The sequence below is a fragment of the Pseudomonas sp. GW821-FHT03E01 genome, from assembly GCF_059420765.1.
Map to the genome: position 1 here is coordinate 55449 of NZ_JBWKUI010000008.1, position 56871 is coordinate 112319.

The window sequence follows — 56871 nt, forward strand, 5'->3', positions numbered from 1 at the left end:
TCAGCGGCTGGCAGCCAGGGTAATCGACACCGACTCGGCGAAGCGCAGGGCGTGGGGCTTGTCGACTTCGACTTCGGCATACAGCACCGACTCGTTGGTCATGATCAGGTCCAGCAGCTCCTGGGTCAGGCGCTCGAGCAGGGCAAAGCGATTGCCTTCCACGTGGGCAATGATCGCCTTGGTGATGGTGCGGTAGTTCAGCGCGTGATCGATGTCGTTGTCACGCACGGCGTCCTGGGCGGCATACAGGATGGTCAGGTTGATCAGCACATCCTGCTTGTTGAGGATTTCGTCCTCGTTGATCCCGATGAAAGTTCGCAAACACAGGTCCTTGACCCGGATGCGTGCCATTCCTGGTTGAAGTTGTGGCATTGCTACTTGCTCCGTCCAATCAATTGCAGGAACTCCTGGCGGGTGTTGCTCGACTCGCGGAAGGCACCGAGCATCACCGAGGTGTTCATGGTCGAATTCTGTTTCTCGACGCCGCGCATCATCATGCACATGTGCTGGGCTTCGATGACCACCGCGACACCGGCGGCATCGGTCACTTGCTGCACGGCCTCGGCGATTTGCCGGGTGAGGTTCTCCTGTATTTGCAGGCGGCGGGCGAACATATCCACAAGCCGTGCAATCTTCGACAGGCCCAGCACCTTGCCCGTTGGAATATAAGCCACATGCGCCTTGCCGATGAAGGGCAACATGTGATGTTCACACAGCGAGTACAACTCGATGTTGTCGACAATGATCATTTCATCGTTGTCGGAGGCGAACAGTGCGCCGTTGACGATCTCTTCGACGCTCTGTTCGTAACCGTGACACAGGTATTGCATGGCCTTGGCGGCGCGCAACGGGGTGTCTTGCAGCCCTTCGCGGTCGGGGTTTTCACCCAGGCCGATAAGGATCTCGCGATAGCTCTGGGACAGGGCGCTGTGGGGCAGGGATAACGTCATGGGGACATCCTCGCGGGGGCGGCTTATTTGACGTGCCGTCCGCCATTGACGGTCAGGGTCGTGCCGGTGACATAAGGGTTGTCGAGCAAATAGCGCAGGCTCTGGTAGATCACTTCGCTGCCGGGCTCGATGCCCAGTGCGGATTTGGCCAGGACCCTGGCGCGGTACGCCGCGTCGTCGTCGGGATTGAACAGTAGCAGGGCTGGCGCGATACCGTTGACCTTGATGTCTGGCGCGTACTTGGCGGCAAAGGACAGGGTCAGGCTGTCGAGCCCGGCTTTGCTGGCGCAGTAGCCGATGTGCTTGCTGCTGCCCTTGCGGGTCACGTCATCGCTGATGTGCACGATGTCGGCGGGGCTTGAGCGTCTGAGTAAATCGGCACAGTGCAGGTTGATCAGGTAGGGCGCCAGCATGTGCACGCTGAACATGCGGGTGAAGGCATTGGCTTCGGCGCCCGGGGTTTCGGCCAGCCATTCGGAGGCGTTGTGGACTATCGCCCGCAGGCTGTCGGTGTGGTTCTTCAATTCACCGATGAACGCGAGAATCCCGGCCTCGCTGGAAAAGTCCGCGAACACCGCTGTTGCTCCCAGATCGCGCAGGGTCTTTACGCCGGGGCGTTCGCTGCGGTAGCTGAAAATGACCGGATGGCCGTCTTCGAGCAAACGCTGCGCACAGTGCAGGCCGACACGCTGGCCGGCACCGGTGATGAGGATGGGGGCTGCGGAAGAGGTCATGAACGGCTCGCGTCGCGGTTAGAGCAAAACTATACCAGCGACGGGAGTCGTGCACCTACGCTCCTGCAAGAGTTACTGATTTTGGGTAGTAGGCGTTGCGGGCAACGGTTGTTGCGGTGCGGTGTTCAGCCAGCCGGCCAACAGATGGGTCGACAATGGAATGAAGAAATAAACCATCAGTGGTGTCAGGCACAGGGTGCTGACGAACACCCGGGCCAGCAATCCCGTTTCAGCCAATAACGGTCCCAGCACAAAGTTGAACAGCAGGGACACCGGAAAGAACGCCAGCCAGATCGCCACGGCCTGCTTCCAGCGTGGCGGGCGTTGCCCTACCGCACCGAACCAGCCATCGATGCCACTGACCCGATGCTCCGAAGGATGGGCAAACAGATTGCTGCCGCGTCCCAGCCAAGCGGTACGCGACGCGGAATGCTCCCAGGCGTGCAGGGTCTGCTCGTCGGCGAAGCGGAAAATAATCTGGAATTCGTCATCCTCGGGCGGCGGAGCGAGCACGCCAGAACCGAGATAGCCGGGGAAGTCGGTGGCCAGTTGCTCGCCTTCGCGCAACCAGGCCATCAGGTCCTGATAACGCCCATCGGCGACACGACGCGCAACCATCAGCGTGACGGGTGAAGTAGACATTGTGTATCTCCGTAAGGCAAACGCGTCGCTCCGGATAGGAGTTTCGCCAGGCACAGCGCCGGGGTAGTGGGCTGCGTCTTGGGACAAGCAAGGATTATTCCTGATTGTGTCTGGAACTTTCGTTCCAATTAGTTCAGCGACGTGTTGAATATCACTGGGGTATGAGAGTAAAAATGTATCAAAATATTAATATGGATCCAAAATCCCTGTGCTGACCGACATTGCGCCTGGCTTGCCCCCCATTACCTCCCTGATTCGAGAAGAGCTGTTCCCGATTCGTGAGGTCGCGCGGATGACAGGGGTCAACCCGGTCACGCTCCGAGCCTGGGAGCGACGCTACGGGTTGATACAGCCCACCCGCACCGAAAGCGGGCACCGCTTGTATTCGATGACCGATATCGAGCGTGTCCGCAGCATCCTCGGCTGGATCGAGCGCGGTGTCGCGGTAAGCAAGGTTGGCAAGATACTGGCCAAGACCGAACCGCTCCAGGTGCTGGAGCGGATCATTCCCGACGAGCTCGTTCAAGCCGACTACAGCCAATGGCAGCAGCAGGTCAAGGCGGCAGTGAGTGTTTTTGACGAAGTTCAGCTGGAACACGTCTACGGTCAGATCTTTTCCAGTTATCCGCTGACAGTTGTGTTTCAGGACATCCTGATTCCGATCTGGAAGCTATTGCTACAACGCCAAGATGCGTTCGGTCAGACCAGCGAGTGGCTTTTTCTGGATGGCTTTCTGCGGTCTCGAGTATTGCAACGCCTGCTGCTGGTGCGTGTCATGCAGCCGCGACGAGTGATTGTCTGCGCCTTGGCCGACCAATGTCGTGAGCTCGAAGTATTGGTCACGGCGCTCTATCTGAGCAGCATCGATTCGGCTATTCAGTTGTTGGCGATCGGGCAGCCCTTTGATGAGTTGATCCTGGTCTGTGAGAAGATCAAGCCCAGGGCGCTGGTGCTGATTTCCAATCACGCGCCGGCTGCCGAACTGCCTCGACGTTTGAACCGTCTGGCCATGGGCCTGGATTGTCAGCTGTTTCTGGCCGGGGATGCGTCCGACCTGGCGCAAGAAAGTCTGGCCGGGTCGTCGGTGGGTTGCCTTGGAAACGAGGGAGGGTTGATGCGCCAGCGTCTGAAACAGTTCCTGGCGGGAAACCTGGATACCTGAGATTCAAATATGCAAAGCAGGATGGGTCAGGCGATGTTGCTGAAGGATGTACTGACGCAGACGCTCGGTTTCGTCCTTGTCACTCTGGCTCAACTCGTAGGCGTAGAAACCTTGCTCGGTCTCACGCTCCAGGGTGCCGCGCAACGCAATCCGCTCATAGCCTGACGGGCTGAACCACAGCGCGAAGTGCTTTGGCGCTTTGGTCTTGTTGCGAACTTCCAGCAAAACCCCTTTGAACGATATTTCGTGCACCCACATCGTGCCGGGTTGCCCCTTGGCATTTTCCAGCGCCACTGGCTCTTCGAGCGGCAGGCGCCATGGCCGAATCATTGGCCCGTCTTCATAAATGCTGGGGACACCGAGGCGTAGATGCATTGCGTGAAACTCATCTTCCACCAGGTGCAGCGGGAAGGTCATTTGCTGATTTTCGAAAGTGGCCTGGATGGTGACTTGCTCATGAGCGGCCAGGCGTGTGAGCAAATCACGGATCTGCGAGCCGCCATTGACCAGCAAACTCGACGTCGCATCCCGCACATTGAGTTGCGGGTTGTGTTGCATGGTCTGGATAAAGTCCAGCTCATCCTGGGTCAGGAGTGCGTCGCGCTGCATGATTTGCTCGAAAGAAATAATTACAAAGTCATCGGTGATTGTAGTAAATGACCACTAATTCGCAGATTGGTTTGATCCGTTCGTCGACTTGAGATCAGCAAGTTCTGCCTGTACCTCGGCCAATTGCGCTTCCAGCTGTGCAACTCGCTGCTGTGCCCTGACCTGAACCGTGACGTCTTTCTGCACACCGACAAAATAGGTTTGTCCGTCGTGCGGGTTTTTTACCGTGGAAAGCGACAGTTCGTTCCAGAACGGGGTGCCGTCCTTGCGGTAATTCCTGAGAATTTCCCGGCAGGAACCGCCATTGCCCAACGCCTGGCGAATCAATGCGAGGGCGGGCTGATCCCGGTCTCCTGCCTGCAAAAAACGGCAATCCTGATAGAGGATTTCTTCACTGGTATAGCCCGTCAGGCGTTCGAACGCCGGGTTTACGTAAATCAGGATGTTGTCCTGTTCGCCTTCCTTTTCGGCAATCACGATGCCGTCGTTGGACGCGTCGATCACCATTTGCAGCAGTGAGGCATTGATCATCGCAGAGTCCTTTGCGTATTGATGGGTACGCTGCATTCTAAAAGATCAATGAGGGCTGTGCTGTTAATATCTTGGCCTTTTACTCAGCTTCAGGATCAGATTGATGAAAGTCGCCATCCTTTCCGGCTCGGTGTACGGCACGGCTGAAGAAGTCGCCCGCCACGCCGCAAGTCTATTGAACGCCGCCGGTTTCGAAACCTGGCACAACCCGCGCGCGACACTTGCCGATGTTCAGGCCTTTGGCCCAGAAGCATTTCTGGCGGTGACTTCGACCACCGGCATGGGTGAGTTGCCGGACAACCTGCAACCATTGTATTCGATGATCCGCGATCAATTGCCCGCCGCCTGGCGTGGCTTGCCGGGTGCCGTTATCGGGTTGGGCGACTCGAGTTACGGCGATACGTTCTGCGGTGGCGGTGAGCAAATGCGTGAGTTGTTCGGCGAACTGGGCGTGCATGAAGTGCTGCCGATGTTGCGTCTGGACGCCAGTGAAACGGTAACGCCGGAAACCGACGCCGAGCCTTGGCTGGCGGACCTGGTCAGCGCTCTGCGGGGCTGACCGGCTTTTATTGGCGGCAGTGTTCTGACATGGATCCAGGCTCCCCCGCGCACTGACTCGCTCGGCCACCAAGCTGGCTGCCAATGCAACTAGCCGATCTCCGGGGGCTGACTAGACTGCTGTAACGTCAGTGAACATTAAGAACCCAGAACAATAAAAAGAGATCCTTGCCGTGAGCGTAACCCCCATCCAGTCGCCACACAGTCTCCAGGATAAAGTCAGTGCCGCCGAGTGGCAGACCCGCGTCGACCTGGCGGCCTGTTATCGTCTGGTCGCCCTCCACGGCTGGGACGATCTGATCTTCACGCACATTTCAGCCAAGGTGCCAGGCACTGAAGACTTCCTGATCAACCCGTTCGGGATGATGTTCCATGAAATCACCGCGTCGAGCCTGGTCAAGGTCGATCAGGCCGGCAACAAATTGATGGACAGCCCCTACGAGATCAACCCGGCGGGTTACACCATCCACAGCGCGGTGCATGAAGTCCGGCATGACGTCGTGTGTGTGCTGCATACCCACACGGCGGCGGGGGTGGCGGTATCGGCGCAGAAACAGGGCATTTTGCCGATCAGTCAGCAGTCATTGTTCGTGCTGTCCAGCCTGGCTTATCACGCCTACGAAGGCGTGGCACTGAACCATGAAGAGAAGGCGCGGCTGCAAGCCGACCTGGGTGAAAACAACTTTCTGATGCTGCACAACCACGGTCTGCTGACCTGTGGTGGCACCATCGCCGACACGTTCCTGATGATGTTTACCTTTCAGCGCGCCTGCGAGATTCAGGTGCTGGCGCAGAACGGTGGCGCAGAGCTGATCGCCATCGAACCGCAGATTCTGGCGGGCGCCAAGGCGATGATCGCCGGCGTCACCAAAAGTGCTCAAGGGATGGGTGGCGCGCTGGCCTGGCCGGCGCTGCTGCGCAAACTCGATAAACAAGACCCGGGTTATAAACTCTAAATGGCACTCGCCGAAATTCCTCTGTGTGTCTGGCGTAAGCGCGGCCAGACGTTCGTCTTCCGCGGTCAGACCATCCGCTATTGGGCTGCGGGGCAGGGCGAGCCGCTGTTGTTGATCCATGGCTTCCCGACCGCCAGTTGGGACTGGCATTACCTGTGGCAGCCGCTGGCGCAGCGCTATCGGGTGATTGCCTGCGACATGCTTGGCTTCGGCGATTCGGCCAAACCGGTGAACCACAACTACAGCCTGCTGGAGCAGGCCGATCTGCAACAAGCGTTATTGGCGCACTTGAACGTCGAGCAACCCGTTCACGTGTTGGCACACGATTATGGCGACAGCGTGGCCCAGGAGCTCTTGGCCCGGCACTACGAAGCACGCGCTCATATCGCCAGTTGCGTGTTCCTCAATGGCGGGTTGTTTCCCGAAACCCATCGCCCGGTGTTGATGCAAAAACTCCTGCTAAGCCCCTTGGGCTGGATGATCGGGCTAGCTTTTACCCGTGACGCTCTGGTGAAGAGTTTCAAGCAGATTTTCGGTCCGCAGACCCGGCCCACCGAAAGTGAGCTGGATGATTTCTGGAGCCTGGTCGATAGCAATCACGGGCAGCGGATCATGCATAAATTGATCGGTTATATCCCGCAGCGGCGGGTCCAGCGTGAGCGTTGGGTCAGCGCCATGCAGCGCGGCGAGGTGCCGCTGCGCGTTATCGATGGTGAGGTCGATCCGGTTTCCGGTGCGCACATGGTGGCGCGCTATCGGCAACTGATTCCCACCCCGGACACTGTCCTGCTGTCCGAGATCGGCCATTACCCACAGATCGAAGCGCCGGCGCAGGTGCTCAAGCACTATCTGGAATTTCGCGATCAGTTGATTTCACCGCCGCTCAAGTTGGCGTGTTCCTGACTATCCCGCTGCCTTATCGCGCACCATTCAGCCGCCCCCGTGTTCATTGTGACCGGCAGCCCCGTGCCCGACACTCGCACTAATAGTCCCTGGCCTGCTGGAGTTCCCCATGAATGAGTCTGTGCGCTTCGAAGATAAAGTCGTGATTGTCACCGGTGCAGGCGGCGGCTTGGGGCGAGCGCATGCATTGCTGTTCGCCAAACAGGGTGCCAGAGTGCTGGTCAATGATCTCGGCGGCTCGGCTCAGGGTGAAGGCGCCAATGCATCGGCGGCTGATCGGGTGGTGGCGGAAATTCGTGAAGCGGGTGGCATCGCCGAGGCTAATCATGACTCTGTCACCGACGGAGACAAAATCGTCCAGCACGCCCTCGATACGTTCGGTCGTATCGATGTCGTGGTGAACAACGCCGGCATCCTGCGCGACAAGACCTTTCACAAAATGGACGACAGCGATTGGGACCTGGTTTACCGCGTTCACGTCGAAGGCGCCTACAAGGTCACTCGCGCCGCCTGGCCACACATGCGTGAGCAAAACTATGGCCGCGTGATCTTCACCGCGTCGACCTCGGGCATCTATGGCAACTTCGGGCAGTCAAACTATGGCATGGCCAAACTCGGCCTCTACGGCCTGACCCGCACACTGGCTATCGAGGGCCGCAAGAACAATATCCTGGTCAATGCCATCGCCCCCACGGGTGGCACCCGCATGACCGAAGGCCTGATCCCGCCGCAAGTATTCGAGCAACTCAAACCGGAACTGGTCAGCCCATTGGTGGTGTACCTGGGCAGCGAGCAATGCCAGGAAACGTCGGGGCTGTTCGAGGTCGGTGGCGGCTGGATGGGCAAGGTGCGCTGGGAGCGCAGCCTGGGCGCCGGGTTCGATCCGCGGGTCGGTTTCTCGCCGGAGGATGTGGCGGCGCATTGGCAGCAGATCTGCGATTTCGAAGGCGCGGCGCATCCGAAGGACAACATTGAGGCGCTGAAGGAAATGATGGGGAACTTGCAGAAGTATTCCCTCTGACGCTGATTGCGCGACATCTGGCGGGGCTTGCCTGAGCCCCGTCATCTCCTCCCGACTACTCCCTGCCTGAAAACCTTTCGCCCATAAAAAAGGCCGCTGCAAACGCAGCGGCCAAAGTAAGACGTGGATCCAGGAGCTACAAATCAACGTCAGTGAACACAGGGCGATGAGTCGAAAAAATACGCTTCAAATCATCTGGATTCTGTCGCCAACGGGGTGGTCTATCATCCCCGTTCTTTGTGCTTTCGGGCCGTTTTCCGTGAAAGCCAGGCAAGAATAAGGTATTGATCACAAAGGAAAAATAGCGATTTCTGACATGCACTGTTACAGTCTTGGCAACAGTCTTCGGCTGACCTTTTGTAACAGCTGCCGCTAGCTGCGCCAGCTGTTACACATCCAACTTCAACCATGTCCCATGCACTGCACTGATAACCCTCCATCCAGCCCATCCATACCCCGCGCAAAACCCCGCCCCATGCGGGCCTTCATCCTTTGGAGGTACATCGCGAATACCTCCTTGGTGCGCTTATCGCTCCCGGCGAGCGGCAGTAGGGTGGGGTCTTCTGTCACTCACCGGGGAAGACGCATGACAAAAACAACAATGCGCGCCATCTTCAAACCGCAAGCGCTGGCCGCTGCGGTGGCCTTGGGCTGCTGTGCCCAGGCGCAGGCTGTTTCATTCAACATCGGCGAAATCGAGGGGCAGTTCGATTCCTCGTTGTCCGTCGGCGCGAGCTGGGGCATGCGCGATGCCGACAAGTCGCTGGTGGGTACCGTCAATGGCGGGACAGGCCAGTCTTCGACCGGTGATGACGGACGCCTGAACTTCAAGAAAGGCGAAACCTTCTCCAAGATCTTCAAGGGCATCCACGACCTCGAATTGAAGTACGGCGACACCGGCGTGTTCGTCCGTGGCAAGTACTGGTACGACTTCGAGCTCAAAGACGAAGACCGCGAGTTCAAGCAGATCAGCGACAGCGGTCGCAAGGAAGGCGCCAAGTCTTCCGGGACGGAGCTTCTCGATGCCTTCGTTTATCACAACTATTCCATCGCCGATCTGCCGGGCACCGTGCGTGCCGGTAAACAGGTGGTCAGCTGGGGTGAAAGCACCTTCATCGGTAACTCGATCAACAGCATCAACCCGGTCGACGTTTCGGCGTTCCGGCGTCCCGGCGCTGAGATCAAGGAAGGCCTGATTCCGGTCAACATGTTGTTCGCTTCCCAGGGCTTGACCGATCAACTCACGGTGGAAGGTTTCTACCAACTGGAGTGGGACCAGACCGTCGTAGACAACTGCGGCACCTTCTTCGGTAACGACGTGGTGGCGGACGGTTGCAACAACAACTACACCGTCGGCAGCCCGGCGATTGCACCGCTTGCACCACTGGCGGCAGCCTTTGGCCAACCTATCCAGGTCACCCGTGAGGGCGTGATCGTGCCCCGTGGCGGTGACCGCGATGCACGGGATTCGGGGCAGTGGGGCGCGGCTTTGCGCTGGCTCGGTGACGACACCGAATACGGCCTCTACTTCATGAACTACCACAGTCGCACACCGACCGTCGGCACCACCACCGCCGGGCTGTCCACATTGGCCAGCCTGCCGGGCATGGTCAGCACTGCCAACCGTCTGGCCCCGGGCAGCGGTTCGGGCCTGGCGCAAAGCGTAATGCTCGGGCGCGGCCAGTACTACCTCGAATACCCGGAAGACATTCGCCTGTACGGTGCGAGTTTTTCCACCACGTTGCCCACCGGTACTGCCTGGACCGGCGAAATCAGCTACCGGCCTAACGCTCCGGTGCAGGTCAACACCAACGACCTGACCCTGGCGTTGCTCAACCCGATCGCCGGCGGCGCGGCATCGCCTGTTGCGACCCGGCCTGGCGCCGACAATACCGGTTACCGCCGCAAGGAAGTGACCCAGGTGCAAAGCACCCTGACGCACTTCTTCGATCAAGTGCTGGGCGCCCAGCGGCTGACCCTGGTCGGTGAAGCGGCGATGGTCCATGTCGGTGGTCTGGAGCCGCGGAGCAAGCTGCGTTACGGCCGTGATTCGGTCTACGGCCAGTACGGTTTCGGTGGCGATACCGACGGCTTCGTCACCTCGACCTCCTGGGGCTATCGCGCCCGGGCGATCCTCGATTACGCCAACGTGATTGGCGGGATCAACCTCAAACCCAACCTGTCCTGGTCCCATGACGTCGCTGGCTACGGCCCCAACGGGCTGTTCAACGAAGGCGCCAAGGCGATCAGCGTCGGTGTCGATGCCGACTACCGCAACACCTATACCGCAAGCTTGAGTTACACCGACTTTTTCGGCGGGAATTACAACACCCTGACCGACCGCGACTTCCTGGCGCTGAGCTTCGGCGTGAACTTCTGATCTGGCTGAGAAGGATGATGTTAATGCGCAAGATGATTCTGCAATGCGGCGCTCTGGCACTAAGTCTGTTGGCCGCCAACGTGATGGCTGCGGTCTCGCCGGAAGAGGCCAATAAGCTCGGCACCACCCTCACGCCGCTGGGCGCCGAGAAGGCCGGCAACGCCGATGGCTCGATCCCGGCCTGGACCGGTGGCATCCCGAAAAACGCTGGCGCGGTCGACAGCAAAGGCTTCCTGGCTGACCCGTTCGCCAGTGAAAAGCCGCTGTTCACCATCACCGCTGCAACGGTCGACAAGTACAAGGACAAGCTTTCGGACGGTCAGGTGGCGATGTTCAAGCGCTACCCGGAAACCTACAAGATTCCGGTCTACCCAACCCACCGTACTGTGGCCGTGCCGCCGGAAATCTACGAGTCGGCCAAGCGCAGCGCGCTGAACGTAACCAGCATCAACGACGGTAACGGCCTGGCCAATTTCACCGGCAATCGCTATTACGCGTTCCCGATTCCGAAGAATGGCGTCGAAGTGCTGTGGAACCACATCACCCGTTACCACGGCGGTAATCTGCGACGGATCATCACCCAGGTGACCCCGCAGACCAACGGCAGCTACACGCCGATTCGCTTCGAGGAAGAGATCGCCGTACCGCAACTGATGAAGGACCTGGACCCGGACAAAGCCGCCAATGTGCTGACCTTCTTCAAACAGTCGGTAACCGCGCCGGCGCGGCTGGCGGGTAACGTATTGCTGGTGCATGAAACCCTCGACCAGGTGAAAGAGCCGCGACTGGCGTGGATCTACAACGCCGGTCAACGTCGAGTGCGCCGTGCACCGCAAGTGGCCTACGACGGACCAGGCACCGCCGCTGACGGCCTGCGGACTTCGGATAACTTCGATATGTTCTCCGGTGCGCCAGATCGCTACGACTGGAAACTGATCGGCAAAAAGGAAATGTACATTCCCTATAACAGCTACAAACTCGATTCGCCGAGCCTCAAGTACGATGACGTGGTGAAAGCCGGGCACATCAACCAGGACCTGACCCGCTACGAGTTGCACCGGGTCTGGGAAGTGGTCGGCACGGTCAAGCCGAGTGAGCGGCACATCTACGCCAAACGCCACATGTACCTCGACGAAGACAGCTGGCAAGTGGCGCTGGTGGACCACTACGACGGTCGCGGCCAACTGTGGCGAGTGGCCGAAGGTCACGCCCAGTACTACTACGATCACCAGACTCCGGCCTACACCCTCGAGGCGCTCTACGACATCATCGCTGGCCGATACATTGCCCTGGGAATGAAGAACGAAGAGAAGCACAGTTTCATATTTGGCTTTGACGCCAAGGCTGCCGACTACACACCGTCGGCTCTGCGCGCCGAGGGCGTTCGGTAAGGGTTTTGATACATTGGCATCACAAAAGGCGACCGGTGGGTCGCCTTTTTTATGGGCGCCAATCAGCGCGCTGAATACCTCTCAACAAGCGGGTTGGAGAGGGTTAGGGTTGTCGGACAATTATAAAAAGGCACGCTGCAATGACCGCCATGACCCCGTGTCTGGACCGTTCTGGATTCCTGCCCCGCCTGTCCTCTCATCACTTGTCGCGGGCTCGCTTGACCGAGCCGCTACTGACCTCCACGGCCCGGGTGAAATTACTTTGCGCCCCCGCCGGCAGCGGCAAGAGTGCGCTGCTCGCCGAGTGCCTGTTGCGGGCGCCATCCCGGTGCCGGGTGCATTGGCTGCCCTTGTCTGGCGTGGTGTCGAGCGCGGCCGATTTTCGTCATCGTCTGGCTGAGGCGCTGGGGTTGGCCTCGTCGGGTGAAACCGAATTGCTGAGCAATCTGGCGCGATTGCAGACGCCGACCTGGCTGTTCCTCGATGACTACTGCCGTCTGCCGAACCCGGAGCTGGACTCGTTGCTGGATCGCATGTTGGCGATCGGCAGCCCGATGCTGACCTGGTGGCTCGGCACTCGCCGCCGGCCGCAATGCAACTGGCCACGGCTGTTGCTTGATGATGAATTGTACGAGTGCGAGAGCGCTTCGCTGGCTTTTACTTCAGGTGAAGTGGAGCAGCTGTTGCGTCCCTGGGTGCCGGATCAGGCCAACAAGGTGGCCAGTCGGGTCATCCAGCGCACCGGCGGCTGGTGTGCCGGTGTGCGGATCGCACTGTTGCAGAAGTGCGACTGGTCGCGTCAGGACACTCCCCAGGGACGGGCGGACACTTTGCTCGATTATCTGGAGCACGAGTTGTTCAGCTCGCTGACGCCTGAGTTGAGCGAGGCCTGGCGCGTGCTGGCCCACTTGCCACGCTTCAATGCCCGACTGTGCGATCACCTGTTTGGGGCCGGGGAGGGCGCGCAGTACCTGAGGACCTTGCAAGCACTGGGTTGTTTTATCGAACCCTGGCGCGACTCCACCGACTGGTTGCAGGTTTTCACCCCGTTCACCCAATTGCTGCGCGATGAGCAATGGCCGGCCGGACGCTCCTGGCATCGACGGGCCTGCCAGTGGTTCTGCGCCGAGCAGGACTGGAAATCAGCCTTCGAACAGGCATTGCTCGCCGAGGAATACGAAGTGGCGGTCAGCCTGTTGCAGCACTTCAGTTTCGAGCATCTGTTCGAGGAGCAGACAGTGGTGCTGTTGTTGCGTCTGCATGAGCAACAAGGCGAGGAGCTGATGCTCGGCTCGCCGCAACTGATCGGGCTGATCACGGCGGCATCGCTGTTTGCGGGGCGGTTTGAGCAAGCCGGAGCCTGTATCGAGCAGCTGTCGCGATTCGTCCCGCAGCCGTCGGCGATTCTGCAACGGCAGCTGATCGCACGGTGGCAGGCCCAGCAGGGTTGGCTGTTGCATTTGCAGGGGCGGATGGAGGGCTCGCGTGCGCATTTTCTCGATGCGCTGAAGGACCTTGGTCCCGAACTCTGGACTGTACGTGTGATGTGCTTGTCGGGGCTGACCCAGCAAGCATTGCTGCGTGGGGAGCTGGAAGTCGCCCAGGCAATGAATCGTGAAGCGTTGTGCCTGGCACGTGCGCAAGGTTCACTGGTTTTCGAAGGACTGCTGGAACTGGACCATGCGCAATTGCTGGAGCAGCGTGGTGCTCTCCAACGTGCCGAGGACTTGCTTGCCAATGTTCACGCCATGTTCACCAGGCAGCAACGCGATGCCGAACCTTTGCTCGGACGACTGGCGTTGCAGCGTGGCCGTTTGAATCTGTCCCTGGGACGCGATGCACAGGCGAGCGAGTTGTTTGAAAGTGGCTTGCGGATCTGCCTGCGCAATCACGACAAGCGGGTGCTGTACGGTTTTCTGGGGCTTGCGCAATTGGCGGCCAATCAACGTGACTATGACTTGGCATTTGCTCATCTGCGCGATGCTGAACGGTTGATGCAGCAGCGGCAGAGTCCTGACACCGTTTATCGTGGCGTACTGCTGCAAGTCAGCAGCCATTTCTGGCTGCAGCAGGGCCGGCCAGAACTCGCCTGTGAGGCGCTGAGTCGCGTCTTGCGCCACTATCTGGGCCAGGCGCGGCAAGCACCTCCGGCAACTTTGCTGCTGATTGCCCGGATTGAGTACCTGCTGGTGTTGGCCCAAGTCTATTTGCACCGGAGCGAGGCCCCATTGAACATCCTCGCTCGCCTGCTTGATCAGTCGAAGCGCTCCGCTCAGTTGACGCTGGAGGTGGAACTGTTGTTCGCCAGGGCCGAAGTCGCCTGGTTGAATAGTGACCTGGTCAGTGCCAACGAGTTTTTACGCAGTGGATTAAATCTGGTGGAGCGATGTGGTTTGCGGCAGGCGCTGCGCGAACTTCAATTACGCCAGCCTGACCTGCTGTCGGCACTGGGAATGACGGAGCCGAACATTGAAGGCGTGGCATATACAGGAGGTAATAATCCGCTTAGTCAGCGCGAGGTCGAAGTACTAAAGTTGATTGCGTTGGGTAATTCGAATCAACAGATTGCCGAGCAATTATTCATCTCGTTACATACGGTCAAAACGCATGCTCGACGCATTCACGGTAAGTTGGGCGTTGAGCGCAGAACTCACGCAGTTGCCCAAGCACGATTGCTTGGGTTGTTGGCGTGATGTAACAATTGATTGGCTGTTTGTGGCACGACATTGTTGTCGCTGCAACATAAGTCGAAAAGAAATTCGACTGTGATGTTGGTTTTTTTTGATTTAGTTTCGCTGAAAGTTGGTGTGTGCAAAGTGCGCCGCTTTCAATTGACTAAATCAGGATTATGTATTTATGGAAGGTAATAAACTCGAATCGGTTTCAAATAAATTTATCGGCGTAAACGAGGCCGTTGAACAATTGTCCGAGCAATTGAGCCTCATCCCGTCATTTGCGTCTTTGCTACAAGATTGTCTGGCGGAGGACATGTGGCGGTTGGTGCCGGAACTCTATGTTTCCAGGGTGTTTATCAATTATCGCGGTGCTGCGACTGCCCAAGAGCCGACAGGCTCACTGAATAATGTATTGATGGAGTGTCTGCTGCGCGGAAGTGCACCGGATTATAATCCAGACCAATATGGTGTGTACGATTGGCTGAACGATACGGACGAAAGCGCCCGACACGCTGATCTGGATATTGGGACAGTGAGTCAATTTATCGCCGAATTGCTCCGGACGTTGCCTGCAAAGTTTGTCGTGGCGCTGGATCAGTACTGGGCACGTAATATGGGCAACAACGTGATGCGTAAAGGCCTTCTGCGAAGTTATGCAGTCAAACTCTTCTGGCAGGAATTGAATAGCGTAACGCAAGAGGGCGGTGTCACACCGGAAGACAAAAAAAAGATTTTCGCGTTGACCGGTCCTCTGGTTCCCAGCGCATTTTATGGCGTTGCTGTCCAACTGCACGATGGCGTCTTCAAAACATTGGCTTCGGCTTTTGTCATGCGTCTGGATGGTCAGTCGTCAGGGGCAATTGTTCCTGCGGCGGACAGTGCCATGATTTTATATACGGCGAACGCAGGGGTGGAAAAGTTCGCTACGTCGGCAGCGCTGCATCAAGAAGTCCGGAAACGCCTGAGTACGCCAGCGAGTCGTGGCGAATTGCTGAAGGACTTGGCAGTTGAAGACGCGCAGAAGGTCGAGGCTGATCCAGAGATTCGTTATCCACGAATTGATACGGATGTATTCGGTGTTGGCACAGACGCGCTGTTGGCAAAGCAACGTGCTGACATCAGTCGTCAACTCAAGGGGTTGAGTGGCTCGCGCACGGACAAGGAGAATGTGATCCGAGAAGTTAACGCCCTCCTGCCCTTGAAGGAGCTGCTTGAAAATGCGAAACATCGCACCGCCGCGCTGATCAAGTTGATCAGTAAAAATGCGTGGCCTGAATGGTTGAAGCGCAGTAGCGAAAGGGACCAGAAGATTTATGTCGATCTGGAGCGCACCCTGCTTCAAAGTGAAGTAGATCTGCATCAACGAGTGGGTCATGTCGCGTCGCTGAAAGCCTATACACGAAACAGTGTTCAAGACTTTATTTTTCGGCGTGCTGCACTGCATGTCGATCCTGATTTTGTCCTCGTGACCTTGAACTACAATTTCCGTATGGGCGTGAAGGAAATCAGGCATCAAGAAACGAAAACGTTAACCGAACTTTTTATGTACGGTTTGCATGATAAAGCCGCCCGCTATCAGCTCAAGATCAACGGCGAACATGCGCGGGATTTGACCCCTTCATTCATCGAGTCGGCCATCGAAACGCTCGATGTGCGGATGAAGTACGCAGCGCTGCGGAACGCTGCCTATAAAGAGCCAGAAGTACAAGACGCTATCCATGAAAACCTGGCAAGAGTGACGGCCTTGTCGGTATTCGCCGCCGGGCTGCAAGGTCATTTGAAGGCGCAAAGTCTGGATATGGTGAAACGTTGCAATCTCGGCGATACATCATTGACCACTCATGGTCTTTCTTTTCGTGATGATTATCAGGCATTCAAGGAACTCACCGTTTATACGTCTAAAAGCAATGGTGCGCTTGTTCCTTGTGTGCTATATGCGCCAGGCGCTCCGGAAGGTAAAGACTGGTTTGAATTCGATAATGTTTGGTTGCTCAAGGAGCACGTTGCGAAATGGGTGCTTGTTCCAGGCGGTAAGGATTACTTGATCGATCAATGCCACTTGAAGGATCGCAGCAAGCTGGATGACGAAATAAATAAATCTGGAGCAGCGGCCATAGCTGGTCAAGGGTCAAGAATCAATACCGTTACATGGCTGTCTCTTCCCCAAAGACGCTTCGAAGACAGTGTCAGGCAGTTACTGGCATGGGCGCAGTACGAGGTCGAATTTGTTACGCCTGGTTGGTTCAGGCAAGCGAAGCTGTCTGAACGGCAATGCCTGGCTCGACTGACTACTGAACAAAGCGCCATTTATGAACTGGCGAAAGATAAGGTGAATGTACAGCCGTTTCAGGTGTTTGCTCGGGAATTGGTGAAAAAGCGAGTCAATGACTATTTACGTCGCTCGGGGCCACACCCGGAAATCGATCCGGACCAGGTTGAGATCACAATTGCAGGTCATCAGCCAATGACCCTGACTCAACTGTTTATTAATTGGGAAATCTGGCGCAGCGACACCAGTTCTTTTGTAAAGGCTCTTGCGTGGTTTGACACGGTGGTCAAAAGTCTGGTCAATGTTCGTGATCAATTGAGAACGGCTACGTTCAGGTCAAGAGACGGCACCTCGGTGGGAAGGCTGAGTGCAACAGTGATCAACGACTTGATTGGAGTGTTGCCAGGGGATCAATACATCGATTATTTGAAGCGCACTTTCCTCAATCCCGGGGTCGGAGATCTCTCAACAAGACCTGAGGTGTATGGCAAGCTCAAGCAAAACAAACTCCAGTTCGATGCTCTGACTCAGAGAATGCAAGGCAATTTGAGCGTGGAGCAATATACCTGGCTGAATGCGGTGCTCGAAGAGTTGCACATTACTGCAAATACTGCCAATGGCGAAGTCTACAGGTTTGTCGTCAACGGCAAGCGCGTTGAAGGTGGGTACGTCTTTGCTCGCAAAGGCACAACTGAAAAGATTATTTATCTGCCAGCGGCTTACGATGGCAAGAACTTTGTTTCACTGGAATCTTATGCCGCGGAACTGAAGATGCACGCGCGATGGGATATTGTTAAAAGTGTCCGAAGTAGAGATCAAGAGGTTGTGCGCGCTTATTTGTTCGAGGTTCTGAAGGGATACCATGATTTCACGCTAACACCCGGACGGCCTATCCGCTTATCGGATGACTACGCGCCGATGATCGAGCTTTTCATCGCCGAGACGGATGACCAGACGACCAGTCTTTCCGAAGCATTCTGGCGCGACACGCTAATTGTTGCCGAATTTGCGGTGGACATTGTTTCGCTCTTCATTCCACCGGTCGGGGTCGCAGCCACGTTATTGAAGGCAACGCGATCAATTGTGCTAGGGGTAATCGCTCACCACAACGGGTATGAAAAACAGGAAAACGGGCATTTTTCAGCTGCATGGGTCGGGTTGATTTCTCTCTATGTGGGTACCGTTGCGGGCATTGGCGGTGCAAATGCCGGCCTGAGTCTCCTTTCCAGAATCAACGATTTTGCCGGAATCGTTTCAACCGTTACCGGTGTTGAGGTCGGCGTAAATTATCTGACCTATGTGGCGGGTCGGTCTCTCGCGAATACAACCGGTTCGGTAACAACCTCTATTCGCTGAGCAGGGAAAAGAGTGGATTAATAGCGGGCGGTGATATTTCCGCTTTATTACGTCATGGTTCAACCTGGTAACCCATCCGCCAACTCACGGCCCGCGTCGCTGCCAGCAATCGCTGCGCCGCCGGGCCGTTTTCGTCAGCGTGAAACAGTGAGGTCGGACCGACGATGGTCATGACCGCCGCTACATTCCCTGCTGCGTTGAATACCGGTGCCGACAACGCATCCACTCCCGGCATCAGCAACCCATGCACATGATGCAGGCCGCGTTCGCGGATCTGTTCGCATAAGGCTGCATAGGTCTGATCGTCCGCCAAGATGTGGTCAGTGGTGTTGTGAAGTTCCTGATCGCGCAAGTCCACGGTTTCCCGCTTTGGTAGGTAAGCGCCAAATACCAGGCCAGTGGATGAACTGAGTAACGGCAATACCGAGCCCAATTGCGTGACCACCGTCACCGCTCGCACCGCCGGCTCGATGTGCACCACCGTCGCGCCCTGATTGCCCCACACTGCTAAAAAACAGGTTTCATTCAAGTCATCACGCAACTCGGCCAGAGGCAGAGCGGCGACTTTCAGCACGTCCATACTGTTCAGGGCAGCCAGGCCGACTCGCAGCGCTTCACGGCCCAGGCCGTAATGGTTGGTGGCGGGGTTCTGTTCGGCAAAACCGCTGGCGATCAGCGCTTGTAGATAACGGTGAACCTTGCTCGCCGGCATCTGCACGTGTTCGGCCAGACGCGACAGCGAGGTCGAGGGCGACAGCTCGGCGAGGGCCTTGAGGATGTCGGTGCCGACTTCGGCCGAGCGGACTTTCTGTTTACCGTTGCTTTCGCTGGTCATGGAGGCGGTGTGATCCCGGGACGAATGGGCGTCTTTATAGCTTGACGGTCAATACCAATCAAATTACGTTATGCGTAATTGAATTACGATAAAAATAACTTCCCGTTCAGGAGGCTCCATGAACCTCGATTCAACGGCGCCAGCGCTGGCTTATCAGTCAGGCTTTGGCAACGAATTCAGCAGCGAAGCGTTGCCCGGCGCACTGCCAATCGGCCAGAACTCCCCGCAAAAAGCCCCTTACGGCCTGTACACCGAGCTGTTCTCCGGCACTGCGTTCACCATGGCCCGCAGCGAAGCACGCCGGACCTGGATGTACCGCATTCAGCCGTCGGCCAATCACCCGGCATTCGTCAAACTGGATCGGCAACTGGCCGGTGGTCCGTTGGGTGAAGTGACCCCCAATCGCCTGCGCTGGAACCCCTTGGACATTCCGACCGAGCCCACCGATTTCATCGACGGGCTGGTGAGCATGGCCGCCAATTCGGGCGCGGATAAACCGGCCGGGATCAGCATCTATAACTACCGCGCCAACCGGTCCATGGAGCGGGTGTTCTTCAACGCCGACGGCGAACTGCTGTTGGTACCGGAACTGGGCCGCCTGCGCATCGCCACTGAACTGGGCGTGCTGGAGCTGGAACCGCTGGAAATCGCCGTGCTGCCTCGCGGGCTGAAATTCCGCATCGAACTGCTCGATCCGCAAGCGCGGGGCTATGTGGCCGAAAACCACGGCGCGCCACTGCGCCTGCCGGACCTGGGGCCGATCGGCAGCAACGGTCTGGCCAACCCTCGCGACTTCCTGACCCCGGTGGCGCATTACGAAAACCTCAAGCAACCGACCACCCTGGTGCAGAAATTCCTCGGCCAATTGTGGGGCTGCGAGCTCGATCATTCGCCGCTGAACGTGGTCGCCTGGCACGGCAATAACGTGCCGTACAAATATGACCTGCGTCGCTTCAACACCATTGGCACGGTGAGTTTCGATCACCCGGATCCGTCGATTTTCACCGTCCTGACCTCGCCGACCAGCGTGCACGGTCTGGCCAACCTCGACTTCGTGATCTTCCCGCCACGCTGGATGGTGGCCGAGAAAACCTTCCGTCCGCCGTGGTTCCACCGCAACCTGATGAACGAATACATGGGCCTGATCAAGGGCGAGTACGATGCCAAAGCCGAAGGTTTCGTGCCGGGCGGCGCCTCGTTGCACAGCTGCATGAGTGCTCACGGCCCCGATGGCGAGACCTGCACCAAGGCGATCAACGCTGAACTGGCGCCGGCTAAAATCGACAACACCATGGCTTTCATGTTCGAGACCAGCCAGGTGCTGCGCCCGAGCCGGTTCGCCCTGGATTGCCCACAGCTGCAAAACGATTACGACGCCTGCTGGGCCTCGTTGCCCGCCACTTTCGACCCGACCCGGAGATAACCCATGACTCAGACTTCCATCACTCGTAGCTGGGTTGCCTCCGCCAACGGCCACGCGGATTTCCCGCTGCAAAACCTGCCGTTGGGCGTGTTCAGCGTGAAGGGCGGGGCGCCGCGCAGTGGCGTGGCGATCGGCGACCATATCTTTGATCTGGGAGCGGCACTCGATGCCGGGCTGTTCGACGACGGTGCCGCGCGGACCGCCGTCGAAGCCACCCGTGGCGGCCAGTTGAATGCATTTTTCGAGCTGGGTCGCGAGGCTCGCGTCGCCCTGCGTGAACGCTTGATCGAGTTGTTCAAGGAAGGCAGCACCCTGCACGGCAAGATCGAAGCCCAAGGCGCAAAACTGCTGCCGCTGGCGGCGGATTGCCAGATGCACCTGCCGGCGAAGATCAACGACTACACCGACTTCTACGTCGGCATCGAGCACGCGCAGAATGTCGGCAAACTGTTCCGCCCGGATAACCCGTTGCTGCCGAACTACAAGTACGTGCCGATCGGTTATCACGGCCGCGCCTCGACCATTCGCCCGTCCGGCACCGACGTGCGGCGTCCGAAAGGCCAGACCCTACCGGCCGGCCAGACCGAGCCGACGTTTGGCCCGTGCACACGCCTGGATTACGAACTGGAACTGGGTATCTGGATCGGTCCGGGCAATGCCATGGGCGACTCGATCGCCATCGGTGACGCCGCCGATCACATCGCCGGTTTCTGCCTGCTCAACGACTGGTCGGCGCGGGACATCCAGGCCTGGGAATACCAGCCGCTGGGGCCGTTCCTGTCCAAGAGTTTCATCACCAGCATTTCGCCGTGGGTGGTGACGGCCGAAGCGCTGGAACCGTTCCGTCGTGCGCAGCCGGCGCGCCCGGAAGGCGACCCGCAGCCGCTGCCTTACCTGTTCGACAAACGTGATCAGGCGGCCGGTGCCTTCGACATCGAACTCGAAGTGCTGCTGCTGACCGAATCGATGCGCGAACAGAATCTGCCGGCCCATCGCCTGACCCTCAGCAACACCCAACACATGTACTGGACCGTTGCGCAGATGGTGGCGCATCACAGCGTCAACGGCTGCCAGTTGCAGGCCGGCGACCTGTTCGGTTCGGGCACGTTGTCCGGCCCTGAAAGCGGTCAGTTCGGCAGCCTGCTGGAAATCACCGAGGGCGGTAAAAAGCCGATCGAACTGGCCTCGGGTGAGGTGCGTAAATTCCTCGAGGATGGCGACGAAATCATCCTGCGGGGACGTTGCAGCCGTGAGGGTTTTGCTTCCATCGGTTTCGGCGAGTGCCGCGGCAAAGTGCTGCCGGCGCGCTAAGAGGATCGGCCCATGGAACTCTATACCTATTACCGTTCGACCTCGTCTTTCCGGGTACGCATTGCGCTGGCGTTGAAGGGGCTGGATTACCAGGCACTGCCGGTCAACCTGATCGCGCCGCAGGGGGGCGAACATCGCCAGCCGGCGTACCTGGGCATCAACCCGCAAGGCCGGGTGCCGGCCTTGCGCACCGATGAAGGCGAATTGCTGATCCAGTCACCGGCGATCATCGAGTACCTGGAGGAACGTTATCCACAGGTGCCGCTGCTGTCCAAAGACCTCGCCGCCCGCGCCCACGAGCGTGGAGTGGCGGCGGTGATCGGCTGCGACGTTCACCCACTGCACAACGTCAGCGTGCTCAATAAGCTGCGGCAGTTGGGGCACGATGAGCCGCAAGTGGTCGAGTGGATCGGTCACTGGATCAGTCAAGGGTTGGCGACGGTGGAGCAGTTGATCGGTGACGCCGGTTATTGCTTCGGCGATCAACCGGGGCTGGCGGACGTTTACCTGATCCCGCAGCTGTATGCGGCCGAGCGTTTCAATATTTCACTGGACGCCTACCCGCGTATTCGTCGAGTGGCAGCGTTGGCGGCGCAACATCCGGCGTTCATCAAGGCGCATCCGGCGAATCAGCCAGACACCCCATAAAACTGTACCGTCCCATAGGCGCGAGCGGTGCGGCGATCCGACTTGCCCGCGAAGAGCGATAACGCGGTATTGCTGATAGACCGATGCGGCAGGTTCGCGGGCAAGCCTCGCTCCTACAAAGGGCGGTGATTAATGGACGATGGCGTTGGGCGGCAAGTGCCCCAACCGTTCGGTCAGGCGAATCCGCTGGATCGGGTCGTCGCAGAGCAGCAGCGCGTGTTCCAGGTCAAAACGCTCGGCATTCGGGCAATCCAGCCGTTGATAGAGGCTGGCCCGGGCCAGGTAGTCGGAGGCGTTGGCGTTGCCCAGCTCCAGCACGCGCTCGGCGTCGATCAGGGCGTCGATGTAGTCATCGTTCGTGAGGTACAACTGGCGCAGGTTGCGTGACAGCCGTTGCAGCATCTGCGCAGGTTCGGCGGTCTGCAAATGCTCGGCGCTGAGCTGCATGTTCGGGCCGTACTGGCGTTGCAGCAGTTCACGGCAGTCGTTGGGGTACAGCCGGCGCCCGCCGCACGGGTCGAGCAGGTGATCGGCGCCTTGCACCCGCAGCAGGAAATGCCCGGGGAAGTTGACCCCGACCATGGGGATTTCCAGTCTTCTGGCCAGCTCCAGGGCAATCAGGCCCAGCGCCAATGGCTGACCGCGCCGGCGTTCCAGCACTTTATGGAGCAACGCCACTTGCGGGCGCAAGGGCGTGAAGTCGTCCTGGGCGAACCCCAGGTCATTCATGCGCCGCAACAACGGTTGCGCCAACTCATTTACCGGCAGCATCGGCAATCCGTAGCTGACCCGCTGTTGCAGGTCCTTGAAGTCCGCCAGCACAGTTTCGGGATTCAGCTCTTTATCGTGTTCGACGGCGATCCACAACGCCGCCTCGAACAGCGCGGGCGGTGATCGTTGCAGACAGTCGAAAAAGCGTTGGCGCGGGGTCATCAAAATCTCCGGGGAATGCCTCGTTTTAGCCCCGTCGCAGGCTTTCGTCCAGTGCTGAACACAGGCCGTAACAGGTTATGTCCGAAAACCTTTAAAGCCGCGCTGCTTATTCCTGTGCGCTTCTGCAATTTTTGTGCGCAAGCCTATACTGGCGACTACAAGAAGTGATTCGGGAGCCCTACGATGTTCGCTCTCATGCAAAGCACTCGCCTTGAATCGCTGCACCTGAGCGTCGATCCGGTCACCGGGTTGAAGGCGGTGATTGCCATCCATAACAGCCGCCTGGGACCTGCCTTGGGCGGGTGTCGTTACCTTGCCTACCCCAGCGATGAATCCGCGATCGAGGATGCTGTGCGCCTCGCCCAAGGCATGAGTTACAAGGCGGCCCTGGCTGGCCTGGCTCAGGGCGGTGGCGTTGCGGTGATTATTCGCCCGGCCCATGTGGAAAACCGCGCCGCAGTATTCGAAGCGTTCGGGCGCTGGATCAATCAGCTCGACGGTCGCTACATCACCGCCATCGACGCCGGCACCTCGGTGGCGGACATGGACTGCATCGCCCAACATACGCAATTCGTCACCAGCACCACCGCTGCGGGGGACCCAGCACCGCATGCCGCCATGGGCGTATTCGCCGGCATCCGCAGCACCGCCATGGCCCGCTTGGGCAGCGATAATCTGGAAGGGCTGCGCATTGCCGTTCAAGGCCTGGGCAATGTTGGTTATGCCCTGGCCGAGCAGCTGCACGCTGCCGGCGCCGAGCTGCTGGTCAGCGACATCGATCACGGCAAAGTACAACTGGCCATGGAGCAGTTGGGCGCTCATCCGATCGCCAACGAAGCGCTGCTCAGCACCCCTTGCGACATTCTCGCGCCTTGTGGCTTGGGCGGTGTGCTTAACAGGACCAGCGTGACGCAGTTGCGTTGCTCGGCGGTCGCAGGTTCGGCCAACAACCAACTGACCCATCTGGAAGTCGCCGATCAGCTGGAACGCCGGGGCATTCTGTATGCACCGGATTACGTGATCAACGCCGGCGGGCTGATCTACGTGTCGCTCAAACACCGTGGGGAAGAGCTGACGACCATCACCGCGCACCTGTCGAAAATCAGTTCACGGCTGACCGAAGTCTTTGCCCATGCCCAGGCGGAAAAACGTTCTCCGGCCAGGGTAGCGGATGAGTTGGCAGAGAAAGTGCTGTACCGGTAAACGTTTGAATCGATAAAGGAGTGAGTGCCTATCCGGCCAACTTGCTCCCCAAGCCCTGCGCCACAAACGTCGGGCCTGACAATCGCACGCCGACCCCGCGTGCCAGGAGCCCTGTGATGCTTCACAAGGTTGAGCTGCCCTACACCCGTTTTTTATCCCCTGACGGCCAGGTGCTCTGCGATCTCCCTCCCTGGGCCGACGACTTCAATCTGTTGACGCGCTTGTATCGGCAAATGGTCCTGACCCGCCTTTTTGACCAGAAAGCGGTCGCCCTGCAACGCACCGGGCGCATCGGTACCTACGCGCCGACCCTGGGCCAGGAAGCCATTGGCGTTGCGGTCGGCAGCCTGATGCGCGCCGAAGACGTGCTGATCCCGTATTACCGCGACACCGCCGTGCAACTGATGCGTGGCGTGCGCATGGAAGAAATCCTGTTGTATTGGGGCGGCGATGAGCGTGGCAGCGACTTTGTCGACCCGGCGGTGGCGCAGGATTTCCCGATCTGTGTGCCGATTGCCACCCAGGCCCTGCATGCCTGCGGCGTCGCCAGCGCATTCAAGATCCGTGGCGAGCATCGGGTTGCCGTCACCACCTGCGGCGATGGCGGCACCAGCAAAGGTGATTTTCTCGAGGCCCTCAATGTCGCTGGCGCCTGGCAGTTGCCGGTGGTGTTCATGGTCAACAACAACCAATGGGCGATTTCGGTACCGCGACGAATTCAGTGCGGCGCTCCCACGTTGGCGCAGAAAGCCATTGGCGCCGGGTTCCACGGTGAGCAGGTCGACGGCAACGACATACTCGCCGTGTATGACCGCGTGCAAGCGGCCCTCGAACGGGCGCGCCACGGCAAAGGCCCGGTGTTGCTCGAATGCCTGAGTTATCGCCTCGGCGATCACACCACGGCCGACGATGCCACACGCTACCGGTCGGCGGACGAAGTCAAGCAAGCCTGGCTCGAAGAACCGATCAAACGTCTGCAGCGTTTCATGGTCGGGCAGGGCGTGTGGGATGAAAGTCGCGAGCAGGCGCTGATCAGCGAATGCCAGGGGTTGGTGCAGGTTGCTGTGGATAACTTCGAAGCGGCGGGCCTGCAGGCGCCGGCATCAGTGATCGATCATGTCTACGCCCAGTGGCCACAAGCCCTGGCCGAGCAGCGTGAAGACTTCCTCGAACGAGTGGCGCGCCGGACGGGAGGTTCGGGCCATGAGTAACGGTAAGGTAACGCTGCTGGAGGCGGTGAATCTGGCGTTGCATCGGGCCATGCGCGAGGACGAGAACGTTATCGTCCTCGGTGAAGACGTCGGGGTGAACGGTGGCGTGTTTCGCGCCACGCTGGGCCTGCGCGACAGCTTTGGTTTCAAGCGGGTAATCGATTCGCCGCTGGCCGAAACCATGATCGGCGGGCTGGCAGTGGGCATGGCGGCCCAAGGCTTGAAACCGGTGGTGGAAATCCAGTTCATGGGGTTTATCTACGCCACCATGGAGCACCTGGTGTCCCACGCCAGTCGCATGCGCAACCGCACGCGCGGGCGGCTCACCTGCCCGATGGTGCTGCGCTCGCCGATGGGCGCAGGGATTCGTGCGCCGGAACATCACAGCGAAAGCACCGAAGCACTGTTCGCGCACATTCCGGGGTTGCGGGTGGTGATCCCGTCCTCGCCGGCTCGGGCCTATGGTTTGTTGCTCGCGGCCATCGACGACCCGGACCCGGTGATCTTTCTCGAACCGACCCGACTCTATCGCATGAACCCGCAACCGTTGTTGGATGACGGCAAACGCCTGCCGCTGGACAGCTGTTTCACCCTGCGCGAAGGCAGCGACATCACCTTGATCAGTTGGGGCGCCAGTGTGATGGAAACCCTGCAAGCCGCCACGGCGTTGGCCGAGCAGGGCATCTCGGCGGAAGTGATCGATGTCGCCAGCATCAAACCGTTGGACCTCGACACGATGGAGGCCTCGGTGCGCAAGACCGGTCGCTGCGTGATCGTGCATGAGGCGCCGCGCTCCTGCGGGGTCGGCGCGGAAATCGCCGCCAGTCTCTACGAACGGGTGTTTCTGCAGTTGCAGGCACCGATCCAGCGAGTCACCGCGCCGGACATCCCGCCACCGCTGTATCGACTGGAATCGCTGTACATGCCTGGCGTCGAGGACATTCTTCACGCCTGTGACACCGTGTTGCGCCACGCCTGAAGAAGCCCTTGAAGAAACGCCAGAGGCCGAGGAGATTGCGATGAAATATTTCAAACTGCCGGATCTGGGCGAAGGCTTGCAGGAGGCGGAAATCGTCCGCTGGCACGTCAAGGTCGGCGATACCGTCAAGGCTGACCAATTGCTGGTGTCGGTGGAAACCGCCAAGGCGCTGGTGGACATTCCCGCGCCTTACGACGGCGTGGTGGCGAAAACCTTCGGCGGCGAGGGCGACATCCTGCATGTGGGGGAGCCGTTGCTCGGTTACGAAGGCGAAGCGGATGCGGGCACCGTGGTCGGACGGCTTGAGGGCGGCGGCACGAATCAGGAGGATGCCTTTTTTATCGGCACCGCGCCTTCGACCCGCGAATACCTGGCGAACCGCGCCACGCCAGCAGTGCGTCAATTGGCGCGACAACTGGGCGTTGAACTGAGCGCCTTGGTCGGCTCCGGCCAGGACGGTCAGATCACCCGCAGCGATGTGGAAAATGCGGCCCAGACGGAACGCGAGCGTTTCGGCGGTGAGAAGCTGCGCGGTGTGCGGCGCAGCATGGCGCTGAACATGGCCAGGTCCCATGCCGAAGTGGTGCCGGTGACGATTTTCGGCGATGCCGATCTGCATCGCTGGGGGCAGGCGCGAGAACCACTGATTCGTCTGGCCAAAGCCATGGCGGCGGCCTGCGCGGTGGAGCCAGTGCTCAATAGCGGCTTCGATGGCAAAACCCTGTCGCTCAAACAACACGAACGGCTCGACCTGGGCATTGCCGTGGATACACCGGACGGTTTGTTCGTGCCGGTGCTGCGCGATGTCGGCAATCGCACGTCGGCGGATTTGAAAGAAGGTGTGATGCGCCTGCGCGCCGATGTGCAGGCGCGTTCGATTCCGCCCAAGGAAATGATGGGTGCGACCCTGACTCTGTCGAATTTCGGCACCTTGTTCGGTCGCTACGCCAACCCGGTGGTGGTGCCGCCGCAAGTGGCGATCCTCGCCGCCGGGGCGATCCGCGATGAACCGGTGGCGGTCGAGGGGGCGGTGGCGGTGCATCCGATCCTGCCGCTGTCCCTGACCTTCGATCACCGCGTGGTCACCGGCGGCGAGGCGGCGCGGTTCTTCAAGGCGCTGGTCGACGCACTGGAGCAGCCTGACGCCTGATTTTCTGCGAGCATGAAAAAGGCCCTGAGCCATTGGACTCAGGGCCTATTCAATTCGGGCATTGCTTACTTCGGCGTCTTGGCGGCTTTGGCTGGCTTGGTCGGCTCAGCTTGCTCCACTTCAACAGGTGCAGCCACTTCAACAGGTTTAGCGACTTCAGCCGGCACGTTGAGCAATTCGGACAGTGCGTCCGGCTGGCTCTTGAACGCCTTGGCGAACACGTCGCGGTTCTTCGCCATGTAGATCCCGGCTTCTTCCACTTGCTGCTCGGTCAGGGACGGAACGGCTTTTTGCAACACTTCAGCCAGCAATTCGGCCAGTTCGAGCATTTTGTCATGACGGTCAGCTTCGGCTTTATCCATGAACAAGCGCTCCAGATCTCGGCTGCTGCGGTATACCACTTCGACGGCCATTCACCACCTCACATGCCTTCACATTTAGTTGTCTTTGCGACTACTGTATCTATATACAGCGAAAAGGATAAGCGAATCCCTGCGCTTTGGGTAGTGGCTTTTTAATGTAGACCGGATTCGGGGTTTGTCAGGTGAACGGTGGCGCTCCATTCGCGGCTACAGGTTTGGTGTTGACCTGCGACCAAACGCCACGGAGCGTGTTTTAAAGCACCTCGCCATCATGTGGCAGGCAACCCCTGGCCTTTTTTCTGCATGCAGAACAACCGTCACGTCCAACCCGCATCATCCGCTCGAACCGAGCTAAGGAACAATCATCGTGAAAATCAACTGGGCCGAGAACCTGCGGCAGAACGTGCACCAACTGGCCGAGTCCCTGGGCAACCTGTTCGTCGAGACCTTCCACTACCTGGCGCTGTTCGCCATCGGTGCGGTGACTGCCTGGGCGGCGGTCATGGAGTTCATCGGGATGCTGGAGCAGGGGCACATCAAGATCGATGACATCCTGTTGCTGTTCATCTACCTGGAACTGGGGGCGATGGTCGGGATTTACTTCAAGACCAATCACATGCCGGTGCGGTTCCTGATCTACGTGGCGATCACCGCGCTGACACGGCTGCTGATCTCCAACGTCTCGCACCACAATCCGCCGGACCTGGGGATCATCTACCTGTGCGGCGGGATCCTGCTGCTGGCGTTTTCGATTCTGGTGGTGCGTTATGCCTCGTCGCAATTTCCTTCGGTGAAGATCGAACACCCGCAACGCAAGATCGGTGCGGGTTCCGGTGAACATCCCGAAGTGGAGAAGGGCGAGCTTTAATACCCGATTTCAGGTCGGGGCCGGGCTTTGGCCTGTGGCGGCGGCAGCTTACGGTTGTCGCCGTCGGTCATGGCTTCGAGGATGGCCACGGCGCATTGACCCTGTTCGATGGCGATGCCGAATTGAATGCTTTGCACCAGGCGTTTGAGGCGCTTGGGGTCATTGCGTTGTTCGGCGCTGATCATCCGTTTAGCCACCACGCGGCCAGCGTTGGAGAGGGTCAGCATGATGCTGCCGTCCAGGCCCTGGATGCTCAGGTTGATTTGATAATCCGCTGCAAAAGCATCGGTAATGAGCTGAAAAGGGTTGTCCATAATGCGTCACCGCCTGATTGAACGTGCAGTTGTTGACGGCTGTGATCGGGATTAGTTCGCAATACCAGACCACCGGCCTTCCATGTTTATGCGCTTTCTTCCGTGCCGCACAAGGGAGATAGCAAGGGGCATGCCGGAAAAACTGTCGGACAATGTTTACGGCAAAAAAACGGCGGGCACCTTGGCCCGCCTTCTTTTTGCCTGCCCGTTTCAGGGCATAAATGAATAGATGATCGCAGACAGTGCAATCAGACCGACCAACACCACGAACACGTTCGAGGCCTGGCCCGAGTACTGGCGCAAGGCTGGCACGCGGCGGATGGCGTACATCGGCATCAGGAACAACAGGCAGGCGATGATCGGCCCGCCGAGGGTTTCGATCATGCCCAGGATGCTCGGGTTGAAGGTCGCCACGGCCCAGCAACTGAGGATCATGAACAGCGCAGTGAGGCGGTTCAGCCAGCCGGCGGAGACGACTCGACCACGGCCACGCAGGCTTTTCACGATCAGGCCCTGAAAGCCTTCGCTGGCGCCGATGTAATGGCCCAGGAAGGATTTGGTGATTGCCACCAGTGCAATCAGCGGCGCGGCGTAAGCGATGACCGGCGTCTGGAAGTGGTTGGCCAGGTACGACAGGATCGAAATGTTCTGCGCCTTCGCCGCGGCCAAATCAGCCGGGGACAACGCCAGCACGCAGCTGAAGCAAAAGAACATCACCGTGACGACCATCATGGCGTGAGCGATCGCCAGAATGCCGCTGCTTTTGCGTTCGGCTTGCTTGCCGTAACGCTGCTTCTGATCGACGGCGAAAGCGGAAATGATCGGCGAATGGTTGAACGAGAACACCATCACCGGGATCGCCAGCCACAAGGTCTTGAAGAACAGTGGCAGCGGCATGCCTTCACTGGCGGTGGCGAAGAACGCGCCGTTCCAGTTCGGGATCAGGCTGATGCCCAGTAGCAGCAATGCCGCGACGAACGGGTAAACCAGCACACTCATGCATTTGACGATGACGCCCTGACCACAACGGACGATGGCCATCAGGCCGAGAATCAACCCCAGTGACAGGATCGCCCGAGGCGGTGGCGTCATGTGCAACTGGTGCTCCATGAGGCTGCTCAGGGTATTGGTCAGCGCTACGCTGTACACCAGCAGAATCGGGAAAATCGCGAAGAAATACAGCAGCGTGATCAGCTTGCCGGCACCGATGCCGAAGTGTTCTTCCACCACTTCAGTGATGTCCCCGGAACGGCCGGACAACACGAAACGAGTCAGACCGCGGTGTGCAAAGAATGTCATCGGAAACGCCAGCACTGCCAGGATCAGCAGCGGCCAGAAACCACCCACGCCGGCGTTGATCGGCAAAAACAGCGTGCCGGCGCCAATCGCTGTGCCATAGAGGCCAAGCATCCAGGTGGTGTCGTGTTTACTCCAGCCTTTGTGGGTTATTTCGTTATTGCGTGTGAGGTCTACAGCGGGATTATCGGCAGCAGGTGTACGTACATCGGTCATCGTTTTCGCCTCGTTATTATTATTACTCGGGCTCACGTGTTGCGAACGGTCAGGAAATGCTCCTCAGCACTCCACCCAGCTAACCGCCAGGCCGCCCCGTGAAGTTTCTTTGTATTTGTCGTGCATATCGGCGCCGGTATCGCGCATGGTGCGGATCACCCGGTCCAGGGAAATGAAGTGTTTGCCGTCACCGCGCAGGGCCATTTGCGTGGCGTTGATCGCCTTCACCGCGGCAATCGCGTTGCGCTCGATGCACGGCACTTGCACCAGACCGCCGACCGGATCGCAGGTCAGGCCGAGGTTGTGTTCCAGGCCGATTTCAGCGGCGTTTTCCAGTTGTTCCGGGGTGGCGCCGAGCACGTCGGCCAAACCGGCGGCGGCCATGGCACAGGCGGAGCCGACCTCGCCTTGGCAGCCGACTTCGGCGCCAGAAATCGAGGCGTTTTTCTTACAAAGAATGCCTACGGCAGCCGCGCCCAAAAAGAACGCCACGACGTCATCGTCCGATGCGTCCGGGTTGAATTTCATGTAGTAGTGCAGCACGGCCGGAATGATCCCCGCCGCCCCGTTTGTAGGCGCGGTGACCATCCGTCCGCCCGCGGCGTTTTCTTCGTTCACGGCGAGGGCGAACAGGTTCACCCATTCCATGGCCGACAGGGTGGAGCTGATGACGTTCGGTTTGCCGATTTCCAACAGGCTGCGATGCAATTTCGCGGCGCGGCGGGGAACATTCAGACCGCCGGGAAGGATGCCTTCGTGACGCAAGCCTTGCTCGACGCACTCGCGCATTACCGACCAGATGTGCAACAGGCCCTGACGGACTTCGGCTTCGCTGCGCCAGGCCAATTCATTGGCCATCATCAATTCGGACACCCGTAGACCGTGCTGTTTGCAGAGCTTGAGCAATTCGGCGGCGCTGGAGAAATCGTACGGCAGCACAACGTCGCTGGCCGGCGCAATGCCGGACTCGGCTTCGGCCGCGTCGATGATGAAACCGCCGCCCACCGAGTAGTACGTCTGCTCGAATAGCTCACCGGTTTCGCCGAAGGCTGTCAGGGACATGGCGTTAGGGTGGTAGGGCAGGCTCTCGTCGAGCAGCAGGAGATCGTGCTGCCAGTTGAAGGCGATCGTCGCTTTGCCGGCCAGGGACAGCTTGCCGGTTTCCCGCAGGTGCTGGATACGCGAATCGATGGTGGTCGGGTCGATGCTATCCGGCCATTCGCCCATCAGGCCCATGACACAGGCGCGGTCGGTGGCATGGCCGACGCCGGTGGCTGAAAGCGAACCGTAAAGGCGGATTTCGACCCGACGGACGGCGGCCAGCAAATTCTGCTCAATCAGTGCTTGGGCAAAGGTCGCTGCAGCGCGCATCGGGCCGACGGTGTGGGAACTGGACGGACCGATGCCGACTTTGAAGAGATCGAAAACACTGATAGCCATGCTAAAGCCTATATAAGCAATGGAAGAGAAATCGCCGCCATTTTTGTAGGCCAAGCGCAATGTCGGCGATACTGCCTACCTCGGTCCTACGTGACCAACGAAACTTCCTAAGACAGCCTTTAGCAGGACTAAACGATGAGTCGTCAATTGCACGCCCAGACTTACGTCTGGCTGCACGTGTTTTCCTGTGCCGCGCGGCACCTGTCGTTCACCCGTTGTGCCGAAGAACTGCACATCACGCCGGGTGCGGTCAGTCAGCAAATCCGGCAACTGGAAGAGCGGCTGGGTTTTCGCCTGTTCCACCGTCGCGCTCGTGGTGTGGAATTGAGTGCGCAAGGCCAGCGCCTGGCCATTACGGTCAACGAGGCTTACGGCAGCATCGACGCAGAATTGCGACGACTGGATGCGGGAATGATCAGCGGGATTTTGCGGGTGCGTTCGATTCCCTCGTTCCTGAGCAAATGGCTGACCCCGCGTTTGCCGCGTTTGCAGCAGCGTTTTCCGGACATTCAATTGCGCCTGGTGGCGGAGGACAGCAGCGTGCCGTTGCACGAGGGAGATTTCGATCTGGCGATCGATCTGAATGACGGCAGCTATCCCGGATTGTTATCCACAGCCTTGCTCGACGAGCAGATATTTCCGGTGTGCGCCCCGAGCCTGTTGCGAGGGCGGCCGCCGCTGCACGGCCCGGCAGACTTGATGCACTTCCCGTTGTTGCATGACATCACCGCGTGGCGCGGTAGCTACGAGTACGCGGAATGGGAGTTTTACCTCAATGCCATCGGTTTCGAAGGCGCGGACGTGCGGCGCGGGCACACCTTCAACCGCAATCACCTGACCATCGAAGCGGCGATTGCTGGGATGGGCGTGGCGATTGCGCGGCGAACGCTGCTTAACGATGAGCTGGAACGGGGCACGCTGATCGTGCCGTTTGGCCTGGCGGTGCCTAATCACAAGCGCTACGTGCTGCTCTACGCGCCGGGTGCGCTGAGCCATCCGGGCGTGCGCGCGGTGCATGACTGGCTGGTGGAAGAGGCGGGGATTTTTCGTGACCTGCATCCGCTGGGGAGCGCGGCAGATGTGACCATTTGTGACTGAAGACAGGGCCGACCCAACTCCCGACATTAACAGCGCTTTTGCTCGTTGTCCGGCTTTTTTTGCGTATGAATATTTATCTTTTTTTAGGGGTTGAAATGTTCCGCGCACACACCGATTGTGTAACCAAGAGGTTGCGGTGATGACGCCCAAGGGCCAGCCGATGCGCCTCTTGCGAGCTAGCTGAAATAAGGGAAGAACTATGCAAATCCAAGTCAATAGCGATAACCATATTCAAAGCAGTAAACGACTGGAGGAGTGGGTACGTACTACCATTGAGAGCACGCTCGAACGTTATGAAGAGGACCTGACCCGCGTCGAGGTCCATCTGCGGGACGAGAACGGCGACAAGCCTGGTCCCCATGACATGCGCTGCCAGCTGGAAGCGCGGCCAAAAGGCCACCAACCAATTTCCGTTACCCATAAAGCTGACTCCCTGGAACTGGCGATCGACGGGGCAGCCGAAAAACTTGAACATGCGCTGGAGCATATGTTTGGCAAATTACGCGGCAAACCACGCGCCGCTGTGGTGCCGTTCGATAGGGGCGCTCATGCCGATGCGCTGCTTGAGGATGAGTTTCTCGAGAACGAACAGGCTGCGCTCAATGGCTGAGGCCTGATTCACCTTTTACCTTCCTGATTAAAACGGGCCTGCGATTGCAGGCCCGTTTTGTTTCTGGCGCGAGAGCTGCCGAAGGCTGTGATCTTTTACTCTTTGTTCTAGCGTAAAAACGCCCGCCGATACTCCCCAGGCGTCCCACCCAACGCCTGTCGAAACCGGTTGGTGAAATGGCTCGCACTGGCAAACCCGCACGCCAGCGCAATCTCCCCCAACGGCTGCGACGATGCGCGCAACAACTCCCGCGCGCGCCTCAGACGCCGCGCCAACACATACTGATGCGGCGGCAAGCCGAAGCTCACACGAAACATCCGCGCAAAGTGATATTCCGACAGCGCGCACAAGCTCGCCAATTGCCCAAGGCTGATCGCCTCCGCCAACTGACTGTCGATGAACTCCACCAGTTGCCGCCGCTGATGCGCCGCCAATCCACCCTTGAGGCGCAGGCCCTGACGCACACCAACCTGGCTGAGCAAGGCGTGGCTGAGCATCTCGTGGGCCAGGCTGCTGGTGAGCAGGCGTTCGCCGGGTTCGTCCCAGTTGAGGCTGATCAACTGCCGAAAGTGCCGTACTTGCTGCGGGTCTTCGAGGAACGTGCGCTCGCGCAACTGCAATTCCCGTGGCTCGCGATCCAGCAACGTGACGCAACCAAGGGCAAATTGTTCGGGGCTGAAATACAGGTGGGCCAGGCGAATGTCGCCGTTGATCACCCAGCCTGACTGATGGTCGGCCGGCAGAATGCACAGCTTGTCCGGGCCGCCCTTGGTGCCGGGTTGGTCGCGGCGAAAGGTGCCGGTGCCGCCGGCGATGTAGCACGACAAAGTGTGATGGCTCGGCGCTTCGTAGTCCTGGGCGTCATGGTGGTTGCTCCACAAAGCCGCAGCCATGCCGTCACCGAGCTCGGCGCTGTGCTCCAGGCGAGCATTGGGCGAGCGGTTGAGGGCTTGAAAGACTTGCAACGTTTCCAGTGCGGCCATGATCGGTTCTCTCCAACGCCTTGCATCCTACTCCGTAGACGCTGGCCTGCCAGCCTGCGGGCCGACAAAAGCGCAAGTTTATGCAAGTGAAAAAGGGGGGCGCGCCGGACACTGAAGGCCTATTCAGGAGTCTTCACCATGAACCTCTCGCTATACCTGCTGACCGTATTGATCTGGGGCACCACCTGGATTGCCTTGAAATGGCAATTGGGCGTGGTGGCGATTCCGGTGTCGATCGTCTATCGCTTCGGCCTCGCCGCGCTGGTGCTGTTCGTGATGTTGTTGCTTAGCCGGCGTCTGCAAGTGATGAACCGTCGTGGGCATCTGATTTGCCTGGCGCAGGGGCTGTGCCTGTTCTGTATCAATTTCATGTGCTTCCTCACCGCCAGCCAGTGGATCCCCAGCGGTCTGGTCGCCGTGGTGTTTTCCACCGCCACGTTGTGGAACGCCTTCAATGCGCGGGTGTTCTTCGGCCAGAAAATCGCCCGCAACGTGTTGATGGGCGGCGCGTTGGGCTTGCTCGGCTTGGGCCTGTTGTTCTGGCCGGAGCTGGCCGGTCATACCGCCAGCCCGGAAACCTTGCTCGGGTTGGCTCTGGCGTTGCTCGGAACCTTGTGCTTCTCGGCGGGCAACATGCTGTCGAGTCTGCAGCAGAGGGCCGGCCTGAAACCCCTGACCACCAATGCCTGGGGCATGGCTTATGGCGCAGCGATGTTGTCGGTGTGGTGCCTGGTCAAAGGCATCCCGTTCGACATGGAATGGAACGCCCGTTACATCGGCTCGTTGCTGTACCTGGTGATTCCGGGCTCGGTGATCGGCTTCACCGCCTACCTGACGCTGGTCGGGCGCATGGGGCCGGAGCGGGCGGCGTATTGCACCGTGTTATTCCCGGTGGTGGCGCTGAATGTGTCGGCGTTTGCCGAGGGCTATCAATGGACGGCGCCGGCATTGGTGGGGTTGGTGCTGGTGATGTTGGGCAATGTGCTGGTGTTTCGTAAGCCCAAGGCACCGATGGTGCAGGGAAGCGGCAAATTGGCCTGATGCTTTGACCGAGCGCTGAACAACTCAGCGCTCGATTCTGATAGCGATATAAATCAGCAACGGCAATATGAAGTCGACAATATGCCGAGAGCGGGCAGGTGTTTAAAACACCCGCCCTTTTTGATCAGCCTTTCCACACTTGTGGGTTCACCAGATCCTGCGGTCTTTCACCCAACAAGGCACTGCGCAAGTTGGCCAACGCACGGTTGGCCATGGCTTCGCGGGTTTCGTGCGTGGCCGAGCCGATATGCGGCAGGGTCACGGCGTTTTTCAGTTGGAACAGCGGTGATTCAGCCAGTGGTTCTTTCTCGTAAACGTCCAGCCCGGCGCCACGAATCCGGTTGTTTTGCAGCGCTTCGACCAGCGCCGGCTCGTCTACCACCGGGCCACGGGCGATGTTCACCAGAATGGCGCTCGGTTTCATCAGTGCCAGTTCGCGGTGGCTGATCAGGTGCCTGGTTTTTTCGCTGAGCGGCACCACCAGGCAGACGAAATCGGCTTCGGCCAGCAGTTGATCCAGGCTACGGAACTGTGCGCCGAGTTCCTGTTCCAGTGCGGTCTTGCGGCTGTTGCCGCTGTAGATGACCGGCATGTTGAAGCCCAGTCGACCACGACGGGCAATGGCCGCGCCGATGTTGCCCATGCCGACGATGCCTAAGGTTTTGCCATGCACATCGCTGCCGAACAACGGTGCACCGACGGTGGCTTGCCATTGGCCTGCCTTGGTCCAGGCGTCCAGCTCGGCGACGCGGCGGGCACTGCTCATGAGCAGGGCGAAGGCCAGGTCGGCGGTGCTTTCGGTGAGCACGTCGGGGGTGTTGGTGAGCATGATCCCGCGTTCGTTGAAGTAGGCGAGGTCATAGTTGTCGTAGCCGACGGAGACGCTGGACACCACTTCCAGTTTGCTGGCGTTCTCCAGTTGCGCCCGGCCGAGTTTGCGACCAACGCCGATCAGGCCGTGGGCGTGGGGCAGGGCTTCGTTGAACTGGGCGGCGATGTCGCCGTTTTTCGGATTCGGCACGATCACGTCGAAATCCTGTTGCAGGCGTTCGATCATGGGCGGAGTGATGCGGCTGAAGGCGAGGACGGTTTTTTTCATTGGAGAGGGGCTCGTCGGGCGTGGAGATTGCCAAGCAAGCTAACATTCTTCGCGGACATTATGCGAGGGTGTACGCCATCCAAAACTGTAGGAACGACCTGTGGCGAGGGGGCTTGCCCCCGTTTGAGTGCGTAGCACTCACAATATCTTTGGACCACCAGAGATTTTGGGGCTGCTTCGCAGCCCAACGGGGGCAAGCCCCCTCGCCACAGGTCGTTCCTACAGGGGGTCAGCTGTGTGGCGCGGGCTTCGGTACGTCGACGTTATCCAGCACCCGGTTCACCGCCAGTTCGGCCAGCATGATGACTTGCTGGATCGCCAGGAGCGTGTGCCGCTGCGGGGCGTCGACATAGGCGGCAATGTCGCTGGTCATGACGCTGGCCGAGGCCAGGGATTCGCAGACATGGGCCAGCAGGCTTTCGTTGTCCATGTCCGGGGCGACCTGAAACATCCTGCTTGGTTTGCGGCCTTCGGGTTGTTTGGGTGGAGGCTTGAGGTAGTGGTCGAGCGCGCGTTCGGCGGCTTCGTTGAGTTTCTTGGAATCGAGGGATTCGTAGGGGGAAGTGTCGTCCGCCTGAGGCGGATTCGGTGTGGCTTTAAACATGGCAAAGATCCTTAAAGTTGAGGAGCTGCCACTTTTTCGTTTTCCAGACAAAGGGTGGCAGCTGTACGCGGACTGGAAAAACCGGTAAAGGATCAAACCCGGCAGACCCGAAGGTCTCCCACGCACAGCCGCCATAACTGTGGAGCTACAAAAGCGCCGCATTATGTCATTTGCTGTGATCCTATACTTCGGGTTTTCCAGGCCCGATCGCTGAATTGCCAGCGACCCACAAAGCCTACCCACTTCGCTTCCGACGCTACAACCGCCAAAACTTGTCGGAAACCTCCCCAAAAACCACCGCGTCTGTAGGACCGTGAAATCAGTTCGCCAGCCGAGCCCCGCCCAAGCTGCCGCTCAATTCATACGCCGCCAATTCCGCCTGATGCGCCGCCAGAATCTCCGGCAACGATCCACGCAAGTACTCGACCCAGGTCTTGATCTTCGCGTCCAGATACTGCCGCGATGGGTAAATCGCGTACAGATTCAATTCCTGCGAGCGGTACTTTGGCATCACCCGCACCAGCGTACCGTTGCGCAGCCCTTCAATCGCCGCATACACCGGCAACACCCCAACCCCCATGCCGCTGGTGATCGCTGTCTTCATCGCGTCAGCGGAGTTCACCAAGAACGGTGAGCTGTTGATGGTGACCATTTCCTGGCCTTCGGGGCCATCGAAAGCCCACTTTTCCAGCGGGATCACCGGGCTCACCAGGCGCAAGCACATGTGATTGAGCAAGTCGCTGGGCTTCTGCGCGCAGCCGTTGGCTTTTACATAGGCGGGCGATGCGCAAACGATGCTGTAGGTGATGCCCAAACGCTGGGAGACGAAGCCCGAGTCGGGCAGTTCGCTGGCGAGCACGATGGACACGTCGTAGCCCTCGTCGAGCAAGTCCGGCACACGGTTGGCCATGGTCAGGTCGAAGGTCACGTCGGGGTGGGTCTTGCGGTAGCGAGCGATGGCGTCGATCACGAAGTGCTGACCGATGCCGGTCATGGTGTGCACCTTGAGTTGCCCGGCCGGGCGCGCGTGGGCGTCGCTGGCCTCGGCTTCGGCTTCTTCGACATAGGCCAGGATCTGCTCGCAGCGCAACAGATAGCGCTTGCCCGCTTCGGTCAAGGCAATGCGCCGGGTGGTGCGGTTGAGCAGGCGGGTTTGCAGGTGGGCCTCCAGGTTGGAGACCGCGCGCGAGACGTTGGCCGTGGTGGTGTCCAGTTGTACGGCGGCGGCGGTGAAACTGCCGGCCTCGGCCACGTAACTGAAGGCGCGCATGTTTTGCAAAGTGTCCATGGGGTGCTCTCTTGGCGGATGGCAAATTGTGACACGAAGTTTCAGAGACTGAGACCCCGACCAAGGGATTATCTCGTTAACGGTAACAAAGATTCACAAGAATCCCGGCTTATCGCCAACAAGGCCCACCCCTAGAATTGCGCCGACTGTAGGAGCCGGCTTGCTGGCGATGGCATCACTGCGGTCTTCAGATAGACCGCGGCGTTCCCATCGCCAGCAAGCCGGCTCCTACAGGATCTCGTGACTCTCCCCCCTTTCAGGAATTTGCAGCAGTGCCGCGTCGCATCAACAGAGCGCTCAAGACGCTCAGTGTTTTGGCTTTAACCCTGGCAATCAGCGGCTGCATCGGAACCGGCGGTATTGCCCCACAAGGCAAGGCACTGGAGGCCAATTCACTGGCCACCGACGAAGCCATCCAGAGCGCCGCCCGGGACGCTCACTGGCCCACCGCCCAATGGTGGCAGGCCTACGGCGACCCGCAACTGAACCGCTGGATCTCCCTCGCCCTGCAAGACAGTCCGAACATGGCCATGGCCGCCGCGCGAGTGCGTCAGGCCCGTTCCATGGCGGGTATCGCCGAGTCCGCCGAGTCGCTGCAGATCAATGGCCAGTCGACCCTCAAACGCCACAACTGGCCCACCGATCAGTTCTACGGCCCCGGTGAGTTGGCCAACACCACCACTTGGGACAACAACGCCGCGCTGGGCTTCAGCTATGCCCTCGACCTCTGGGGGCGCGAAAGCAACGCCACCGAGCGAGCGGTGGACATGGCGCACATGAGCGCTGCCGAAGCACGGCAGGCCCAGCTCGAATTGCAGAACAACATCGTGCGCGCCTACATCGAACTCTCGTTGCATTACGCGCAACGGGACATCGTCGCGGCCACCTTGAAGCAGCAACAACAAATCCTCGACCTGGCGCAAAAACGCCTGGACGGTGGCATCGGCACGCACTTCGAAGTCAGCCAGGCCGAAACGCCGCTACCGGAAACCCATCGCCAACTCGATGCGCTGGACGAAGAAATCGCCCTCAGCCGTAATCAGCTCGCAGCCTTGGCCGGTAAGGGCCCGGGGGAGGGCGCGCAGTTGCAACGGCCGACGTTGTCGTTGGGGGCGGCGCTGAAGTTACCGTCGTCGCTGCCGGCGCAATTGCTCGGTCAACGCCCGGACGTGGTTGCCAGTCGCTGGCAAGTGGCGGCCCAGGCGCGGGGCATCGATGTCGCTCACGCAGGCTTCTACCCCAACGTCGATCTGGTCGGCAGCCTCGGTTACATGGCCACTGGCGGCGGTGCGCTGGAGTTCCTGACCGGCAAGAAGCTCAACTACAGCGTGGGACCTGCGATTACATTGCCGATTTTTGACGGCGGCCGCTTGCGTTCCGAGCTGGGTGAAGCCTCGGCCGGTTATGACATCGCCGTGGCCAAATACAACCAGACGCTGGTCAATGCGCTGAAGAACATCTCCGACCAGTTGATCCGCCGCGAGTCGATGGACAAGCAGCAAACGTTCGCCGCCGAATCGGTGGCCACGGCGCAGAAGACCTACGACATCGCGATGATCGCCTATCAACGTGGGCTCACCGATTACCTCAACGTACTCAATGCGCAGACTTTGCTGTTCAAGCAACAGCAAGTGCAGCAGCAGGTTCAGGCTGCGCGGTTGAGTGCTCATGCTGAGCTGGTGACTGCTTTGGGCGGAGGCCTTGGCGCTGGCGACGACGTCCCGAGTGCCGAGAAAACCCTGCCCCCGAAAACCCCGAGCCTTTTGAAGTGAGCACGACGTTTCAGGCACACCCACAGTTCCTCAAGCCCTAGACCATTGAGCAAAATTTCATGACTCCCTTGCCCGCACCTTTGCGCTGGCTGTATTCCCTTGAATGGCGCCGGGGGTTCTTCGACTGGGCGCGCAGCGACGGCGTGACCTGGGTCTACATTTTCAAGGTGCTGTTCGCCGCATTCCTCACGCTGTGGCTGGCCATGCGTCTTGAATTGCCGCAACCGCGCACCGCGATGATCACCGTGTTCATCGTCATGCAACCGCAAAGCGGCCAGGTGTTCGCCAAGAGTTTCTATCGCTTTCTCGGCACGTTGGCCGGGTCGGCGGTGATGGTCGCGCTGATTGCCTTGTTCGCGCAGAACACCGAACTGTTCCTCGGCTCGCTGGCGATCTGGGTCGGCCTGTGCACGGCTGGCGCAGCGCGTTGTCGCAACTTTCGCGCCTATGGATTTGTGCTCGCCGGTTATACGGCGGCGATGGTTGGGCTGCCCGCTCTGGCTCACCCGGACGGCGCATTCATGGCTGCGGTCTGGCGAGTGCTGGAAATCTCTCTGGGGATTCTCTGCTCGACGCTGGTCAGCGCCGCGATCCTGCCGCAAACCGCCAGTGCGGCGATGCGCAATGCGTTGTATCAACGCTTCGGTGTGTTTGCGTTGTTCGTCACTGATGGCTTGCGCGGTCGCAGTCGGCGCGAAGCGTTTGAAGCAAGCAACGTTCGGTTCATCGCCGAAGCGGTGGGCCTGGAAGGACTGCGCAGTGTCACGGTGTTCGAAGACCCGCACATGCGTCGGCGCAATGGGCGGCTCAGTCGCTTGAACAGCGAATTCATGGGCGTCACCACGCGCTTCAATGCCCTGCATCAGTTGCTCGAGCGCCTGCGCAGCAGTGGCGCCGATCATGTTGTCGCGGCGATCAAACCAGGGTTGCAGGACTTGGCCGAAGTGCTCGACGGTTTCAGCGGCCGTGCGCTGACCAGCCCTGATGCCGCTCGCCTGACCAGCGCCTTGGCGACCTATAAGGACAACTTGCCGGCGCGGGTGCGCAAGCTGCGGGCGAGCTTTCAGGAGAACGATCCGAGCGACGCCGAGCAGCTGGATTTTCACACCGCCTACGAACTGCTTTATCGCTTCGTCGACGACTTGCACAGTTATGCACAGACCCACGCGTCCCTGGCCGATCACAGCCACGAACGGGAGCGTTGGGACGAACCCTTCACCCCGCAAACCAATTGGCTGGCCTCGGCCGCGTCGGGGATTCGCGCCGCGTTCATCCTTGTGGTGCTCGGCAGCTATTGGGTGGCCACCGCGTGGCCGAGCGGGGCGACCATGACCCTGATCGCCGCCGCCACAGTCGGCCTGTCAGCCGCGACGCCAAACCCCAAGCGCATGGCCTTTCAGATGGCCTGCGGGACCTTGCTCGGGGCGCTGATCGGCTTCGTCGAGATGTTTTTCATCTTTCCCTGGATCGACGGTTTTCCATTGCTTTGCGTGATGCTCGCGCCGGTGATCGTGCTCGGCTCGTTCCTCACTTCTCGGCCGCAATACGCCGGTGTCGGCCTGGGGTTGCTGATCTTCTTCAGCACCGGTTCGGTGCCGGACAACCTTACGGTCTACAACCCTTACGCCTTTATCAACGACTACATCGCCATGGTCATGGGCATGCTGGTGTGCGCGGCGGCCGGGGCAATCATTCTGCCACCCAACAGCCGCTGGTTGTGGCGGCGGCTGGAGCAGGACTTGCGCGGGCAAGTGGTGTACGCCATCAGCGGCAAACTCAAAGGGCTGGCGTCGAGTTTCGAAAGCCGTACGCGGGACTTGCTGCATCAGGCCTATGGCCTCGCCGCAGGACAGCCGCAGGTGCAGCGGGACTTGTTGCGCTGGATGTTGGTGGTGCTGGAAGTTGGCCACGCGATTATCGAACTGCGTAAGGAACAAGCGATTCTGCCGGTGCACCCGGCGTATGCCGAATCCCAGCCGTGGCGCCAGTCCATCCGGGTGATGGGGCGTTCGCTGGTGCGGCTGTTTCTGCAACCGGGCCAGAGCAATCTGGAGCGGGCGCTGGTCGCCGTCGACCACGCGATCGGCCGCGTGCAGGCCACCGACGAACCCTTTGCGCCGCACTTTGATACCTCCGCATTACGCCGGGTGAAGAGTTACCTGCACTTCATCCGCACCTCGTTGCTCGACCCGCAATCGCCGCTGGCTTCATACACCACTGCCAAGCCCCAAGGACTTGAACATGCCTCGTGAAATCGCCTTCCACGGCGTGTACATGCCGACCATGACCCTGATGTTTTTCATTGCGGCGGCGCTGGCCTGGGCCCTTGACCGGTTCTTGTCCGGGTTCGATCTGTACCGTTTCTTCTGGCACCCGGCGCTGCTGCGCCTGAGCCTGTTTACCTGTCTGTTCGGCGCCTTGGCGCTGACTGTCTACCGTTGACTCTCTATCACTGAAGAAGGCCTTGATGAAAAAGCTTTTCAGCCTGCTCGCGACCTTGCTGGTGCTGGCCCTTGCCCTGTGGATCGGCCGGACCTTGTGGGTGCATTACATGAACACGCCCTGGACCCGTGACGGCCGGGTGCGCGCCGACATCATCAACGTCGCCGCCGACGTGACCGGTGAGGTGGTGGAGGTGCCGGTACGCGACAACCAGTTGGTGAAAAAGGGCGACTTGCTGATGCGCATCGACCCCGAGCATTACCGCCTCGCGGTGAAACAGGCGCAGAGCCTGGTGGCCTCGCGCAAGGCCACGTGGGAGATGCGCAAGGTCAACGCCCATCGCCGCGCCGACCTCGACAACCTGGTGATCTCCAGGGAAAACCGCGACGACGCCACCAACATCGCCGACTCGGCCCTGGCCGATTACCAGAACGCGCAAGCGCAACTGGAAGCCGCCGAACTGAACCTCCAACGCACCGAAGTGCGGGCGGCGGTGGACGGCTACGTCACCAACCTCAACGTCCATCGCGGTGACTATGCGCGCATCGGCGAAGCGAAAATGGCGGTGGTCGACATGAATTCGTTCTGGGTTTATGGCTTCTTCGAAGAAACCAAACTGCCGCATGTTCGCGTGGGCGATAAAGCCGACATGCAACTGATGAGCGGCGAAGTGCTCAAGGGCCACGTGGAAAGTATTTCTCGCGGCATCTACGACCGCGATAACCCGGAGAGTCGCGAGCTGATCGCTGATGTGAACCCGACCTTTAACTGGGTGCGTCTGGCGCAGCGGGTGCCAGTAAGGATTCACATTGATGAAGTGCCGGAGGGCGTGCTGTTGGCGGCGGGGATTACGTGTACGGTGGTGGTGAACCCCCCGGCTGGCGAATAACCTGTGGCGAGGGGGCAAGCCCCCTCGCCACAAAAAGTGGCCGTGTCAGCCTTGGCAAAACGTCTCATGCAAATGCCGCCAAACCACCTTGCCATCGGCCTGTTTCTCAAACACCGCCGAGGACCGCCGATCAGAATGCAGCCCCGTCGCATCGGTCTGTTGCTCGCGGTAACTGACCACTGCGCCACCGTCATACAGCGCGACACCTCGCAGCTCGCTGAGCTCAATCCTGAACCCGAGCTTCTTCCCGCCCGCCAACAGAAACAATTCATTCAACGCCTCGAAATCCAGCACCCGGCCCAACGGCGAGACCATGGAAAACTGCGGCGAAAAACGCGTCAGCAATTGCTCAAGCTCGGCCTCGTCCCGTTCCTCGGCCAACCATTGCTCGATGGCTACGTGGGCCTGGATCACTTCGTCAAAGTATTCGGTGTAGTCGGTCATGCTGTTTCCTGAAAGTCTGAAAGTGTGTTTTGACGCCTTCGCGGTCTCAGAGCTGCCCGCGCAACCCGAACCGCTTCATCAACCCCGACTCCAGCAACCCTTTTGGCAATAACCCCGCCATCAATGGCAACGCCCGGCTGCCGTTACCCAAACGCACCAGACGCGGTGGTTTGCTCTGCTGCACAGCCTTGAGCAAACCGGCGGCAAATTCACTGGCCGGCGTTGGTTTATCTTGAGAGGCCTTGGCCCGTGCACGAATACCTTCACGCAGCGGAAACCACGGTGATTGTTCGGTGATCAGTTGCTCGGCTTCGTGGCCGGCATTCTTCGCGAAGCTGGACGCGATAGCACCGGGCTGAACTTCCATGACCCGCACGCCGAACGGCGCCAGCTCCATGCGCAGCGCATCGCTCAAGGCATGCACGGCGGCTTTCGAGGCGCAGTAGGCACCGGCAAACGGCGTGACCAGAACCCCGGAAACGCTGCCGATGTTCACCACCAGCCCCCGGGCGCGACGCAGTACCGGGAACATTGCGCGAGTGACGCCGACAATCGCAAACACGTTGGTTTCGAACTGGCGCTGCATGGCCGGCACGCCGCCATCGAGCAGCGGCCCCATGGCGCCATAACCGGCATTGTTGATCAGCACATCGAGGCCGCCGCGTTGCTGGTTGATCCGCTCGCTCAGCTGTTCGAGGGCCGGGCCATCGTTAACGTCCAGCTGCACGGCGGTGAAACCGGCGGCGGTGAGGGCTGCCACGTCTTCAGCCTTGCGGGCACTGGCCCAGACTTCGTAACCGGCATTTTTGAAGGTGTCGGCAAGTGCGCGGCCAATGCCGCTGGAGCAACCGGTAATCAACGCAACAGGCATGGCGCGGTCCTTGTGCAAAAGAAAAAGGGGGATCAGTCGGAGAAACTACCCTGCAACCGTTCAGCGCGAAATTCCAGGGTTTGCGGGCGGTAGCCGGGGCGCAAGGGCGGTAGCGGCAAGCAGTCTTCCCAACTGCCGCCGGCCTGCAATTCGCCGGGGCCGCGATAACGTGGCGCGGCGTATTGATTGTCGGCCAGGTTCACCGTATCGCCCGGCGCATACGCCGCGATGCGCCAGCGCAACTCGATCAGTGGCACGTCGTTGCCGTTTTTCATCGTGAGCTTCAATGGCCGATCTGCAGGGCAGTGCTCGGGTGCGTAAGTGATGCGCAGCTCAAGGCGTGCCAGTTGCTTGATTTCGCGGTTGTCCATCCAGAACACCCACGTCGCCACCAGGCCCAATCCGACAGCGGCCGCCACGGAAACCGGCACGGCCTTGGCCGGGTAGCGCAGCAGCAGGATCAGCCAGGTGATGACCAGCAGGACGCCGATGAACATGTTTGAACGCTCCATGAACGGATAACCGACATCCTACCGAAGGGGCACGAGAATGGATATTCGGTGAGCAAGGGGTTGTACCGTTGGTCGGTACTGTAATTTCTGACAGTAGCCAGCCATGTTCTTGAAACGTTAGAAGACATTGGCCGACGGGGCTGTTATTCGATGGACAGAGGCGATGGAAATGCACCACAAGACGCCCACACTGAGGATCTTCGATCCGCGCGGCCTGTCGATTCGCTTGGTAGATTACTGGCGCGCCATCGAAAACCTGCCCGCTGAGGTCCGCATCAATCGCACTGCTCACAATGGCGCAGGACGTGCAGTCAAACAGTGGGATCCGCGGTTATGGGCGCTGCAAGAAGGCGATCCCCTGACCCCTCCCAATTTGATCACGGTGTATTCGCTGTCCGGGAACGCGTTGCGCACGGACAGCGTTGATGCCGGAACGCAGATCACCCTGCGCGGTCTGGCCGACGAAGTGTTGTCGGACTGGGACAGCCGCGAAACACGTCGCGAGGTCGAATATGACGATTTGCTGCGGCCCGTGGCGGTGTTCGAACAGGGCGCCGTGGAGCCCCGTCGCTGTGTCGAGCGCTTTGCTTATGGCTACCCGGGCCAGGGTCATCAGGACCTTAACCAGTACGGCAAACTGATTCGCCATGACGACCCGGCGGGCAGCGTACTGTTCGACTCGTTTGCGATCAGCGGTGAAGGCATCGAAAACACCCGCCACTTCACCCTTGAGCCGGTAACCCCCGATTGGCCGGAATCGATTGATGATCGCCGACGGCTGCTCGAACCGGGGACTGGGGCGACGTCCAAGTGGCGTTTCGGCCCGTTGGGTGATGTGCTGGAACAGACCGATGCCAAGGGTAATCGTCAGACTTTCGCTCTGACCGTCGATGGCCGATTGCGCGAAAGCCGACTGCAATTGAAGGATCAATCCATTTGGCAAACGTTGGTCAGCGAGATCCGCTACAGCGCCCAAGGGCAAGTCGAAGAGGAGGTCGCGGGTAACGGGGTGCGGACGACGCTGGCCTATCGACCCGAAGACGGTTTGTTGATGGAGCGTCGGGCACAGGATGCCAGTGCCCGAATGTTGCAGCATCTAATCTACGACTATGACCGGATGGGCAATGTCTTGAGCATCGAGGACAAGGCCCTGCCCGTGCGCTACTTCGCCAACCAGCGCATCGACCCGATCAGTCGCTTCATCTACAACAGCCTGTACCAGTTGATCGAAGCCTTTGGCTGGGAAGCGGGCGGTCCCGATCAAGGACCCGAGTCGGTTGGTCGCACCGATCCGGCGGCGGTTAGCAACTATCGGCAGATTTACCACTATGACGAGGGCAGCAATCTGCTGAAGGTGACCCACATCGGCGCGCAAAAACATGGGCGCGATTTGAAAGCTGCCCGCTACAGCAATCGCTGCCTGCCCTGGCGCAACGGCGTGCCGCCCGCGGAAGAGGACATCGCCGCCGCATTCGACGCCAAAGGTAATTTGCTGGAGTTGGACCAGGGACGGTTGTTGACCTGGGATCTGCGCAATCAATTGCGCTCGGTCAGCCCGGTGGAACGCGCCTCCCGACGCAATGACGGTGAGTGCTATTTTTACGATGGCGCTGGCCAGCGGGTGCGCAAAATCCGCGCGTTGCAGACCAGGGCTCGCACCGTGATAGCTGAAGTGCGTTACTTGCAGGGCTTGGAACTTCGTACCGACAGTGGCACCGGGGTGGTGTTGCAGGTCATCACCGCGCAGGCTGGCCTCAACACCGTGCGGGTGTTGCATTGGGACAGCGAGCCACCGTCCGGTGTCAACGATCAGTACCGCTACACCCTGGTCGATCACCTGAGCTCCTGCACCGTGGAACTGGCCGATGACGCGCAAATCATCAGCCGGGAAATTTTTTATCCCTTTGGCGAGACCGCGTGGTACGACGCGATTGAAGTGGACTATAAAACCATTCGTTATTCGGGCAAGGAACAGGATGCCACGGGGCTTTATTGCTATGGCTTCCGGTACTACATACCGTGGTTGCGGCGATGGGCGAGTACCGATCCGGCAGGCGCTGTGGATGGCTTGAACCTGTATCGGATGGTTCGAAACAACCCGTTAACGTTCTTTGACGAGCAGGGTGAAAACTCAAAATCCAACTCGGCAGTGCGTACAGCGATCGAGATTTTTGAATCGTATAAGGACAATTATAGCGATACGGACAGAGTGACTCCTTACAACATGATGAACACAATCACTCAGGGCAAACTGAAGTTCAAAACAGCAAAGGCAACACCTGCGGTGCTTGAAAAGACCAAGCCCCAGAACTTTACCTTGCGCCATTACACGGTCTACGGGAGCAGCGGCGAAACACCTCCCTTTATGGAAATCGCGTCTAACTTTTCTTTGGTTCACCAGAACTTGAAGACGTTGGGCGGAAAGGGCGGCAATACCAATGAAAAGGATTGGACCAAGGCCGGGAACATGGGCTTCACCTTCTTTCTTCTGGCGATAAATGGAGAAGTGAATGAACGCAAGTTTCTCGGCTCGATGACACACTTTGCCGAATACGATCTTGAGGATGACAAGGTGCTGGAGGCAGCCTTGGGTAAAGATTTCGATAAGGTAGAGTTTTTTGCTTCTCCCGATGTACTCGATCCCAAACACTCTTCGGACCTGGGCGCGGTGCCAATGGTTAAAGGCCCACTGAAAGAATTGAAGGCGCTGCTGTTAGGCAACTCGGGAATCAGTCCGGTTCAGGTGGGAAGAATGAGTTCACGAGCATTACTTGACAGTATCGATAGTGCGTTTCATGGAACACTTGAGATCAAAATACCAGGATCAATAAAGGTCAGTGGCTGGCATAGAAAACCAGCCACAACCCGTAAGGCTGCATGAATGTGTAAAAAAGCCCCCGCCCAACCCGCTGCGGATAGGGAACGCAGCGGGCTGGACGAGGGCTTTTTGATTTGCTGATTGATTACTGCGCGATGGTTTTCACCGACACGCCGCGCTCGATCGGGGTGGAGCGACCGTAGATATCTTCAAACCGCTCGATATCGTCTTCGCCCAGGTAGCTGCCCGATTGCACTTCGATGATCTCGAGTGGAATCTTGCCCGGGTTGCGCAGACGGTGTACCGAGGCGATCGGGATGTAGGTCGACTGGTTTTCACAGAGCAGGAACACGTTTTCGTCGCAGGTCACTTCAGCGGTGCCGCTGACCACGATCCAGTGTTCGGCGCGGTGATGGTGCATCTGCAGCGACAGGCACGCGCCCGGCTTGACCGAGATGTGCTTGACCTGGAAACGACCGCCCATGTCCACCGAGTCGTAGGAACCCCACGGACGATAGACTTCGCAGTGGTTCTGGGTTTCGCTGCGGCCCTGTTCGTTGAGGGTGTTGACCATCTGTTTGACGCCTTGGACCTTGTCCTTGTGGACGATCATCATGGCGTCCTTGGTTTCGACCACCACGATGTTTTCCAGGCCGATCACCGACACCAGTTTGCCGTTGCCGTGGATCATGCAGTTTTTGCTGTCCTGGATGACCACGTCGCCTTTGGTGACGTTGCCGTTGGCGTCCTTTTCATTGACTTCCCACAGCGACGACCAGCAACCGACATCGCTCCAGCCCGCGGTCAGCGGTACGACGCAGGCGCGCTGGGTTTTTTCCATCACGGAATAGTCAATGGAATTGTCCGGGCAGCAGGCAAAGGTGGCGGAGTCGATGTCGATGGTGTCGGCATCCTGCACGCTACGTTCCAGGGTCAGTACGCAGGTGTCGTAGATGTCCGGATCGTGCTTTTTCAGCTCTTCGAGGAAGCGGCTGGCGCGGAACAGGAACATGCCGCTGTTCCAGAAATAACCGCCGGACTGGACGAACTCGGTGGCGCGTTTCACGTCGGGTTTTTCGACGAAGTGCGAGACACGGCTGACGCCTTCCGGCAGCAGGGCATCGTTGGTGGATTTGATGTAGCCGTAACCGGTTTCCGGTTTGGTCGCCGGCACGCCGAACAGCACCATTTCGCCACGCTCGGCCGCCACAGTGGCCAGGGCCAGGGCGCGTTGCAGGGCTTTCTGGTCTTCCAGGACGTGGTCGGCCGGCAGCACCAGCATCAACTCGTCGCGACCTTCATTGACCAGCATCATCGCGGTCAGGGCCACGGCCGGCGCGGTGTTACGGCCGAACGGTTCCATCAGGATGCGCTGGGTTTCCAGTTTACGGGCGCTCAGCTGCTCGTTGACGATGAAGCGGTGATCCTTGTTGCAGACCACGATCGGGGTATCCATGCCTTCGAACACCAGGCGTTCCAGGGTTTGCTGGAACAGCGTGTGTTCGCCGGTCAGGGCGAGGAATTGCTTGGGGAATTGCTTTCGGGAAAGCGGCCAAAGACGTGAGCCGCTACCACCTGACAAGATCACCGGAATCATGTTGTTACTCCCTTAAATCGATTGGTTAGAGCCACGAACGTTCTGTCGTTTCACTCTTGTTTTTGTTCCGTAATCAGATCGGCTCACCGATTCTGTAGCAGCTGCCGAGCCTGCGAGGCTGCGTTCGGCGACGTAGTCGTCGTGAATCCCGTCAATGCGGTCATTCAGAAAGACCGAGTTGCTTGGATTGCGACTGCTTCGCAGTCGGACGCAGGCTTCGCCAGCTGCTACAGGGTGATCACCGTCCTGATGAATTAATCAGCGCGTCGACACCGGGCGCTTGACCCAGACTGGCGACAGGCTGCTGCCGTTGCCGGTGACGTACAGCACCGCCGCTTCACCGCGTTCCAGGGCAACCGGCTTCACGTCGCCGACTTTCTTGTCGCCTTCGTACAGCGCCAGGCTGACTTTCACCGGGTTGATTTCACGCTCGCCACGGCCCTTGGCGGCCACGTTCGGCACCACATCGGTCTTGCCGTCGGCGGTTTTCAGGGTCAGGGCCTTGTCGCTGAGGTTCTGCACGCGTACCAGGGATTTCTGTTTGTTCTTGAACGGCGGCTCTTCGATCAGTTGTGGCGCGCCGCTGGCGTTGTTGACCAGAGTGTAATAGTGATCGCCGGCCAGTTTCACCGGCAAGGTCTGGCTACCGACCTTGGCGCTGTAGTCGCCGCCCGGCATGAAGCTGAAGTCAGTGCTGGACAGCGGCGCGACTTCGTTCAGGTTGGTGGTGCCGACTGTAGCACTGACTTCAGCGTTACCGGCGTTGTAGACCCGCACGAAGCTTGACCCTTTCGGTGCGGTCGGGCCGTAGAGGGCAGCGTCGCCACCGGCAAAGGCCTGCATCGAGAGCACGCTCATGCCGGCAACGAGAGCGAAGGTCTTGGCGAGACGGCGAGGAGTAGTAGTGAAAGTCATGGGTGTACCTCTCTTTCAGTTTTGCGCCCGGTCGGGCGTCTCGGATTTGGTGTTTACAGCTACGTTTTGTTGGCGCGCGCCGGCTTGTTTAAGCTCTGCGACCCACTGCGGGTCGGCGTCACCGATTTCGTTGTTCACAGGCAGATATCGTTCAGGGAATTCCCAGATCAGCACTTGTGGCGGGCTGTTCTTGAAGGCATCGCTTTTCAGGTAGCTGAGCATCGGCAGAATCGGGCCATGGCCGTCTTCGGCGTAATTGACCACGTCGCTGTGCAGCGCTTCTTTCAGCGCACCGACGAAGTTCCAGTTAGGGTTGGCGCTGTAGCTGGTGCCGATCAGGGCCACCGGCACTTCCGTGTTGGCGAACAACGCGTCATCACCGGTCGGTTGATCCTGGGCCGCCACGGTGTTGCGCTTCTGCAAAGGTTCTGGCGCCGGCATCAGGTTTTCGAACAGCGGGTCCAGCGGCAGGAACAACCGCAGGTCGCCCTTGTGCGTCACCTTCTCCGCCGGTTCAGTGACGAAGTTTTGCGGTTCGCCGCTGAGCGGAGCCTTGTCGGCGATGGTTTTGGCCAGGGTCTGGGCAGCGACTTGTGCGCCTTCCGGGGTCCAGTGGGTGTCGGTACGCAGGAACACTTGCTGACCGTTGCGCTTGGCTTGTTGCAGCGGGCCGAGCAGGTCAGGGGCGAGGATCTTGTCGGCCGCCACGCGAGCGTGGAAGTCCTTGTACAGATTGGTGTGGATACTCGCCGGCTTCACTTCACCCAGGTGCTCCGGGTACAGACGCGTCTTGGCCGGAACAATCGCCATCACCAGTTGCACGCCTCGCTTTTTCAGTTCCTGGCGCACGCCTTCGACCAGCGCGTAGTTGCCTTGCAAGTTCAACTCTTCGTTGACGATCGGGTGGAACTCTTCATCGCTGTAGAGCCACTGATCGCGACCGAGCACCACGCCCGGACGACCTTCGTTGAACAGTTTGAAATCCAGCGCGGCCCAAAGGTTGGTGCCCAGGCGCTTGATCGGGAACTCGTCGTCATAGTGCGTCTCGACGGCTTTGGTCCAGCGCCCGTTGAGCACGGTGGCATCGGCGTTGGTACTGAAGCCGAAGAAGCTGCGTACCGACCACACGCCCAGGACCAGCAAGGTCACCAGGAACAGCGCGATGTAGAAGATGCGTAATGAGCGGGTCATGGTCAGATCCCTCAGAACTGGAAGTAAAGGAACGGCGAAAAGCTTTGCGCCGAGAGTTTGAGAATCGAGGCAATGAACAGCAGCAGTACCAGGGCGCGCATCACGTAACGGGACCAGTCGGCGGTCCAATAGGCCGGTTGCACAGTCGCTTCAACGCCGACGGTGTAACCCGGCTCGTGGATGCTGGCCGGGTTGTCGCCCGGTACGGCTTTGATCATTCCAGGCGTCGCCGCGGCCGGGCCGTCGGTTTCGATGTTCACCGCCGGTTTGGTCTTGACCGGCGGCTGGTTGGTGTAGAAATCACGCAGGCCGAAGAACGCCAGGGTCACGTAAGCCACCACCAGGGTTGCTACTTGCAGACCGGTGAGGCTGGCCTGGTTGAGTTCCGACAGCGACCATTCGCCGAAGCTGAACATTGCGCCGTACATGCGACCGGCGACGTGCAGGTTCTCTGCGCGGAAGATCACCCAGCCCATGACCACCAGCAGGAAGGTCAGGACCCAGCGGATCGGGTTGAAGCTGCGCGGCGAAGTGTTCAGGCCGATGGCTTTTTCGATTGCCAGCCACATGCCGTGCCAGGCGCCCCAGACGATGTAGGTGATGTTCGCGCCGTGCCACAGACCACCGAGCAGCATGGTCAGGAACAGGTTGCGATAGGTCATCAGCGTGCCTTTACGGTTACCGCCGAGGGTGATGTACAGGTAGTCACGCAGCCAGGTGGAGAGGCTGATGTGCCAGCGCCGCCAGAACTCGGTGATCGACTGGCTGACGTACGGCTGTTTGAAGTTTTCCATGAAGCGGAAACCCATCATCAAGCCCAGGCCAATCGCCATGTCGCTGTAGCCGGAGAAGTCGAAGTACAGCTGTGCGGTGTAGGCCAGGGCGCCGAGCCAGGCATCGCCCGTGGTCGGGTTCTGCAAGGCGAAGCAATGGTCGGCGACCACCGCCAGGGTGTCGGCGATGAACACCTTCTTGATGAAACCCTGCATGAACCGCGTGGCACCTTCGGAGAACTTGTCGAGGGTGTGGGTGCGGTTGTTGAACTGGTCGGCCAGGTCGCGGAAACGCAGCACGGGGCCCGCGATCAAGTGCGGGAAGATCGCTACGAATGCGGCAAAGTCGATCAGGTTGCGGGTGGCCGGGGTATCGCCGCGGTAAACGTCGATGATGTAGCTGATGGACTCGAAGATGTAGAACGAGATCCCGATCGGCAACAGTACGTGGGTCAGGATGAACGGCGACAGACCGACCGAGGTCATCATCGCGTTGATGCTCTCCACGCCGAAGTTGGCGTACTTGAAGTAGCCCAGGATGCACAAGTCCACCGCGACGCCGAGCAGCAGCCAGCGCTGGGCCGGTTTGGTCCGGACACCAGCGGCGCCAACTTTCAGGCCGATCCAGTAGTTCCACAGCGTGACGGCTGCGAACAACGCAAGGAAGTCCACACGCCACCAGGCGTAGAACACGTAGCTGGCGATCAGCAGCAGCAAGTTGCGATAGCGTTGCCCGCTCAAGTAGTACAAGCCGAGAAAGATCGGCAAGAACAGAAACAGGAACACGTTGGATGAAAATACCATCCTGATCTCTCCATGTTTAACCAACAGTCAAGGGCCAACGGCCCCCCCAAACCCCCCACGAAAATCCGGGGGTGTATTACTCAATTCATGCCTGACACTGACCCTGTGGCGAGGGGGCTTGCCCCCGTTCGGCTGCGAAGCAGTCGTAAAACCGGTAAACGCGTTATGCCTGAGTCACCGCGCTGTCAGGTTTTGGGGGCGCTACGCACCCCAACGGGGGCAAGCCCCCTCGCCACAATGGATAGCGCTGAGCTTTAAGAGCCCTTGTTGCCTTTCTCGTTGGCCGGGTCGTAGACCTTGGTCAAGTCCCCGCCGAGGCGGAAAGACTTGAACGGCTGCATCTTGTGCTTGAGTTCCAGCACATTCGGCGCGCAGGTGTAGAGCGAGCAGAACGGTTCGAGCCAGGCGAATTTCGAGTCGATCTTGAGATCGGTCATGTCCTGGCCTTTACCGTTTTTCTTCTCGAATTGATCCGGGTCGTCCACGCCGGCCAGTACGCGATCACCCAGGCGTTTCAAGGCACCGTTGTTTTCCTGACGCAAATCCACACCGTTGGCCTGGGCGAAACTGGCGATCATCGCCAGCGGCGGCAGGGCATAGTTGTGGTAGGCGAGGGCGCGTTGCTGGCGCTTGAGTTCGTTAGGCAGGAAGCCTTGGGCATCGATCTGATTGGCGCCGACCTTGAATTCCTTCACGGCCCAGTCGAACAGGTCGCGGCGGTTGGTGGCGACCGACGTGGCCATCACCGACCAGGCGGCCCAATACGAGTGGTTGTTGGTCTGTTCGAGCGGCAGGTTGTCCCAATCGCTGACCACCTGATCGGCCATTTTGCTGAACCAGGCTTCAATCACCTGCGCTTGTTCCTGGTGGGTGGCCAGGGGATGCGAGTCAGAGAATTTCAGGCGGATATAGGACGACGCCATGCTGCCCAGCGCCCATTTGCGCATGGACTTGCCGGTGTGGTTGAAGTCCCTGGACATCAATGCATCGGCCTTGGCCCAGGCGGTCAACCAGTCGAGGGTGCATTCCAGTTGTTCCGGGCGACCGTCACGCATGAACTGCATCACTCGCTTGCTGGTGCCGCGCTCGATCTTGGTGATGTCGGCGGTGGTGTCGCGGAAGGCCTTTTCCGATTCCTCGTTCAGAGTCGAACGGGCCTTGTCGGAGCCTTCGTATTTGCTGCGAAACTGCAGGGCGCCGGTGTACGGCGTCGGCATTGCGTCGCAGCCTTCACTCTTGTCGCCGGTCTTGAATTTATCCACAGGCGCAAAATACCCTTGAGGCGGGCGCAGTGGTGCGGCGGCCTGAGTGGCGCCAGCGAACATCGCCAGAGCCAGCAGGGAAGGCGCGAGTAACTGTTTCAAAGTTCGGGTTTGCATGCAGTTCATAAGAGGTAGCCTCATTGCCCGGCTTGAGCAGTACGCTGCCCGGTGCCGGAGAACACGTTACGTTTGCAGATTTTCGCTTCGACTTTCTGCGGCGCGGCACCTGGTGTTTCAGGCCCCTGGACTTCAACGGCCAGCAGATTCTGCGAGGCCCAGTCTTCGTCCGTGCGCAACTCGAAGGCGAAACGCCCGTCGGTTTCGGAGGTTTCCGGTTTCTCGATCTTGATGTCCTCATGACGCCCATTCATGTACCAGAGGGTGGCATGCAAGGTTTTCACCGACGTATCGGCGAAGCGGATGTCGACCTGGTGGTCGCTGTTGCGCAGGTCCAGGTTCTTGCTGTTGACCAACAGTTCGTTTTTGCCCGGCTTCACCATGGCGCTGCTGCTCATCTGTGCATCCTTGCCTTCGCAACCGTTGTCGAGCAGCGCCATCATCTGGCGGTAGATGGTTTCCTGGTCGAGGCGATAAAGCGGCGAGAATTCCCAGATGAGAATTTTCGGAGGCTTGGTCTGGAACTCCTGGCTGCCCAGGTACTGCAGCATCGAACCTTCCAGGCCACCGCCGGGGAATGCCACGTTGAGGATGTCGGCGCCGATGGCCTCTTCGAGGAAACCGGCGAAGTTGTAGTTCTTGCCACTGTGGCTGGTGCCGACCAGGGTGATTTCCGGGTTGCCGGATTCACCGAACAGATCGCCATCCGCTGCTTCGCCCTTGGGCTCGGTGGTGAACTGATCCATGTACTGGATCGCGTAGCTGGTGCCACAGAGTTGACCCGCCATGTTGTGTAACGTTCCGGTCTTGCCCATGCGACCCGACTTATGGGTCTCGAATTCACGCTTGGGAATGTCGGCGAAGGCCGGCAACTGCTTGACCTTCTCGGCGACGATCTTCGCGGTGCGCTGGGCGCCATACGGGGTCCAGTGCTGGTCGCCGCGGAAGTAGAAATCGTGGGCGGGCAGGGTGTCGGGCAGCGATTCGTTGGTCAGTGGTGACAGGTCGGGGACCACGTAGCCCATCTGCGCGAAGCGCCCGAGCATGGTCTTGTAGTTGGTCAGGGCCTTGTCGAAATCGTATTTGGCTTTTTCTTCCGGGTTCAGCTTGTTGCGGTTCACCAGGCCACGGGTCGGCTGGTAAACGATGACCAGCTCCACGCCTTTGCTCTTGAACGCATCGTGCAGTTGTTTCAGGCGTTTGTAGCCGGCGGGTGTGGTATCGAATTCGGTGCGCAGGTCTTCTTGGGTACGGAACAGCCAGTCGCCCTGGGCCTGCACCAGCGTGGTGAAGTTCTGCTGATAGCGGGTGGTGTAGTTCTTCGGGTCGTGGGCTGCCGGGCACAGGCTGCAGCACGGCTCGGCGCTGAAGCTCGGTGCCTTGGCGTCTTCGGCACGCACGCCAGTGCTGGCCGC

At 59.4% G+C, this 56871-nt stretch carries 49 protein-coding genes and 1 pseudogene (1 of these 50 cut by a window edge); 25 read left to right on the forward strand and 25 right to left on the reverse strand.

All coding sequences use genetic code 11. The features are described 5' to 3' along the window. The 4 genes from folX to AC07VO_RS15030 form a co-directional block, all read right to left on the reverse strand. A complete protein-coding gene (gene folX / locus AC07VO_RS15015) occupies window positions 1–372 on the reverse strand; it encodes a dihydroneopterin triphosphate 2'-epimerase (protein WP_086944710.1) in 372 nt (123 codons plus the stop codon). A 2-nt stretch (window positions 373–374) separates the two neighbouring features. Beyond that, window positions 375–950, reverse strand: coding sequence for a GTP cyclohydrolase I FolE (folE, locus tag AC07VO_RS15020; RefSeq protein ID WP_018927177.1), 576 nt, complete (start codon window positions 948–950; stop codon window positions 375–377). Window positions 951–973: 23 nt separating this feature from the next. After that, a complete protein-coding gene (folM, locus tag AC07VO_RS15025) occupies window positions 974–1684 on the reverse strand; it encodes a dihydromonapterin reductase (RefSeq protein WP_018927176.1) in 711 nt (236 codons plus the stop codon). A 72-nt stretch (window positions 1685–1756) separates the two neighbouring features. Then, window positions 1757–2326 carry an antibiotic biosynthesis monooxygenase gene (locus tag AC07VO_RS15030; RefSeq protein WP_019647675.1) on the reverse strand — a complete coding sequence of 190 codons (570 nt, stop codon included), beginning with the start codon at window positions 2324–2326 and terminating at the stop codon, window positions 1757–1759. A gap of 202 nt (window positions 2327–2528) precedes the next feature. On the opposite strand from AC07VO_RS15030, the gene AC07VO_RS15035 reads away from it, so the two are divergent. Next, window positions 2529–3488: a MerR family transcriptional regulator gene (locus AC07VO_RS15035; protein WP_173861134.1), complete on the forward strand. Its 960-nt coding sequence runs from the start codon at window positions 2529–2531 to the stop codon at window positions 3486–3488. Window positions 3489–3491: 3 nt separating this feature from the next. Here the strand turns inward: AC07VO_RS15035 and AC07VO_RS15040 are convergent, their stop codons facing one another. After that, the gene (locus AC07VO_RS15040; protein ID WP_007942172.1) at window positions 3492–4097 is read right to left on the reverse strand and encodes a hypothetical protein; all 606 of its coding nucleotides are present in this window, start codon (window positions 4095–4097) and stop codon (window positions 3492–3494) included. A gap of 54 nt (window positions 4098–4151) precedes the next feature. Next, window positions 4152–4628, reverse strand: a complete 477-nt coding sequence (locus AC07VO_RS15045; RefSeq protein WP_018927172.1) for a PAS domain-containing protein — start codon at window positions 4626–4628, stop codon at window positions 4152–4154. A gap of 103 nt (window positions 4629–4731) precedes the next feature. On the opposite strand from AC07VO_RS15045, the gene AC07VO_RS15050 reads away from it, so the two are divergent. The 8 genes from AC07VO_RS15050 (at window position 4732) to AC07VO_RS15085 (ending at window position 18137) form a co-directional block, all read left to right on the forward strand. Next, window positions 4732–5187, forward strand: coding sequence for a flavodoxin (locus tag AC07VO_RS15050; protein ID WP_064620259.1), 456 nt, complete (start codon window positions 4732–4734; stop codon window positions 5185–5187). 172 nt (window positions 5188–5359) lie between these two features. Next, window positions 5360–6142 (forward strand): class II aldolase/adducin family protein, encoded by a 783-nt coding sequence (locus AC07VO_RS15055; protein ID WP_018927170.1) that lies wholly within the window; start codon window positions 5360–5362, stop codon window positions 6140–6142. Continuing rightward, complete coding sequence (locus AC07VO_RS15060; RefSeq protein ID WP_018927169.1) at window positions 6143–7045, forward strand: alpha/beta fold hydrolase; 903 nt, start codon at window positions 6143–6145, stop codon at window positions 7043–7045. It abuts the gene before it with no gap. Between the two features lie 109 nt (window positions 7046–7154). Then, the gene (locus AC07VO_RS15065) at window positions 7155–8066 is read left to right on the forward strand and encodes an SDR family oxidoreductase (protein ID WP_086944712.1); all 912 of its coding nucleotides are present in this window, start codon (window positions 7155–7157) and stop codon (window positions 8064–8066) included. Window positions 8067–8652: 586 nt separating this feature from the next. Then, window positions 8653–10446, forward strand: a complete 1794-nt coding sequence (locus tag AC07VO_RS15070; RefSeq protein WP_086944713.1) for a DUF1302 domain-containing protein — start codon at window positions 8653–8655, stop codon at window positions 10444–10446. Window positions 10447–10469: 23 nt separating this feature from the next. After that, window positions 10470–11837 carry a DUF1329 domain-containing protein gene (locus AC07VO_RS15075; RefSeq protein WP_018927165.1) on the forward strand — a complete coding sequence of 456 codons (1368 nt, stop codon included), beginning with the start codon at window positions 10470–10472 and terminating at the stop codon, window positions 11835–11837. Window positions 11838–11977: 140 nt separating this feature from the next. Then, window positions 11978–14530: a LuxR C-terminal-related transcriptional regulator gene (locus tag AC07VO_RS15080; protein WP_086944714.1), complete on the forward strand. Its 2553-nt coding sequence runs from the start codon at window positions 11978–11980 to the stop codon at window positions 14528–14530. A 163-nt stretch (window positions 14531–14693) separates the two neighbouring features. After that, window positions 14694–18137 (forward strand): dermonecrotic toxin domain-containing protein, encoded by a 3444-nt coding sequence (locus AC07VO_RS15085; protein WP_495007605.1) that lies wholly within the window; start codon window positions 14694–14696, stop codon window positions 18135–18137. A 52-nt stretch (window positions 18138–18189) separates the two neighbouring features. Here AC07VO_RS15085 and AC07VO_RS15090 read toward each other — a convergent pair whose 3' ends face one another. Next, window positions 18190–18972, reverse strand: coding sequence for an IclR family transcriptional regulator (locus AC07VO_RS15090; RefSeq protein WP_086944716.1), 783 nt, complete (start codon window positions 18970–18972; stop codon window positions 18190–18192). Between the two features lie 118 nt (window positions 18973–19090). Here AC07VO_RS15090 and hmgA point away from each other — a divergent pair, with 118 nt between their 5' ends. From hmgA to maiA, 3 genes are read left to right on the forward strand one after another with little or no spacing between them, the layout of a single operon-like run. After that, entirely contained in the window at window positions 19091–20395 is a 1305-nt protein-coding gene (hmgA, locus tag AC07VO_RS15095; RefSeq protein ID WP_064620233.1) for a homogentisate 1,2-dioxygenase, read from the forward strand. A gap of 3 nt (window positions 20396–20398) precedes the next feature. Continuing rightward, window positions 20399–21706 carry a fumarylacetoacetase gene (gene fahA / locus AC07VO_RS15100; RefSeq protein WP_086944717.1) on the forward strand — a complete coding sequence of 436 codons (1308 nt, stop codon included), beginning with the start codon at window positions 20399–20401 and terminating at the stop codon, window positions 21704–21706. Between the two features lie 12 nt (window positions 21707–21718). Beyond that, complete coding sequence (gene maiA, locus AC07VO_RS15105) at window positions 21719–22354, forward strand: maleylacetoacetate isomerase (protein WP_018927159.1); 636 nt, start codon at window positions 21719–21721, stop codon at window positions 22352–22354. A 129-nt stretch (window positions 22355–22483) separates the two neighbouring features. On the opposite strand, the gene AC07VO_RS15110 is transcribed toward maiA, so the two are convergent. Continuing rightward, entirely contained in the window at window positions 22484–23287 is an 804-nt protein-coding gene (locus AC07VO_RS15110; RefSeq protein WP_064620227.1) for a SirB1 family protein, read from the reverse strand. Between the two features lie 183 nt (window positions 23288–23470). On the opposite strand from AC07VO_RS15110, the gene AC07VO_RS15115 reads away from it, so the two are divergent. From AC07VO_RS15115 to AC07VO_RS15130, 4 genes are all read left to right on the forward strand, one after another. Next, window positions 23471–24490 carry a Glu/Leu/Phe/Val dehydrogenase family protein gene (locus AC07VO_RS15115; protein WP_018927157.1) on the forward strand — a complete coding sequence of 340 codons (1020 nt, stop codon included), beginning with the start codon at window positions 23471–23473 and terminating at the stop codon, window positions 24488–24490. Between the two features lie 116 nt (window positions 24491–24606). Then, window positions 24607–25701: a pyruvate dehydrogenase (acetyl-transferring) E1 component subunit alpha gene (gene pdhA, locus AC07VO_RS15120; RefSeq protein WP_086944718.1), complete on the forward strand. Its 1095-nt coding sequence runs from the start codon at window positions 24607–24609 to the stop codon at window positions 25699–25701. Continuing rightward, the gene (locus tag AC07VO_RS15125) at window positions 25694–26680 is read left to right on the forward strand and encodes an alpha-ketoacid dehydrogenase subunit beta (RefSeq protein WP_086944719.1); all 987 of its coding nucleotides are present in this window, start codon (window positions 25694–25696) and stop codon (window positions 26678–26680) included. Before pdhA ends, AC07VO_RS15125 begins: the two co-directional genes overlap by 8 nt. Window positions 26681–26720: 40 nt before the next feature. After that, complete coding sequence (locus tag AC07VO_RS15130) at window positions 26721–27830, forward strand: dihydrolipoamide acetyltransferase family protein (protein WP_018927154.1); 1110 nt, start codon at window positions 26721–26723, stop codon at window positions 27828–27830. Between the two features lie 173 nt (window positions 27831–28003). On the opposite strand, the pseudogene AC07VO_RS15135 reads toward AC07VO_RS15130, so the two are convergent. Further along, a pseudogene (locus tag AC07VO_RS15135) lies at window positions 28004–28243 on the reverse strand (YebG family protein); the annotation flags it as partial. 316 nt (window positions 28244–28559) lie between these two features. On the opposite strand from AC07VO_RS15135, the gene AC07VO_RS15140 reads away from it, so the two are divergent. Continuing rightward, entirely contained in the window at window positions 28560–29060 is a 501-nt protein-coding gene (locus AC07VO_RS15140) for a phosphate-starvation-inducible protein PsiE (RefSeq protein ID WP_018927152.1), read from the forward strand. Here the strand turns inward: AC07VO_RS15140 and AC07VO_RS15145 are convergent. The 3 genes from AC07VO_RS15145 to AC07VO_RS15155 form a co-directional block, all read right to left on the reverse strand. Then, on the reverse strand, window positions 29057–29374 hold the full coding sequence (locus tag AC07VO_RS15145; RefSeq protein WP_018927151.1) for a DUF3509 domain-containing protein: 318 nt from the start codon (window positions 29372–29374) through the stop codon (window positions 29057–29059). The genes AC07VO_RS15140 and AC07VO_RS15145 overlap by 4 nt on opposite strands. 210 nt (window positions 29375–29584) lie before the next feature. After that, window positions 29585–30886, reverse strand: a complete 1302-nt coding sequence (locus tag AC07VO_RS15150) for a serine/threonine transporter (RefSeq protein ID WP_086944720.1) — start codon at window positions 30884–30886, stop codon at window positions 29585–29587. Between the two features lie 63 nt (window positions 30887–30949). Further along, the gene (locus AC07VO_RS15155) at window positions 30950–32326 is read right to left on the reverse strand and encodes an L-serine ammonia-lyase (protein WP_018927149.1); all 1377 of its coding nucleotides are present in this window, start codon (window positions 32324–32326) and stop codon (window positions 30950–30952) included. Between the two features lie 135 nt (window positions 32327–32461). Here AC07VO_RS15155 and AC07VO_RS15160 point away from each other — a divergent pair, with 135 nt between their 5' ends. After that, the gene (locus AC07VO_RS15160; RefSeq protein WP_086944721.1) at window positions 32462–33424 is read left to right on the forward strand and encodes a LysR substrate-binding domain-containing protein; all 963 of its coding nucleotides are present in this window, start codon (window positions 32462–32464) and stop codon (window positions 33422–33424) included. 199 nt (window positions 33425–33623) lie between these two features. Further along, on the forward strand, window positions 33624–34034 hold the full coding sequence (locus AC07VO_RS15165) for an HPF/RaiA family ribosome-associated protein (RefSeq protein WP_064620217.1): 411 nt from the start codon (window positions 33624–33626) through the stop codon (window positions 34032–34034). A gap of 107 nt (window positions 34035–34141) precedes the next feature. Here the strand turns inward: AC07VO_RS15165 and AC07VO_RS15170 are convergent, their stop codons facing one another. After that, window positions 34142–35017, reverse strand: a complete 876-nt coding sequence (locus AC07VO_RS15170) for a helix-turn-helix domain-containing protein (RefSeq protein WP_086944722.1) — start codon at window positions 35015–35017, stop codon at window positions 34142–34144. Between the two features lie 138 nt (window positions 35018–35155). Between AC07VO_RS15170 and AC07VO_RS15175 the strand changes: the two genes are divergently transcribed. Then, complete coding sequence (locus tag AC07VO_RS15175; protein WP_018927145.1) at window positions 35156–36058, forward strand: DMT family transporter; 903 nt, start codon at window positions 35156–35158, stop codon at window positions 36056–36058. A gap of 124 nt (window positions 36059–36182) precedes the next feature. Here the strand turns inward: AC07VO_RS15175 and AC07VO_RS15180 are convergent, their stop codons facing one another. From AC07VO_RS15180 to AC07VO_RS15190, 3 genes are all read right to left on the reverse strand, one after another. Next, on the reverse strand, window positions 36183–37157 hold the full coding sequence (locus AC07VO_RS15180) for a 2-hydroxyacid dehydrogenase (RefSeq protein ID WP_018927144.1): 975 nt from the start codon (window positions 37155–37157) through the stop codon (window positions 36183–36185). A gap of 229 nt (window positions 37158–37386) precedes the next feature. Further along, the gene (locus tag AC07VO_RS15185; protein ID WP_064620211.1) at window positions 37387–37761 is read right to left on the reverse strand and encodes a DUF6124 family protein; all 375 of its coding nucleotides are present in this window, start codon (window positions 37759–37761) and stop codon (window positions 37387–37389) included. A gap of 319 nt (window positions 37762–38080) precedes the next feature. Continuing rightward, entirely contained in the window at window positions 38081–39049 is a 969-nt protein-coding gene (locus AC07VO_RS15190) for a LysR family transcriptional regulator (protein WP_018927142.1), read from the reverse strand. 272 nt (window positions 39050–39321) lie between these two features. Between AC07VO_RS15190 and AC07VO_RS15195 the strand changes: the two genes are divergently transcribed. The 4 genes from AC07VO_RS15195 to AC07VO_RS15210 are packed head-to-tail and all read left to right on the forward strand — an operon-like array spanning window position 39322 to window position 44152. Then, window positions 39322–40821, forward strand: a complete 1500-nt coding sequence (locus tag AC07VO_RS15195) for an efflux transporter outer membrane subunit (RefSeq protein WP_086944723.1) — start codon at window positions 39322–39324, stop codon at window positions 40819–40821. A 59-nt stretch (window positions 40822–40880) separates the two neighbouring features. Next, window positions 40881–43073 carry an FUSC family protein gene (locus AC07VO_RS15200; protein ID WP_086944724.1) on the forward strand — a complete coding sequence of 731 codons (2193 nt, stop codon included), beginning with the start codon at window positions 40881–40883 and terminating at the stop codon, window positions 43071–43073. Continuing rightward, a complete protein-coding gene (locus AC07VO_RS15205) occupies window positions 43063–43263 on the forward strand; it encodes a DUF1656 domain-containing protein (protein ID WP_007896379.1) in 201 nt (66 codons plus the stop codon). Before AC07VO_RS15200 ends, AC07VO_RS15205 begins: the two co-directional genes overlap by 11 nt. A gap of 25 nt (window positions 43264–43288) precedes the next feature. After that, window positions 43289–44152, forward strand: a complete 864-nt coding sequence (locus AC07VO_RS15210) for an efflux RND transporter periplasmic adaptor subunit (protein WP_018927139.1) — start codon at window positions 43289–43291, stop codon at window positions 44150–44152. 45 nt (window positions 44153–44197) lie between these two features. Here AC07VO_RS15210 and AC07VO_RS15215 read toward each other — a convergent pair whose 3' ends face one another. Genes AC07VO_RS15215 through AC07VO_RS15225 form a run of 3 tightly spaced genes read right to left on the reverse strand, consistent with a single transcriptional unit; the run spans window position 44198 to window position 45964 of the window. Continuing rightward, window positions 44198–44596 carry a DUF4440 domain-containing protein gene (locus AC07VO_RS15215; protein WP_018927138.1) on the reverse strand — a complete coding sequence of 133 codons (399 nt, stop codon included), beginning with the start codon at window positions 44594–44596 and terminating at the stop codon, window positions 44198–44200. Between the two features lie 46 nt (window positions 44597–44642). Further along, window positions 44643–45467 (reverse strand): SDR family oxidoreductase, encoded by an 825-nt coding sequence (locus AC07VO_RS15220; RefSeq protein WP_064620202.1) that lies wholly within the window; start codon window positions 45465–45467, stop codon window positions 44643–44645. Between the two features lie 32 nt (window positions 45468–45499). Further along, complete coding sequence (locus AC07VO_RS15225) at window positions 45500–45964, reverse strand: hypothetical protein (RefSeq protein ID WP_018927136.1); 465 nt, start codon at window positions 45962–45964, stop codon at window positions 45500–45502. 178 nt (window positions 45965–46142) lie between these two features. On the opposite strand from AC07VO_RS15225, the gene AC07VO_RS15230 reads away from it, so the two are divergent. After that, a complete protein-coding gene (locus tag AC07VO_RS15230; RefSeq protein ID WP_086944725.1) occupies window positions 46143–48860 on the forward strand; it encodes an RHS repeat domain-containing protein in 2718 nt (905 codons plus the stop codon). Between the two features lie 82 nt (window positions 48861–48942). Here the strand turns inward: AC07VO_RS15230 and AC07VO_RS15235 are convergent, their stop codons facing one another. The 6 genes from AC07VO_RS15235 to AC07VO_RS15260 form a co-directional block, all read right to left on the reverse strand. Continuing rightward, window positions 48943–50394, reverse strand: coding sequence for a mannose-1-phosphate guanylyltransferase/mannose-6-phosphate isomerase (locus tag AC07VO_RS15235; RefSeq protein WP_064620199.1), 1452 nt, complete (start codon window positions 50392–50394; stop codon window positions 48943–48945). Window positions 50395–50652: 258 nt separating this feature from the next. Then, window positions 50653–51309: an alginate O-acetyltransferase AlgF gene (locus tag AC07VO_RS15240; protein ID WP_086944726.1), complete on the reverse strand. Its 657-nt coding sequence runs from the start codon at window positions 51307–51309 to the stop codon at window positions 50653–50655. A gap of 15 nt (window positions 51310–51324) precedes the next feature. Continuing rightward, on the reverse strand, window positions 51325–52500 hold the full coding sequence (locus AC07VO_RS15245) for an alginate O-acetyltransferase (RefSeq protein WP_086944727.1): 1176 nt from the start codon (window positions 52498–52500) through the stop codon (window positions 51325–51327). Window positions 52501–52511: 11 nt separating this feature from the next. Beyond that, window positions 52512–54077, reverse strand: a complete 1566-nt coding sequence (locus AC07VO_RS15250) for an MBOAT family O-acyltransferase (protein ID WP_018927131.1) — start codon at window positions 54075–54077, stop codon at window positions 52512–52514. 254 nt (window positions 54078–54331) lie between these two features. Then, entirely contained in the window at window positions 54332–55465 is a 1134-nt protein-coding gene (locus AC07VO_RS15255; RefSeq protein WP_370741110.1) for a mannuronate-specific alginate lyase, read from the reverse strand. A gap of 11 nt (window positions 55466–55476) precedes the next feature. Continuing rightward, on the reverse strand, window positions 55477–56871 hold the 3' portion of the coding sequence (locus AC07VO_RS15260) for an alginate O-acetyltransferase (protein ID WP_018927129.1). The gene runs 57 nt beyond the window's last position; only the last 1395 of its 1452 coding nucleotides appear in the window; the start codon falls outside the window, past its right edge; it ends in the stop codon at window positions 55477–55479.

Excerpts from the sequence above, each read along its gene's own strand:
- AC07VO_RS15145 (WP_018927151.1), bottom strand. The coding sequence starts at position 29,374 with ATGGACAACCCTTTTCAGCTCATTACCGATGCTTTTGCAGCGGATTAT.
- AC07VO_RS15125 (WP_086944719.1), top strand. The coding sequence starts at position 25,694 with ATGAGTAACGGTAAGGTAACGCTGCTGGAGGCGGTGAATCTGGCGTTG.
- folM (WP_018927176.1), bottom strand. The coding sequence starts at position 1,684 with ATGACCTCTTCCGCAGCCCCCATCCTCATCACCGGTGCCGGCCAGCGT.
- AC07VO_RS15115 (WP_018927157.1), top strand. The coding sequence starts at position 23,471 with ATGTTCGCTCTCATGCAAAGCACTCGCCTTGAATCGCTGCACCTGAGC.
- AC07VO_RS15090 (WP_086944716.1), bottom strand. The coding sequence starts at position 18,972 with ATGACCAGCGAAAGCAACGGTAAACAGAAAGTCCGCTCGGCCGAAGTC.
- AC07VO_RS15230 (WP_086944725.1), top strand. The coding sequence starts at position 46,143 with ATGGAAATGCACCACAAGACGCCCACACTGAGGATCTTCGATCCGCGC.
- AC07VO_RS15200 (WP_086944724.1), top strand. The coding sequence starts at position 40,881 with ATGACTCCCTTGCCCGCACCTTTGCGCTGGCTGTATTCCCTTGAATGG.
- AC07VO_RS15040 (WP_007942172.1), bottom strand. The coding sequence starts at position 4,097 with ATGCAGCGCGACGCACTCCTGACCCAGGATGAGCTGGACTTTATCCAG.
- AC07VO_RS15085 (WP_495007605.1), top strand. The coding sequence starts at position 14,694 with ATGGAAGGTAATAAACTCGAATCGGTTTCAAATAAATTTATCGGCGTA.
- AC07VO_RS15080 (WP_086944714.1), top strand. The coding sequence starts at position 11,978 with ATGACCGCCATGACCCCGTGTCTGGACCGTTCTGGATTCCTGCCCCGC.
- pdhA (WP_086944718.1), top strand. The coding sequence starts at position 24,607 with ATGCTTCACAAGGTTGAGCTGCCCTACACCCGTTTTTTATCCCCTGAC.
- AC07VO_RS15065 (WP_086944712.1), top strand. The coding sequence starts at position 7,155 with ATGAATGAGTCTGTGCGCTTCGAAGATAAAGTCGTGATTGTCACCGGT.
- AC07VO_RS15110 (WP_064620227.1), bottom strand. The coding sequence starts at position 23,287 with ATGACCCCGCGCCAACGCTTTTTCGACTGTCTGCAACGATCACCGCCC.
- AC07VO_RS15175 (WP_018927145.1), top strand. The coding sequence starts at position 35,156 with ATGAACCTCTCGCTATACCTGCTGACCGTATTGATCTGGGGCACCACC.
- folX (WP_086944710.1), bottom strand. The coding sequence starts at position 372 with ATGCCACAACTTCAACCAGGAATGGCACGCATCCGGGTCAAGGACCTG.
- AC07VO_RS15250 (WP_018927131.1), bottom strand. The coding sequence starts at position 54,077 with ATGGTATTTTCATCCAACGTGTTCCTGTTTCTGTTCTTGCCGATCTTT.
- hmgA (WP_064620233.1), top strand. The coding sequence starts at position 19,091 with ATGAACCTCGATTCAACGGCGCCAGCGCTGGCTTATCAGTCAGGCTTT.
- AC07VO_RS15165 (WP_064620217.1), top strand. The coding sequence starts at position 33,624 with ATGCAAATCCAAGTCAATAGCGATAACCATATTCAAAGCAGTAAACGA.
- AC07VO_RS15235 (WP_064620199.1), bottom strand. The coding sequence starts at position 50,394 with ATGATTCCGGTGATCTTGTCAGGTGGTAGCGGCTCACGTCTTTGGCCG.
- AC07VO_RS15180 (WP_018927144.1), bottom strand. The coding sequence starts at position 37,157 with ATGAAAAAAACCGTCCTCGCCTTCAGCCGCATCACTCCGCCCATGATC.
- AC07VO_RS15130 (WP_018927154.1), top strand. The coding sequence starts at position 26,721 with ATGAAATATTTCAAACTGCCGGATCTGGGCGAAGGCTTGCAGGAGGCG.
- AC07VO_RS15245 (WP_086944727.1), bottom strand. The coding sequence starts at position 52,500 with ATGACCCGCTCATTACGCATCTTCTACATCGCGCTGTTCCTGGTGACC.
- folE (WP_018927177.1), bottom strand. The coding sequence starts at position 950 with ATGACGTTATCCCTGCCCCACAGCGCCCTGTCCCAGAGCTATCGCGAG.
- fahA (WP_086944717.1), top strand. The coding sequence starts at position 20,399 with ATGACTCAGACTTCCATCACTCGTAGCTGGGTTGCCTCCGCCAACGGC.
- AC07VO_RS15030 (WP_019647675.1), bottom strand. The coding sequence starts at position 2,326 with ATGTCTACTTCACCCGTCACGCTGATGGTTGCGCGTCGTGTCGCCGAT.
- AC07VO_RS15170 (WP_086944722.1), bottom strand. The coding sequence starts at position 35,017 with ATGGCCGCACTGGAAACGTTGCAAGTCTTTCAAGCCCTCAACCGCTCG.
- AC07VO_RS15220 (WP_064620202.1), bottom strand. The coding sequence starts at position 45,467 with ATGCCTGTTGCGTTGATTACCGGTTGCTCCAGCGGCATTGGCCGCGCA.
- AC07VO_RS15050 (WP_064620259.1), top strand. The coding sequence starts at position 4,732 with ATGAAAGTCGCCATCCTTTCCGGCTCGGTGTACGGCACGGCTGAAGAA.
- AC07VO_RS15060 (WP_018927169.1), top strand. The coding sequence starts at position 6,143 with ATGGCACTCGCCGAAATTCCTCTGTGTGTCTGGCGTAAGCGCGGCCAG.
- AC07VO_RS15075 (WP_018927165.1), top strand. The coding sequence starts at position 10,470 with ATGCGCAAGATGATTCTGCAATGCGGCGCTCTGGCACTAAGTCTGTTG.
- AC07VO_RS15210 (WP_018927139.1), top strand. The coding sequence starts at position 43,289 with ATGAAAAAGCTTTTCAGCCTGCTCGCGACCTTGCTGGTGCTGGCCCTT.
- AC07VO_RS15255 (WP_370741110.1), bottom strand. The coding sequence starts at position 55,465 with ATGAACTGCATGCAAACCCGAACTTTGAAACAGTTACTCGCGCCTTCC.
- AC07VO_RS15185 (WP_064620211.1), bottom strand. The coding sequence starts at position 37,761 with ATGTTTAAAGCCACACCGAATCCGCCTCAGGCGGACGACACTTCCCCC.
- AC07VO_RS15225 (WP_018927136.1), bottom strand. The coding sequence starts at position 45,964 with ATGTTCATCGGCGTCCTGCTGGTCATCACCTGGCTGATCCTGCTGCTG.
- AC07VO_RS15045 (WP_018927172.1), bottom strand. The coding sequence starts at position 4,628 with ATGATCAATGCCTCACTGCTGCAAATGGTGATCGACGCGTCCAACGAC.
- AC07VO_RS15215 (WP_018927138.1), bottom strand. The coding sequence starts at position 44,596 with ATGACCGACTACACCGAATACTTTGACGAAGTGATCCAGGCCCACGTA.
- AC07VO_RS15155 (WP_018927149.1), bottom strand. The coding sequence starts at position 32,326 with ATGGCTATCAGTGTTTTCGATCTCTTCAAAGTCGGCATCGGTCCGTCC.
- AC07VO_RS15150 (WP_086944720.1), bottom strand. The coding sequence starts at position 30,886 with ATGACCGATGTACGTACACCTGCTGCCGATAATCCCGCTGTAGACCTC.
- AC07VO_RS15070 (WP_086944713.1), top strand. The coding sequence starts at position 8,653 with ATGACAAAAACAACAATGCGCGCCATCTTCAAACCGCAAGCGCTGGCC.
- AC07VO_RS15160 (WP_086944721.1), top strand. The coding sequence starts at position 32,462 with ATGAGTCGTCAATTGCACGCCCAGACTTACGTCTGGCTGCACGTGTTT.
- maiA (WP_018927159.1), top strand. The coding sequence starts at position 21,719 with ATGGAACTCTATACCTATTACCGTTCGACCTCGTCTTTCCGGGTACGC.
- AC07VO_RS15205 (WP_007896379.1), top strand. The coding sequence starts at position 43,063 with ATGCCTCGTGAAATCGCCTTCCACGGCGTGTACATGCCGACCATGACC.
- AC07VO_RS15240 (WP_086944726.1), bottom strand. The coding sequence starts at position 51,309 with ATGACTTTCACTACTACTCCTCGCCGTCTCGCCAAGACCTTCGCTCTC.
- AC07VO_RS15190 (WP_018927142.1), bottom strand. The coding sequence starts at position 39,049 with ATGGACACTTTGCAAAACATGCGCGCCTTCAGTTACGTGGCCGAGGCC.